Raw genomic sequence first — 57,132 nt, forward strand, 5'->3', positions numbered from 1 at the left:
TGCGCGCCCTGTGGCGCTGGAGCTGGCCGCGCGCGGCGCTCTTCCTGGTCTTCTTCGTCGTCGTCGACTTCGCCTTCTTCTCCGCCAACGTCATCAAAATCCTCGACGGCGGGTGGTTTCCGCTGGCACTCGGCTTCACGGTGTTTGCCTTGCTATCGACCTGGAAACTGGGCCGTCGATTGCTTTACGAAAAGCTGCAGCAGGATTCGATCCCGCTCGACGCCTTCATCGCCAGCCTGGCCAGCGGCGGGCCGCAGCGCGTTGCGGGGACTGGCGTTTTCCTGACCGCCAGCCCCGAAGGCGTGCCGCGCGCACTTCTGCACAACCTTTACCATAACAAGGTGTTGCACGAGAGGGTGGTGTTGCTGCATGTGGCCTCGGAAGACGTGCCGCACGTTCCGGAAGACGCACGTGTGCGCGTCGAGGGGCTGGAGGCGGGTTTTTATCGTGTATTCGTCCGCTACGGCTTCAAAGACGATCCCAACGTGCCGCAAGTCATGGACGAGTGCGCCGATCTGGGGCTGCGTTTCGAGATGATGGAGACGTCGTTCTTTCTCGGTCGCGAGACGGTCGTCACGATGCCGATTTCGAGGCGCGCGCGCATGGCTTACTGGCGGCAGATCCTGTTTACCTGGATGTTCCGCAATGCCGATCCGGCTACCGCCTTCTTCAAGATTCCTCCCAACCGTGTCGTCGAACTCGGGGCCCAGGTCGAGCTGGCCTAGCGATGAGTCGGTCGACCGGTCTGGAAGCGTGCGCTCTCCGTCGCCGGGCAGCGGTGGCGGGGAGGCCGGCTGTCGGCCGGATAGCGTGAGGTGCCGTTTCCCGACTGCTGACCAGGTGAGGCCTATCCATCGACTCGCGATGCGAGTGTTCATTGCCGACCTGGCGCTGGGTGTGGTGATCAATACCCCGTGCGCGGAAGCGTTGCCGCCGGCGCCGGTCGAACTGGGCAGCGTTCGTCGCAATGAACAGGGGCAGCTCGAGGTCGTCAAACCTCCTCCGGACCGCCCTTCCGCCGTCACCCGGGATTCGGGGGCTACGCCTTCGGGCATCGACGGTCCGAACGCGGGACCAGACAAGACGCCGACCGCTCAAGCCGCGAGCGGAAGGACGATCGTCGTCGGACCAAACGAGCCGATCGGCAGCCTCAAGGAAGCGGCGCGGATGGCGCGTGATGGCGATACCATCGAGATTCTGCCCGGCGAGTATCGACGGCAGGCGGTCGTCTGGGGAGCAGGCCGGGTGACGATCAGGGGCCGTGGCAAGCGGCCGGTTTTCCTCGCTGACGGTGACAGTGCGGAAGACAAGGCGTTGTGGGTGGTCCGCAACGCGGACATGCTGATAGAAAACATCGAAATCCGGGGCGTGCGCGTGCGGCATGGTAACGGCGCGGGAATTCGCCTGGAAAATGGCCAGCTGCGAATCGTTCGCTGTGCCTTCTTGGACAACGAGATGGGCATCCTGACGGGAAACGATCCGACGACGGTGCTCGACATCGAGGACAGCGAGTTCGGCCAAGCACCGAAACACAGCGGGGCGCTGCACCACCTGCTCTACGCGGGAACGATCGCTCGCCTCAGTGTCAGGGGCAGCCGCTTCGAGCAGGGCTTCCGTGGCCACCTGATCAAGTCCCGGGCCAGGGAGAGTTTTCTGTTTTACAACATGATCGTCGATGGCGAGGGCGGGCGAGCGTCGTACGAGGTCGAGTTTCCGAATGGCGGGCTGGCCTGGATGATCGGCAACATTGTCGGCCAGAGCGCCAGCACCGAGAATCCCGACCTGATCTCCTACGGTGCGGAGGGTCGGCGCTGGCCCGAGAACGGTCTGTATCTGGCGCACAACACCTTGCTCGACGAGCATCACGGCGGACGCTTCCTGCGCCTCTGGAGCGACCGTCTGCCGCCCGAAACCGAAGTCTGGGCGATCAATAATCTGGTCGTCGGACCGAGCACTTTTTCTCCGCTGGGCCCCGGCCGCTACGATGGCAACCAGACCGCCGAACGGTCGCTTCTGAGCAACCCCGACGGCCAGGACTTCTCCTTGCCCAGTAACTCGCGACTGAGGGGAACGGCACGGCCGCCGGGATCGGTGCGTGAGCGCAGCCTGCTACCGGTAGCGGAATTCCGGCTGCCAGCCGGTACCCGGGCACTTGCCAGCGGCAAGCCCTTGTCGCCGGGTGCCCTACAGTGATGTCGTTGGGCGGGTGAAGCGCGGCGGTGGCCGCGACAGCAGCGTCGGCGATGCGTGTCGTCGCCTAGCGCGGCGACCTGGGAAGGGAATCTAGCTCAGCTTGGCCAGCAGGCTCAGGAACTCCTCGGCATTCTGGAAACCGACGACACGTACGCCGTCGATTTCCTTTCCGCTGGCGTCGAAGAAAATGATTCCCGGCGGACCGAAAAGTTGAAAACGCTGCAACAGCGCCCTGTCCTCATCCGAATTCGCCGTCACGTCGGCCTGCAGCAAAGTCCAGCCGGCCAGTCTGGCCTGAACGCGCGGGTCGGCGAAGGTAAATCTTTCCATTTCCTTGCACGACACGCACCAGTCGGCATAGAAGTCCAGCAGTACGGGCTTGCCGGCCGTCCGGATTCGGGTTTCGAGATCGGCCAGCGAACGGACGCGCGTGAATGGCAGTGGCCTGAGTTCGCCACTTGCCGATGCGCTGCGCAGTACCGACAGCGGCTGCAAGGGGTCGCGCGAGCCGGCCAGCGTGCCGATCAGCATCGCCGCACCGAGCAGCAGCATGACGATGCCGATTCCTTTCCAGAACCGTTGCCAGTTCTTGGCGTGCGGCGGCAGAGGGTCGAGGGCGTGCAGATAGATCGCCGGAACGATCAGCAACAAGGCCCAGGCGACCATCTGCGCGACTATCGGAATGACCGGCGAGGCCAGCCAGACGGCAGTGGCGAGCAGGAGTACGCCGAGTGCCTTCTTGACGGCGTCCATCCACGGACCTGAGCGGGGCAGCAAACTACCGGCAGAGACGCCAACGGCGAGCAAAGGCGTGCCCATGCCGAGCGCCATCGAGAAAAGCGCGGCGCCGCCGAGTCTGGCGTCACCGGTCTGGCCGATGTAGAGCAGGGCGCCGGCCAGCGGTGCCGCGACGCAGGGGCCAACGATGATTGCCGAAACGGCGCCCATCACGGCGACTCCGGGCAGCGACCCGCCCTTGAAGTGGTTTGCTTCCTCCGTGACCTTGCTTTGCAGGAAGGTCGGCATTTGCAGTTCGTAGAAGCCGAACATCGACAGCGACAAGGCCACGAAAAGTGCGGCAAAGCCTCCGAGCACCCAGGGATTCTGCAGTGCCGTGGCGAGCAAGGTACCGGTCAGGCCGGCAGCGATTCCCGCCGCGGCGTAGGTGAGGGCCATTCCCAGAACGTAGGTCAGCGACAGTACGAAGCCGTGCCAATGCGAGACGGGACGACCGTTGCGACCGGCGCCGACGATGATGCTCGAAACGATCGGGATCATCGGAAAGACGCATGGCGTCAGCGACAACAGCAGTCCAAAGCCGAAGAAACTGCCGACGAGCAGCCAGAAACCGCTGTGGCGGAACAATTGCGCGATGCGTCCCGACTCGTCGGTCACCGGGCCGGGCTCCGAAGGTGCGGCAACGGCCGTCGGGTCCGGGAGTTGCAGGTTGAGTTTCTGCTGCTGCGGCGGATAGCAGACGCCGGCGTCGGCGCAGCCTTGCGAAGTGACTTTCAAAATCAGCGCCAGCGGACCCGAGCTGTTGCGCTCGACCGGCAGGCGGATAACGACCGTCTCGTAGTAGACCTCGACCTTGCCGAAAGTCTCGTCGTCCTTCGCTTTGCCGGGCGGCAGCGCGGCCGCGCCGAGTGGCACGGTCGCCGGTTCCGCGGCGAAGCGGAACTTGTCGCGATAGAGGTAGTAGCCCTTGGCGATCGCGAAGCGCACCTCGATGTTTTGTCCGTCGATGGCGCGCGCCGTCGGCCGGAAAGCGACGGCCGGGTCGAGAAAATCGTCGGCGTAGCTCAGAGTGGCGGACAGAAAAAAGAAGAGTAAGAACAGGCAGCGACGGGTCATGAGCAGGTGGGGCAGAAATCAATCGACAGGATGCGTTTCGTCCGCCACCCAAGCCAGGTATTCCGGCAGTCCTTCCCGGATGGGGAGAGCGATCACTTCCGGCAGCTCGTAGGGGTGGCGGCGGCGGATTGCCGCTTCGAGCGCCAGATAACGCTCACTGGACGTCTTGATCAGCATGGGAACCTCGTCGGCGGTTTCGATAGATCCCTGCCAACGGTACACCGAGTGACACGGCGCCAGAATATTGACACACGCCGCGAGACGCGCCTCGACGAGCTCCCTGGCCAGAGCTTCGGCAGTCGGTCGGTCGGGTAGATTGGTCAGTACGAGCAGCGTGGTCACCGGACGAATTCTACTCCGCTGCGCGTTCAATCGGCCAGTCGAGGCTCGCCCAGGCGACGAGGACTGGATGACCGGCAACATCTATCTCAACTTGAGGGGCGGAACTCTACGTCCCAATGGAATCGCCTGCGAGCTCTTGCGTAATAAGGTTGCACACCCCGAGGTTCAGAAATTTTGCCGCGGGCAGAAAATTGACAGGATCGTTGACGCAGATCATGCGCAGGTATTGAAGTATGTACTGATTTTCTAATGTACAACAGTAATATTCCTTCCCACGCAAAGGCCCCTGACAACGGGCAAGCGCGGTCAGGAAAGATCAATTTTCACCGGAGTTCGCCATGATCAAGTGTTCGCCGATTGCCGCCGCAATCACTGTTGGACTGCTAAGTGTCTCATCGCTCGCCTTGGCTTACGAAGCTGACTGGAAACGCGGTCGCGTTTATTACCGTAGTGTGTGCACTGCCTGTCATGCCGCCCAGGCAGGCGGCTCGATCGCTCCGAGCACGATGACCAAGAGCCAGTGGGCCAACTACCTGGAGGCCGACAAGCATGCCAATGGCAAAGATTCGATGAGGCAGTACGTCAGCAAGGCCTACCGCGCCAGCATCCGCAGCCAGAACAAGGCAGCCGAAAAGTTTGCCGACGTGCCCGATGACGAACTTTTCCAAGACATCAAAGCGTTCGTCATCAAGGGCGCCAAAGATGGCGATGCGCCAGCCACGTGCAGTTGAGATGCGCTGAGTGCATCCCTCGTCGATACCGAATCCGCCGGAGATCATGTTGAAACCGATTCGTTCCCTTGCGGTTGCCGCCGTGCTGACCGCTCTTTTCTCCGTTACCGTCGTTTTCCCGACTACCACCTTGTCAGCCGAGGAGGCGGTCGTCCAAAAGGCCGGCTGGTACCACAAGCTGGTCAACGCCGAATTCGTTGCCGAATACGCCGTTCTACCCAAGCCGGACGACGTACAGATCGTCGACTCACGGCCGACGGTGCGCAAGTACGATCCGGGTCACATCCCAACCGCGCTCAACATTCCAGACAGCCAGTTTGACAAGCTGGTCGACCGGTTACCCAAAGACAAGAGCAGTCTGCTTATTTTCTATTGCGACGGTCCGGACTGCATGCTCAGCCACAATTCGGCGTTCCGGGCCGAAAAGCTTGGGTATGGCAACATTCGAGTCTACGCCGACGGTTACCCCGACTGGCTGAAAAGCGGCCATGTCGGGGCAGTGAGCGTTCCCTACATCAAGAAGCTGATCGACGAAAAGGCAGCGATGACGCTGATCGACTCGCGGCCGAAAGAGCGCAAGTTTGACAAAGGTCATATCCCCGGCGCGATCAGTATTCCCGATCTGCAGTTCGACAAGCTGGTCGACCGTCTGCCGGCCGACAAGGCCGCTCCGCTTTACTTCTACTGTGAAGGTCTGAGCTGCAAACTGAGCTCGGATTCAGCCGCCAAGGCGGTCAAGCTGGGCTATAGCGCCGTCAAGGTGGTGCCTGAGGGGTATCCCGCCTGGGAAAGGCTGTACGGCCCCGGACCCACCGCCGAAACCTCCGCCACGCCGGCCGCTCCGGCGATCCAGGCGGGCAAGGAAAGCGGCACGATCAGCGTCGCTTCGTTCGAGAGAATCTACACGGAAGCGCCGGCGACAATTCACTTGATCGACGTGCGCGAACCCGCTGAATTTGCCACCGGAACCTTCAAGGGCGCCGTCAATTTCCCGATCAATGCACTGGAAAAGCGTATTGACGAACTACCGACCGACAAACCGATCGTCTTCTTCTGCGGCACCAGCGCCCGTAGCGGCGAGGCGCATGACATGGCGAAGCTTTACAAACCTTCCCTGAAGACCTACTTTCTTGATGCCGACATCAAGTGGAGCAAGGATGGAAGCTACCTCATTGCCGAGAAGAAATAGGCCCTCTCACCGATTCGCACGGGGACGACATGATATTTAGTATTTTTGACCGGTTGACCACGACGTGTTCGATCGGCAGTCTGCTGGCCGCGCTGCTTTTTGCCGGCACGGCCTGCGCCAGCGAGCCGCCACCGGTACGGCTGGATTCGACGGCAGACCACGCCAAGTACAAGGAATTGCAGCAGAACTTCGCGTCCGGCCCGGAGCTGACCCAGGTCTGCCTGAGCTGCCATACCGAAGCCGCCAAACAGGTGCACCGCACCAAGCACTGGACCTGGGATTTCCTGAACCCGGAAAATCGGCAGCGCCTGGGCAAAAAGAACGTCATCAACAATTTCTGTATCTCGGTTCCGTCAAATTACGCCTTCTGCACCAGTTGCCACGTCGGCTACGGCTGGAAGGATGCGAGCTTCGACTTTTCAGCGGAGGAAAATGTCGATTGCCTGGTCTGCCACGACACTACCGGCACCTATCGCAAACTGCCCGGCATGGCCGGTCACCCGCCGTACAAAGATGTCGAGATTCCGCCCGGCTCAGGCAAGATCGCCAAAGCGGTTGACCTGAGCCGGGTTGCGCAGAAGGTCGGCAAGACCAGCCGTGACACCTGTGGCGCCTGCCACTTCTTCGGCGGTGGTGGCGATGGTGTCAAGCACGGCGACATGGATTCGTCGCTTGCTTCCCCGGACAAGGATGTAGACGTTCACATGGACGCCACCGGCCTCGACTTCACCTGCGGCACTTGCCACAAGACCGCAAGCCACGACGTCCCGGGCAGTCGTTACACTCCGGTCGGCAAAGACAAGGACGGTGCTCACATGCGCGGCAAGGAGGACAAGAGCAATCCGGCCACCTGCCAGTCCTGCCATGGGCTCAACCCGCACAAGGAAGGCGGCATGGCGACCAAGCTCAATCACCATACCGACAAGATTGCCTGTCAGACCTGTCACATTCCCGCTATCGCCCGCGGCGGCGTCGCCACCAAGATGAGTTGGGACTGGTCGACCGCCGGCCGGTTGACTCCCGATGGCAAACCGATGATCAAGAAGGATGACAAGGGGCGCGTCATTTACGATTCGAAGAAAGGGGATTTCGCGCTCGGCGAAAACGTCATCCCCGAGTACGCCTGGTTCAATGGCAAGGTCAGCTATACACTGCTCAGCGATAAGATCGAGAACACGGACGGCGTGACGCACATCAACAAACTGGGCGGCAGCGCCACCGATGGGGAATCATTGATCTGGCCGATGAAAGTGTTCCGCGGCGCGCAACCCTTCGACGCAGTCAACAAGACGCTGGTGACACCCCATACCGCCGGCAACGACGATACCGCGTACTGGAAGAACTTCGGTTGGGAAAAAGCCATCGAGACCGGCATGAAGGTCGCCGGCGCCGATTTCTCAGGCAAGGTGGGCTTTATCAAGACCGACATGTCCTGGCCAATCACCCACATGGTGGCGCCCAAAGAAAAGGCTCTGGGTTGCAACGAATGCCACACCAAAGGCGGTCGCCTGGACAAGATCGAAGGCATTCACATTCCGGGGCGTGATGCCAACAGCCTGGTCAACCTGATCGGTTGGCTGATCGCCGGGGCTACGCTGGCGGCCGTATCGCTGCACGGCTTGATCCGCATACTGCGCCGCCCACGCTGATTTCGAGGAAACCATCATGGAACGTATCTACATCTTTACCCGCTTCGAGCGGTTCTGGCACTGGGCCCAGGTGTTGCTGGTGATCGGCATGATGATCACCGGCTTCGAGATTCACGGTACCTACCATCTGCTTGGCTTCGCCAAGGCGCATCAGATTCATGGCGTCGCCGCCTGGGCACTGATCGTTCTCTGGATATTCGCCATCTTCTGGCACTTCGTCACCGGTGAATGGCGCCAGTACATTCCGACCATGAAAAACGTGGACGTGATGTTGAAATACTATGTCCTGGGGATTTTCCGCGGCGAGCGTCACCCCTTCAAGGTGACGCGCCGGCAGAAGCACAATCCGCTGCAGGCGCAGGCCTATCTCATGGTCAAGGTGCTGATCAACCCGTTGCTCTGGATTTCCGGGCTGATCTATCTTTACTACAACGAACTGGCGGCCTTGGGACACCATTTTGATCTGGCCACCATCGCTCTCGCCCATACCATCGGCGCCTTCATGATGCTGGCCTTCTTCATTGCCCACGTCTATTTGATCACCACCGGTGACACTGTGGGCGCCCAACTCAAAGCGATGATTACCGGCTGGGAGCAAAGCGAAGAGAAAAACGCCGGATAGCGATCCACCTTGCGGCGAGAGTACGTCCCGGACGGAAACTCCCGGCCTTTGCGGCATGGCCCAGTTGTTGGACGAAGCGATTCAAACGCGGTCGGTGCACTCACCGGCCCCGAGGGCGCAACGGGCGCGATTGCCGTGGGTACGAGAGTCACCCGTGCGGCGGCAGCGACCGCTCCGCTCTCCTTCACCAAACGCCGGTGCCAGTAACTCAGCGATCCAGCCTTCAGCGCGTTCTGCGCACATAGGCCTTCCGGCTGCCGCCACTCGCCCGCCCACCTGCTACATGCCCTCGCCATAGTACGCTGCCACTTCTCCCCCCTTGCCCATCGCACTGTCCTGTGAATACCTCGAGAGGGTGCAACTGGGCTGCATGGTAGGTGGATGCGCTGGACGCTTACAAACAAACGAGCCTCCAGGGCGACCGCGGCGAACGGAAAAGCCAAACTACTCGCGAGGGCGTCCTGGCTTTCGTCGGGCTGGCGTCAGGGTGGTTGGCGAAGAGGTCAGCCGGCCGCGGCGCTTCGCCGCCCGGCTATACACCCACCAGTTCGTTCCGGTAGCGCTGCCAGTTGGCGACGTAGTGGTCGGCGCTGTGCCTGAGCTTGGCGACCTGTTCTTCGCTGAGCTGGCGAACCACCTGGCCGGGCGAGCCGATGATCAGCGAGTGGTCGGGGAAGACCTTGCCTTCGGGGATCAGCGTGTTGGCGCCGACGACGCAGCCTTTGCCGATCACGCAGTGGTTGAGCAGCACCGAACCGATGCCGATCAGCGAGCCGTCGCCGATGGTGCAGCCGTGCAGCATCACCAGATGCCCGACGGTGACGTCGCGACCGATGGTCAGCGGTACGCCTTCGTCGGTGTGGAGAACGCTGTTGTCCTGGATGTTGCTGTTCTCGCCGATGCTGATCGGGTCGTTGTCGCCACGTGCCGTGGCGTTCCACCAGATCGAGGCGTTTCTGGCCAGACGGACGTCACCGATGACGACGGCGGTAGGGGCGACCCAGCTCTCGGGGTGGAGTTGCGGGCGACGGGTACCGATGGCGAAAATGGGCATGCGGAGGGACCTCACGATAGGGTGGCAGATGGGCGAGATTGTAGCCCGTTGCGCGCTACTGATGACGCAGCGCTTCGATGGGGTCGAGGGCCGCCGCCCGGCGCGCCGGGTAAAATCCGAAGAAAACGCCGATGCTGGCGGCGACGGCAAAGGCGACCAGCACCGCGGCGCCGGAGATGACGATCACCATGTCGGTCATGGCGTTGGTCAGCAGAGCAGCGGCCGCTCCAAGGATCAGTCCGATCAGACAGCCGGCCAGGGAAATCATCAGGGCCTCAAGCAGGAACTGGGCCAGGATATCCTTCTGACGGGCGCCGATGGCCATCCGGATGCCGATTTCGCGGGTTCTTTCGGTCACCGAGACGAGCATGATGTTCATGATGCCGATACCGCCGACGAGCAGCGAGACCGAGGCGATGGCGCCGAGCAGGACCGACATGACGCGCGTCGTTTCGGCCGCCGAATCGGCGGCGGCGGCGAGATTGCGCAGAAAGAAATCGTTGTCCTGCCCTTCGCGCAGCCGATGTCGCTGGCGCAGCAGCGCGGTCATGTCTTTCTCGACGGCGGGCATGGCTTGCGCCGAGGTGGCCTGCACCATGATCATCCGCACCGAGCCCGGAAACGGGTTGCCGAAGACCTTGCGTTGCGCGGTGGTCAGCGGAATGATCACGGTGTCGTCCTGGTCGCGTCCGTCGAGGCTCTGTCCTTTCTTGCCGAGCAGGCCGATGATGACGAAAGGGCTCTGGCGGATGCGGATCGTCTTGCCGACCGGATCGTCGGCTCCGAACAGATTGCTCGCCGCGGTCTGCCCGATCAGCGCGACGCGAGTCGCCGCACGCACGTCGGAGTCGCCGAAGGGGTAGCCGCTGAGCACCGTCCAGGCTCGCGCGTCGAGGTAGGGCGGCGTCGTTCCGACCACCGTGGCGCTCCAGTTGTTGGGCCCGTAAACCAGTTGCTGGGTGCCCTGCTGAACCGGCGCGACGTTGCTGACGCCGTCCAGTTCGGCGATCGCTTCGGCGTCGGCAACGGTCAGCGTCGGGCCGCCGCCGCTGCCGCTGCGCAGGCCGCCGGTGCTCGTCGAGCCGGAGATCAGAATGTACAGATTGCTGCCCATGGTGCTGATCGTCTGCGCCACGGCGTATTGGGCGCCCTGGCCGATGGCCATCATGAGAACCACCGAGCCGACGCCGATGACCATCCCGAGCATGGTCAGCACAGTCCGCATGCGGTTGGCGCCCATCGCATGCCAGGCTTCTTCGAGCATCGCCTTCAGCATGCCGCGGCTGCTCCGGGAGGCGTCGGCGTGTCGCTGACGATCCGTCCGTCGCGGAAGCGTACTTGGCGCCGGGCGTACGCCGCGATGTCCGGCTCGTGCGTCACCAGGACGACGGTGATACCTTCGCCGTTCAGTTCCGAGAACAGCGCCATGATCTCCTCGCTCGTCTGGCTGTCGAGGTTGCCGGTCGGTTCGTCGGCCAGGATCAGTTGCGGCGAATTGACCAGCGCGCGGGCAATCGCGACGCGCTGCTGCTGGCCGCCCGAAATTCGACTGGGCAGGGATTGCGCGTAACTGCCCAGGCCGACGCGGTCGAGTTCCTGGCGCGCCTTTTGCCGGCGAGGCTCGCGGTCTACGCCGGAATAGACCAGCGGCAGGGCGACGTTGTCTTCGAGAGTCATGCGCGGCAGCAGGTTGAAACCCTGGAAAACGAAACCGATGGTCCGGTTGCGCAGCTTCGCGAGATCGTCCCTGCCGAGCTGGGCGACGTTGCGGGCGACGAGGAAGTAGTCTCCGCTGCTTGGTGTGTCGAGGCAGCCCAGCAGGTTCATGAAGGTGGACTTGCCGGACCCGGACGGCCCCATGATGGCGACGAACTCGCCCCGGTCGATGGCCAGATCGACGCCTCTGAGGGCAGGAAAGGCGCCGGCGGCGGTGGCATAGGACTTGCCCAGCGCAACGACGCGGATGACCGGTTCCGCCATCAGAACAGTCGCATGCCCACGCTGCTCGGCTTGCCGCTGGTCGCCGCGACGTTCTCGCCGACGACGACCTTGTCGCCCGCCTTGAGGTCGCCGCCCAGTACTTCACTGTTGCGATTGTCGGTAATTCCGATCTGCACGTTGACCGGCTTCAACTCGCCCTTGTCCACCACGTAGACGGTGCCGCTTGCCGAGTCGCGTTTTTTGCCCTTGCCTTTGGCTTCGCCGGCGCCGTCGGCGGCCGGTTTCTGGCCGCCGGACGGGGAGGGCGTTGCCGCCCGTTCGCCGTTGCCGATGGCGGCGTCTGCCGGCTTGAAGCGCAGCGCCGCGTTCGGTACCAGCAGAACGCCCTGCCGGCTGGCGACGCCGATGCTGACATAGGCCGTCATTCCGGGAAGCAGGATGTGTTCGGGGTTGGAGAGCGAGACGCGCACGTTGTAGGTCACGACGTTCTGCTGGGTCGTGGGGTTGAGGCGAATCTGCTGTACCTCGCCCTGGAAGCTGCGGTTGGGAAAAGCGTCGACCGTGAAGCGGACTTTCTGGCCCTCGCGGATCTTGCCGATGTCGGCCTCGGCGAAGCTCGAGTCGATCCGCATTTCCGAGAGATCCTGGGCAATCTTGATCAGCGTCGGTGTTTGCAGGCTGGCGGCGACCGTCTGACCGAGGTCGACGACACGATCGACGACGACGCCGGAAACCGGCGAGCGGATCGTCGTGTACCGGAGGTTGACCTGATCTTTTTCCGCTGCCGCCTTGGCCTGCGCCAACTGGGCCTCGGTGGACCGGCGTGTCTGGATCGCCTGCTCGAGTTCCTGGCGCGAGACGTACTCCTGCTCGAACAGAGCCTTCATGCGCGACTCGCTGGCGCGCGCCAGATCGAGTGCGGCGGCGACATTGACGACATTGGCCGCCGTTTGCCTGGCTTGCGCGGCGAGCAAGGAATCGTCGAGTTCGAGCAGTGGCTGCCCCTTTTCGACCTTGTCGTTGAAGTCGACATAGAGTTTGGTCACGGTGCCGGAGACCTGCGTTCCTACGCTGACCAGCACCACCGGGTTGAGCGTTCCGTTCGCCGACACCGTTTGCGTGATGTCGCCCGTTTCGGTCGCCTGCAGCTTGTAGCGCTGTTCCGGAGACTGCGCCGCGTTCTCGCGGTAGCCGTAGTAGACGCCGGCGGCCAGGAGCACGACGAGTGCGGCGATGGCCGAGTTGCGGAGTGAAATTGTCATGGCGTCTGCGCTTTCCTGCCGTCGCCGAGCGAAAACAACGATTTCCCATCGAGCGCGCCGATTGCCCTGGCCAGCGCCGCACGCGACACGTACCAGTCGAGCATCGCCTGGATGCGCTGCAAACGAGCGCCGGCGAGCGCGCTCTGGGCATTGAGGACATCGAGGATGTTGCCGACGCCGGCCTTGTATCGGCCGAGCGCGACGCGTTCCGAATGCTCGGCGCTGGCCAGCAGATCGGCGCTCGTCCGTATCGTCTGGCCGGCGGTGCTCAGGCTCTGATACGCCTCCCAGACGTCGAGCGCGACCTGCAGACGGACGTTGTCGACGCGGGCGGCCTGCACATCGCTTCTGGCCTCGGCGGCGCGAACATTGTAGGTGGTGCTGAAGCCGGAAAAAATCGGCAGATTGAGCGTCAGCCCGATCGAGCTGGCGTTTGCCGAAACCCCGCCGAGATCCTCCCATTTCGGTCCAGCGGCGAGAGAGAGCGTCGGCAGACCGGCGGCGCGCGCGTAGTCGATGCCCGATCGGGCAGCCTTCAGTTCGGCCTCGGCGGCTTTCAGGTCGGGCCGCCGTGCGCGCGCTTCATCGATCAGCGCCGCGACGTCGCGTTCAAATCCGGCGTCGGGGGTCGCCGCCGGGATATCGTCGAGTGGCAGTGGCCGATCGGCGTCGAGTCCCATGACGTTAGCCAGTCTGCCGAGCGTGTTGCGCAGCACGCCCTCGGCCCGGAGGCGCGTCAGCGTCGCCTGCGACCAGGCGGTCTGCGCCTGCAGGCGGTCGGCCGGCGTGCCGCTGCCGACGCGGTAACGGACTTCGGCCGCCGACAGGCTTTCGCGGCTGGCTTTCTCGGATTCGCGCGCCGCGTCGACCGCGGCGCGTGCCGCCTGGGCGTTGTAGTAGGCCTGAACGGCACTCAGAAAGACGTTCTGGACCGTCGAGTCGAGCGTTGCCGAGGCGGCACTGAGCAATTGCCGGGCGATTTCGAGGTTGGCCGATCTGGCGCCGAAATCGAACAACAGCCACGACAGCGTCAGCGATCCACTCTTCTGGGTGTTGCTCTGTCCACTGGCGCGGACGCGGTTGGCGGCCAGTCGGCCGTCCAGTGCGGGCAGGAAGTCCGACTGCGCGATGCCGACGCCGGCGGCCTGCAGGCGAGCGAAAGACCACACTTCGCGAGTCGCCGGGTTCTGGCACAAGGCCAGGTCGACCACGTCGATCAGGCCATAGACGGCGTCGGCGGAAGGCGGTCGGCAGGGACGACGCGCCGGCTCCGGCGCGTCGAGCGACAGGGCCGGGCGTGGCGGCACAAGTGCGCCGGTGGCAAACGGGTCGGCAGTTTCAAAGGCCTGCAGGTCGCCCACCGGCGCGGCGGACAGCGTGGCGAGGAGGAACAGGAAAGGGGCCGTGCGAAGTTTCGGCGAACCCGGCCGGGATGTGGTGTTTGCCATTGTTCGCTAGTATAGCCAAGCTCGTGCCCATCCCGTGTCGGTCGGTGGCATGCCCTGGCGTTCCGTGCCAGCTGGCGGGCGGAACTGGCGCAGCCCGTTGCAGCACCCTCCCTTCAGCTGCGCCGTACAAGACAGCGTTGCCGCCACACGGTCCATTCCTCCCCTTTCCAAGCACGCATGGGGAAGCGCGACAGGCCTACGTCACAAGCCGGATCGGGATCAGCCGGTGCCGCAGCATTTCTTGTACTTCCTCCCGCTGCCGCAAGGGCAGGGGTCGTTGCGGCCGACCCTGGCGGCGGCGTGGCGTACGGTCTGGATACTGCGCTTCGCGACCCAGAAGCGGTAAATCGCCGCGATCGCCTGCGCGAGCTTTTCTTCGCATTCCTGCCGCATCTGATCGAGTTCTCGGCCCGACAGCCATTCCTCGCCGGCCGCGGCGGCGGCCGCTTCAGCCTCGCCGGTCAGCATGAAGAGCGGAAACAACTGGTCGTCGAGGTAGCAGATCTCTTCGCTGTCTTCCTTGTCTTCAGCGGCGCCGAGAGCGTCGAACCAGTCGAGGGGGGAATGGTCGACGCCCATCAGATAAGCCTGACACCAGGGGAGGTAGTCGCTGCCGCCAGTGTCGTCGTTTTCCTTCGCGTAGAGCAGCAACTCAGGTGGCTCGCCACGTGCCATTCCACTCTCCAGGTCGACCGCCAGACGGCGCAGCAGGTCGGCCGCCTGGCGCCCCGCGTCGCTGACGCTGGCCTCGGCACCGCCAAGCACGGTCGCCAGCCACTCGGTTTCGGCTAGCGGCTGCGGGCCGGAAAGCACCGCGCACAAATAGGCTTGTGCTTCGTCGAGGCGCATCGCGGCGGGTAGCGTGTGCTCAGCGAGTAGTTCCTCGAGCCGCAGGAGGTCGGCGTCGGCCAGCGCGCTCACGATGCTCATCGCGTCAGCCCCGGACGCTGGACTGACCGGCGAAGGTGGCGAGTTCTATCGCCGCCTCCGGGATCCAGCCCGCCTTGCGATGTTCGGCGACGACGGTGGTGAAGATGCCGCCGCGCACGTAGAACCTGGCCGTCAGCTTCATGTAGCGGGGCCGCGTGGCGCCGACCAGGTCGTCGAGAATGCGGTTCGTCACCGCTTCGTGGAAACAGCCGATGTTGCGGAAGGACCAGATGTAGAGCTTCAGGCTTTTCAGTTCGACGCAGCTCTGATCGGGAACGTAGTCGAGCAGCAGCGTCGCGAAGTCCGGTTGGCCCGTTTTCGGGCACAGGCAGGTGAACTCGGGGATTTCCATGTGGATGTGGAAATCCCTCTCGGGAGCGGGGTTTGGAAAGGTATCGAGGGTTTTGGCCGGCTCTGTGCTCATGGTCGTCCCGCGTGCTGTTTCTGAGGAAGTCGAATCAGGCAGGCAGAATGCTATCATAGCTGCCGATATCCACGCTTCGACCCTTTGTCGGCGTGTCTCCGGCGGCCGGCGGTGTTTTCCGGTAGCGCTTCGAGGCTTTTTCCAGCTTCGGCGCGGCCGCGCGGACCGCCCTTCATTTCTCGTTCATGCGCCTGACCCGACTGAAACTCGCCGGCTTCAAGTCCTTCGTCGATCCGACGACCATCGTCCTGCCGGGGCAGCTCGTGGGTGTCGTCGGTCCGAACGGTTGCGGCAAGTCGAACGTGATGGATGCCGTGCGTTGGGTGCTCGGCGAATCGAAAGCCTCGGAGTTGCGCGGCGAGTCGATGCAGGATGTGATTTTCAACGGCTCGGGCAGCCGCAAACCGGTGTCGCGGGCGGCCGTCGAGCTGGTTTTCGACAATTCGCTCGGTCGCCTCGGCGGCCAGTGGTCGCAGTATGGCGAATTGTCGGTCAAGCGCCTGCTGACGCGTACGGGCCAGTCCGAGTACTACATCAACAATCTGCACGTGCGGCGTAAGGACGTGACCGACCTGTTTCTCGGCACGGGCCTCGGTCCGCGCGCTTACGCGATCATCGGCCAGGGAACCATCTCCCGCATCATCGAAGCCAAGCCTGACGAGTTGCGCGTCTTTCTCGAAGAGGCGGCCGGCGTGACGCGCTACAAGGAAAGGCGCAAGGAAACCGAAAACCGTCTCGCCGATACCCGCGAAAACCTGACTCGGGTCGAAGACATCCGCCTCGAGCTGGCTTCTCGGATGGAACGTCTCGAGGACCAGGCGAGCGTCGCGCGCCAGTATCGCGAGTTCAGCGACGAACTGACGCGTCGGCAGCAACTGCTCTGGCTGTTGCGGCGCAACGAGGCACAGGCCGAGAGCGAACGGCTGGCGCGTGAGATCGAGCAGGCGAGCACCGATCTGGAAGCTCGTCATGCTGCCCTGCGCGATCTCGAAGCCCGCCTGGAGGAAGCTCGTGAGACGCATTTCGCTGCCAGCGACGGCATGCATGCGGCGCAAAGCGAGCTGTTCCGGGCGAACGCGGAAGTCGCTGGGCTGGAGGCCGAGATCCGGCATCGGCGCGAGGCGCAGCGCGAATACGAGGCGAGGCTGGCGCAATTGACCGCGGACCGCGAGCATTGGCAGAAGCAGGCGGAGAAGCTGGTGAACGACGAAGAGCGCTGGCAGGATCTGTTGTTGATGGCCGACGCACGTGCCGAGCAGGGGCGGGCGCGCCTCGAGGAATGCCAGCAACGCTTGCCTCTGGCCGAGGCCGAGCACGCGGCGGCGCTGGCGGCGGTGAACCAGCAGCGCGCCGAGATTGCCCAGGCCGACCAGCGCTTGCATGTCGAGCAAGCGAACCGCGGGCACGCGCAACGATCGCTGCAGAACATCGGCAGCCGGCGGGAACGCCTGTTACGCGAGCGCGACACGGTGGTGCTGCCCGACGAGACCGAGTGGTCAGACAAAAACCAGGATCTGGCCGAACTGCGCGAGCAGATCGGCGAGATGCAGGAAAGTCAGCGGCTGCGGCAGCAGGATTTGCCACGTCTGGAACAGCAACGGCGGGAATTGCTGGCGGCTCTGCAGCAGGCGCAAAAAGAACGTGCCGAGACCCATGCCCGGCGTACGGCGCTGCAGCAGCTTCAGCAGCGCTTGCAGAGCAACGGCAAGCTCGACGAATGGCTGCGCCGGCACGGCCTGCGGCATGGTGAGCCGCTGTGGAAGTCGCTACACGTCGAAGCCGGTTGGGAAGAGGCGGTCGAAGCCCTGCTGCGCGAAAAACTCGCTGCCCTGTCGGCGCCTGCTGCCGATCCGAAATGGAGTAGAGACCGGCCGGGCAGCAAGCTGACCTTGCTGTTGCCCGTCGCCCAGTGCGCTGGCGACTCGCCGGCGCAGCCCGGCGACGACCGCTTGCTGGCCCGTGTGCGCAGTGACGATCCGGCCTTGTCCATGGTTCTCGCCGATTGGTTGGGCGATGTGTCCACGGCGCCGGATCTGGCCGCCGCACTCGAGCGCGCGGCGAACCTGCCGGCCGGCGCCTGCTGCGTGACACCGGGTGGTGATGTCGTCGGCCGGCACAGCGTGACCCTTTTTGCTGCCGATAGCGGGGAGCACGGTCTGCTCGAACGGCAACGCGAGATCGATGGTCTGGCCGGGCTCATCGAGCGGCACGAAGGGCAGGTTGAGCATGAACAGGCGCGGCTGGCCGAGTGCGAACAGCGTCTCGCCGACGCCCAGCAGCAGCAGCAGGACGCACGCCAGCAACTGGGTGTCGTGCAGGACCGGGCGCACGCCATCCAGGTCGAGACCTTGAAGCTCGCGCAAGCACGCGAGCGCTTTCGTGAACGTCAGGCGCAGATCGAAGACAGCCTGGCCGAAATGCGCGAGGAAGAGGAAAGCGAGAGCGAACGGCTCTTGCTTGCCGAGCAGGCGAGCGATCGGCTGCGCCGGCAGGTCGGCGAACTGCAGGTCGTGCTGGATGGTGCGCGGACGCTTCTCGAGCGGGCCGAAAGCACCTTGCGTGACGAGCGTGAGCAGCGCAACGCGGCCGAACGAGAGTGGCGGGAGGCCGAGTTTTCGCAGCGCGAGTGCCGCGGTAAGCTGCAGGAACTGGCGGCCAGCCGCACTCTGGCCGGCCAGCAACTGGAGCGTCTCGGCGAAGAGTTGGCGCGCTGCGAGGAGACCGCCGGCGCCAGGCAGCCGGATGATCTCGCGCCGCAGCTGCAAGAGGCGCTCGACCACCGCGTCGCCCGCGAGCACGCGCTGGCCGCCGCGCGCGACGCGCTGGAAGCGGCGGCCAACGCGCTGCGTGGGCTGGACGAGGAGCGTCTGAAGGTCGAACAGAGCCTCGACCCGCTGCGCGACCGGATCGGCGACTTGAAACTGAAGGAACAGGCGGCTCGCCTCAGCTTCGCGCAGTTCGCGGCGCAGCTCGCCGAGGCCAATGCCGACGAGCCGTCGCTGGCGGCCGATGTCGCCGGCGCGCGCGCCGGGCCCTTGCAGGCGGCGATCGTTTCGCTGCAACGTTCGATCGACGGTCTCGGCGCGGTCAATCTGGCGGCACTCGACGAGCTCGAAGCGGCGCGCGAACGCAAGGGCTATCTCGACGCTCAGTCGGCAGACCTCAGCCAGGCGATGGCGACGCTGGAGAGCGCCATTCGGCGCATCGACCGCGAGACGCGCGACTTGCTGCAGACCACCTACGATTCGGTCAACCGCAGTTTCGGCGAGCTGTTTCCGACGCTCTTCGGGGGTGGCGAGGCGAGATTGATCATGACGGGCGACGAAATCCTCGACGCCGGCCTGCAGGTCATGGCGCAGCCGCCGGGCAAGAAAAACTCGACGATTCACCTGCTGTCCGGCGGCGAAAAAGCGCTGACGGCGATTGCGCTGGTATTCTCGATGTTTCAGCTCAATCCGGCGCCTTTCTGCCTGCTTGACGAAGTCGATGCACCGCTTGACGATACGAATACCGAACGCTTCTGCGCGATGGTGCGAAGGATGTCCACCCAGACGCAGTTCCTGTTCATCAGTCACAACAAGATATCGATGGAAATGGCGCAACAGCTCGTCGGGGTGACCATGCAGGAATCCGGCGTCTCGCGCATCGTCGAAGTCGATATGGAAGAAGCGCTGCGCATGCGCGAGCAACTCGTTTAGGAATAGACATGACTGACTTGCAGATGGGTCTGATCGGACTGGGTGGCGCCGCCGTGGTCGGCGTGCTGGCCTATAACAAATGGCAGGAGCACAAGCATCGCAAGCTGGCCGAGCACTTGTTGAATGCACGTCAAGCGGATGTCTTGCTCGACGAGTCGCCGCCCGACGAAAGCCGTGACGACGACGGCGCCGGTTCCGGCCCCGAGATCGTCACGCGCTCGCCGTCGGCCGGCGGCGGGATGGGGGCCGGCGACGAGCGCGTCGAGCCCTTGCTGCGCCCGGCGGCCGCCCCCGACGAGGCGCAGGCGCTTCATGCGTCGGCTGAGGCAAGTTCCGCGGCGGCAAACCGGCGGCCGTCAGGCGATGCGTTGCCGGCGGCGCGTTCCGTACCGTCGGCCCAATCGCCGGTGGCGTTACCGGAACCGGCGAGCGTCGCCGTGCCACCTTGTCTTTTGTCGCCGACGATCGACTATATCGCGGCCATCGAGACTTCCGAACCAGCCGCCGCCTACCGCATTCGCGAAATGCAGCGGGCCGCTCTGGCGCGGATCGGCAAACCGGTCAACTGGATCGCTTACAACGAGGAGACAGGCGAGTGGGAACCGATTCTCGAGGACAGCGACAGCCTGTACCGGCACATTCGGGTCGGGCTGCAACTCGTCGATCGCAAGGGACCGGTGCGCGACGGTGATCTGTCGGTCTTCCATGTCGCCATGCTCGAGCTGGCGACCGAACTGCTCGGCGTTGCCGAATTGCCGCTGCGCGATCCGGCCTTGCAGATGGCGGCGCAACTGGACGAGTTCTGTGCCGGCGTGGACATCCAGATTGGCGTCAACGTCATCAGTCAGGGACAGGTGTTTCCCGGCACGAAACTGCGCGGGCTCGCCGAATCGGCCGGTATGCTCATCGATCCGGATGGCCGATTCGCCCGTTGCGACGACGACGGTAACGTGCTTTATGTACTGCTCAATCAGGAGGCGAAGGGGTTTACCAGCGACTCGATGCGGACCATGACAACGCACGGCGTCACTTTCCTGCTCGACGTGCCGCGCGTTGCCAATGGCGATCGCGTGTTGACGCAAATGGTCGAGCTGGCACGTCGCTTTGCCGACGCGCTGCACGGCGCCTTGGTCGACGACAATCGGCGTCCGCTGTCGGAAAACGCCATCGAGCCTATCCGCCGGCAGGTGCTGCAGTACCAGACAGCCATGGCGAATCGCCAACTGCCGGCGGGCGGGCCCTTGGCGCGTCGCCTGTTCTCCTGAACGGGGCGGCGCAAGGATGAGTGTCGGCCAGCGCGTCGACCGCTTGCGGGCCGAGATCAGGCGGCACGATTACCAGTATTACGTGCTCGATGCGCCGCAGATCAGCGACTCCGAGTATGACCGCCTGTTTCGCGAGCTGCAGGCCCTTGAGGCCGAGCACCCCGAACTGCTGCGCAGCGATTCACCGACGCAGCGCGTCGGCGCAGCTCCTCTGGCGGTGTTCGCCGCCGTCGCCCATGCGACGCCCATGCTGTCGCTAAACAATGCTTTCAGCGACGACGAGGTGGCGGCCTTCGATCGCCGTGTGCGCGAGGGTCTGGCGATCGAAGGCGAGGTGGATTACTCGGCTGAACCGAAGTTCGACGGGCTGGCTGTTGGCTTGTCCTATGAGAACGGGATTCTGGTGCGCGGAGCGACACGTGGCGATGGGGTCACGGGTGAAGACGTCACGGCAAATCTGCGTACGCTGCACAGCATTCCACTATGTTTGCAGGGTAACGACTGGCCGACCCAACTCGAGGTACGCGGCGAGGTGCTGATGTGGCGTCGCGACTTCGAGCGGTTGAATGCGCGCCAGCGCGAACGGGCCGAAAAAGAGTTCGTCAACCCGCGCAACGCGGCAGCGGGCGGCTTGCGCCAGCTCGACCCGCGGGTCACGGCGACGCGTCCCTTGCGCTTTTTCGCCTACGGCATCGGCGGTGGCGGCGCTGGCGGTTTGCCGCCGACGCACTCCGCCTTGCTCGACCGGCTCGCCGCGTGGGGTTTTCCGGTTTCTCCGGAACGCCGTCGCGTCTGCGGTCTGGCCGGTTTGCTGACCTACTTCGGGGAGATCGGGCGGCGTCGTGACGGCTTGCCGTACGACATCGACGGCGTGGTTTACAAGGTGGACGATCTGGCCGCTCAGAACCGGCTCGGCTTCGCCTCGCGGGCACCACGTTTCGCCATCGCGCACAAGTTCGCGGCCGAAGAGGCGGTGACGGAGTTGCTGGACATCTCGATTCAGGTCGGCCGTACCGGCGCGCTGACGCCGGTGGCGAGACTGGCGCCGGTTTTCGTCGGCGGTGTCACGGTGACCAGCGCCACCTTGCACAATGAGGACGAAATTCGGCGCAAGGACCTGCGCATCGGCGACACGGTGGTGGTGCGCCGGGCCGGCGACGTCATCCCCGAGGTCGTCCGGGTTCTGGGAGAAAAACCACGGGGCGCTGGGAAAGAATTCGTCATGCCGGCGCGCTGCCCGGTGTGTGACTCGAGCGTGGCGCGTGACGCCGACGAGGCGGTGGCGCGTTGCACCGGCGGCCTCTACTGTCCGGCACAACGCAAGCAGGCGCTGCGCCACTTCGCGTCGCGGCGGGCGCTCGATATCGAAGGACTCGGCGACAAGCTTGTCGAGCAGCTCGTCGACCAAGGGATCGTGCATACGCCCGATGAACTGTACGGGCTCGACTTGTCGGCCATCGCCAGGCTCGAACGGATGGCCGACAAGTCGGCGAAAAACTTGCTGAGCGCGATCGAGAAGAGCAAGCGGACGACCCTGGCGCGCTTCATCTACGCCCTCGGAATACGCAATGTCGGTGAGGCGACGGCGAAGGATCTGGCACGCCATTTCGGCAGCCTGGACCGCTTGCTGGCGGCCGACGAAGCACTCTTGATGCAGGTGCCCGATGTCGGCCCGACGGTCGCGAAAAGTATTCACCTGTTTTGCCGCGAACCGCACAATCGGCAAGTCATCGAGCGCTTGCGGCACCCCGGCGGCCTGGTCTGGAGCGAGGGAGACGCTTACGTTTCCGCCCCCGGCGCGGCGTCCGGCAAGGTCTTCGTGTTGACCGGGAGCTTGCCCTCGCTCACCCGCGAGGCGGCTCAGGCGCTGATCGAGACGGCGGGCGGCAAGGTCAGCGGTTCGGTGTCCAGGAAAACAGATTATGTCGTCGCCGGCGCCGAAGCCGGCAGCAAGCTCGACAAGGCGCGGCAACTGGGTGTGCGGGTGATCGACGAAGACGAATTGCTCGCCTTGTTGAACGAGATTTCGGGCCAGCCGTCACCATGAACGCGCAGAGCGCCTCGGCGCCCGCTCGCCAACGCCACGCTGGCCGCGAATTGGACAACCTTTTCGTAGCCGTGGAGCGACGATGATCGACGCACCGCAAGCGATGGCGATTCTTGCCGCCGCCGACCTCATCCATTCGGCCGATACGGTGGCTGCCGCAGTCAACCGCGTGGCGCGCGAAATCAGCGAAAAGCTGCGCGACAGCCACCCGGTGCTGTTGTGTGCCATGCGGGGCGGGGTGCCTTTTGCCGGCCAACTGATGACGCAATTGACTTTTCCGCTCGACTTCGACTACGTGCATGTCGGCCGCTACGGAGACGCGACCCGCGGCGGCTCGCTGACCTGGCGTGCCGAACCGTCGATCGCGGTCGGTGGGCGAACGATCCTGGTGGTCGACGACATCCTCGACGAGGGATTGACCCTGGCGGCGATTCGTGAGCGCATGTGGCAACTGGGCGCCGACGCCTGCTATACGGCCGTGGTGGCCGACAAGATGAATGGTAAGCACAAACCGATTCAGGCCGATTTCGTCGCCTTGACCGTTCCCGACCGCTTTCTTTTCGGTTTTGGAATGGACGTGCGTGGCGCCTGGCGCAACCTGCCGGCGATCTATGCGATGCGGGAAGAGTGAAATGATCGCCGTTATCGGTGGCAGCGGTTTGACTCAGTTCGCCGGGCTAGAGCTTGACGATCGTCGACGCGTGCGCACGCCCTATGGCGAGCCTTCGGCGGCGCTCAGTTTTGGCCGCGTGAGCGGCCGCCCGGTCGTCTTTCTGGCCCGCCACGGCGACGAGCACGACATTCCACCGCACCAGGTCAACTATCGCGCCAACCTCTGGGCCTTGTCTGAATGTGCTCCCAGCGGAGTCGTGGCGGTGGCCGCCGTGGGCGGCATTCGCCGGGATCTGCGGCCTGGTGACTTGCTGATTCCCCACCAGATCATCGACTACACCTGGGGTCGCGAGTCCTCCTACCACGTGTGGCCGGAACGGGCGGTGGCGCACGTCGATTTTACCGAGCCCTACGATGCCGCGTTGCGCCGCCGGCTGTGCCAGGCCGCGGCAGCGATCGGCGTTCCGGTTGGCGACAGCGCGGTCTATGCGGCGACACAGGGGCCGCGGCTGGAAACCGCCGCCGAGATCGACCGGCTGGAGCGCGACGGCGCCGACGTGGTCGGCATGACAGGCATGCCCGAGGCCGTTCTGGCCCGTGAACTGGCCCTTCCCTATGCGGCAGTCAACGTCGTCGCTAACTATGCGGCTGGGCGTGGCGAAGCAGTCGGGGAGGCACTCGACATGGAAGCGATTCAGGCGGTGCTGCGGGAATCGATGCCGTCGGTGCGAGCGATTCTTTTGGAACTGCTGGCAAACGATGATTAGAGATGTCCTCAAGATGGGCGACCCGCGCCTGTGGCGATCGGCCAAACCTGTGGAGCAGTTTGCGACACCGGCACTGCATGCGCTGATCGCCGATCTGGAAGACACCATGCGCCACCTCGACGGAGCCGGATTGGCGGCACCGCAGATCGGTGTCGATCTGCGGCTGGTGATTTTCGGCGTGGATCGGAACGTGCGCTATCCGGAGGCCGAACAGGTGCCGTGGACGGTCCTCATCAACCCGGTGCTGACGCCGCTGTCGTCGGAGGTCGAAGAAGCTTGGGAAGGCTGTCTGTCGGTGCCCGGCCTGCGCGGCTGGGTGCCACGCTGGCGACATTTGCGTTACACCGGCTTCGACGCTTCCGGTCGGCCGATCGATCGTCGCGTCGCGGGTTTTCATGCTCGCGTCGTGCAGCACGAATGCGATCATCTCGACGGTATTCTTTACCCGATGCGAATCAAGGATTTCACCCGCTTCGGTTTCGTCGACCAGTTGTTTCCGGACGGCGGCGCCGGAGCGGCCGAGTAGCGGATCATTGATGAGGAAGGCAGCCGTGGCACGACAGCGAATCCGGATACTCTTCGTCTGCATGGGCAACATCTGCCGCTCGCCGCTGGCCGAAGCCGTGACCCGCGGCATGGCTCAGCGGCAAGGCTTGGCGGCGATGCTCGAAGTGGACTCGGCCGGCACGCACGGGCACTATCATGCCGGCGAGACGCCGGATCCGCGCGCGCAGCGTGTCGCCGCCAAGCGCGGCTACGACTTGTCCGGAATTCGCGCGCGCCCGGTCATCGAGGCGGACTTCGAACGCTTCGACCGCCTCTTGGCGATGGACGAAGCCAATCTGTCCGCTTTGCGGCGCCAGTGCCCCGACGCCAGCCGGACGAAGCTCGGTCTTTTCCTCGACTACGCCGAGGGTCTTGGCGTGGCCGAGATTCCTGACCCGTATTACGGCGCCGAATCGGGCTTCGAACGGGTTATCGACCTTTGCGAACTGGCGGGAAGAGGCTTGCTGGCGGCTTGCGCGCGCGGCGATCTGGCGCGCTAGCGGCTGGACGGACGATCATCGGCCGCAGGAGACCTGTCAAGGGGTCGTCCCGGTCGGCGCGCTACGCCAGCGTATCCATCGTGTTTAGCGTGCGCCGTGCAAAGGCGCTGTCTTCCAGCGGGTGCGAATCCCACCCGGCAACTTTCGCTGCGGCCGGCAGCAACTGGAGCAGTCGTGGAGATAACGAAGCGGCTGAAGCCTCTGATGTAGAGGGTTCTGTAAGGAACTTGGCGAACATGCAGGCCGTAATGTGAATGAATATCGAGCAGGCCTCGAAAATGATAATGCGGAAGCCGACTCGCCGGGAAGCGGGGAAGGCCGTTGTTACAGGCGAATGCGAGCGAAATGCCGTCTGTGGTTCCGCCGGGGTAATGGTGACGGCATGTGTGCGTTGGGGTAGGCCCGTCGCTGGTCGGCGCAAATCGTCAATTACGCGGACGACTTCGTCATCTGCTGCAAAGTCCGGGCCGAGGATGCCATGGACGCGATGCGAGGAATGATGGCAAACCTGAAGCTGACGGTGAACGACGACAAGACACACCTGTGTCAGATTCTGCGAGAGCGGTTCGACTTCCTGGGTTACACCTTCGGGCGGTGTTACAACCGCGAGACCGGGCGCGCCTACCTGGGTACTCGGCCGTCGCAGACGAGCATCCAACGGATGGTGGCAAGCATCACTCAGGAAACCGACCGCCGCCGAACCGTACTGGAGGCCGAGTTTGTCGTGGGGCGGCTGAACCGGAAACTGATCGGCTGGGCGAATTACTTTTGCCTGGGTCCAGTCAGTCCGGCCTATCGGGCGATCAATACCCACGTTACGCGACGGCTCCGCCGGTGGTTATGCAAGAAACACAAGGTCTCCGGAACCGGGTGGGCGCGCTACCCGAATCAGTACCTTTACGAGAAGTTGGGGCTGATCAATTTGCCGGCGAGGACCCATGACCTTCCGTGGGCGAAAGCATGATGTCTTGTCCGAGAGCCGGATGCGCGAAATGCGCCTGTCCGGTTCGATGAGCGGGATGTGGAAACGGGGCTAGGGCCAGGCTACTTGGGCACCGTCAGACGAAAGGGGCGGAAACAGACAAGCTGAACCTACCGCTACCGCGCCACATCTCGACTCTACATAAGCTATTTTTTCTAAATTGCCGGCTCCTGGCACTGGCTCATCCCGCGCTTGCCCGAGTGCATCGCCCCACGGCGTTGCTACCCCTGGTCGGTGCAACGGGAATTCCTGTCGCCTCGAATTTGGGGCGCTGTGAGAGGCCTTGATCCCACCACCTGGACTCAGACGTTGAACAGAAAGTTCAGCACATCGCCGTCCTTGACGATGTAGTCCTTGCCCTCGGCGCGCATCTTGCCGGCTTCCTTGGCGCCTTGCTCGCCCTTGCAGGCGAGGAAATCGGCGAGCGCGATCGTCTGCGCGCGGATGAAACCGCGTTCGAAGTCGCTGTGGATGACGCCGGCGGCCTGCGGCGCCGTGTCGCCGACGTGAATGGTCCACGCCCGCACTTCCTTGACGCCGGCCGTGAAGTAGGTCTGCAGGCCAAGCAACTGGTAGGCGGCACGCACCAGACGGTTGAGCCCGGGCTCCGCGAAGCCGAGATCGGCGAGGAAGGCCTGTTTGTCATCGTCGTCGAGATCGGCCAGTTCGGCCTCGATCTTGGCGCACAGGGCGACGACCGGCGCGCCCTCGGCCGCCGCGTGCTCGCGCAGGCGGTCGAGATGCGAGTTGTTCTCGAAGCCGTCCTCGAGCACGTTGCCGACGTACATCGTCGGCTTGATCGTCAGCAGGCATAGCGGTTTGAGCCGCGTTTTCTCGTCGCTGGACAGCGCCAGCGTGCGCGCCGGCCGGCCGTCGTTGAGATGTGGCAGCAAACGTTCCAGAATGCCGACCAGCTTTTGCGCCTCCTTGTCGCCGGCCCTGGATTTCTTGCTCTCGCGGTTGAGCGTGCGATCGACGGCGGCGAGGTCGGCGAGGGCCAGTTCAGTCATGATCGTTTCGATGTCCGAAAGCGGATCGACACGGCCTGCGACATGGACGACATTGTCGTCGTCGAAACAACGGACGACGTTGACGATGGCGTCGGTTTCGCGGATGTTGGCCAGGAACTTGTTGCCCAGACCTTCACCCTTCGAGGCGCCGGCGACCAGTCCGGCGATGTCGACGAACTCGACGATCGCCGGCTGCACGCGTTGCGGCTTGACGATCGCGGCGAGCTGCGCGAGTCGGGGATCGGGCACTTCGACGATCCCGACGTTCGGCTCGATCGTGCAGAACGGGTAGTTTTCGGCGGCGATTCCCGCCTTGGTCAGGGCATTGAAGAGAGTGGACTTGCCGACGTTCGGCAGGCCGACGATACCGCACTGGAGACTCATGCTCGAATTCCTATGGTGAGACGCTCTTGGCGTGCAGCAGTCGCTGCGCCGCGGCATAGTCGCCGGCGGCGAGGTCCGGCCAGGCCAGCAGACAGCGATCGATGGCGCGCTCTATCAGTTCGCGCTCTTCCCGCCGCGGCGCGGCGAGGACGTAGTCGACGACCGCGTTGCGCTCGCCGGGATGGCCGATTCCGAGGCGCAGGCGCCAGAAGTCGGGAGTTGCCAGGCGTGCCTGGATGTCCTTCAGGCCGTTGTGTCCGCCGTTGCCGCCACCCTTCTTGAGCCGGGTCGTTCCCGGCGGCAGATCGAGGTCGTCGTGCACGACCAGCGTTTCGTCGGCCTCGATCTTGTAGAAACGGGCCAGTGCGCCGACGGACTGGCCGGAGAGATTCATGTAGGTCATCGGTTGCAGCAGCCACAGGTCGCCGACGCGCGCCAGACGGCCGAAGAACTTTCCCTGAGGCGCGAGCGGCGCGCGCAAGCGCTGCGCCAGTTGGTCGATGAACCAGAAACCGACATTGTGCCGGTTGTCTTCATATTCGCCGCCCGGATTGCCGAGGCCGACGATCAGGCGGGGTGGGGGCATGAAATCCATTGCGTCGGAGCAAAAACAGGCCGCCGTGGGCACCGGGTGCCGGACGGCGGCCTGGCATCGAAGCGTGAAGCTTGTTAGGTCGCCGCCGCGGCGTCGGTACCTTCGTCGGACTCGGCGCCGCCCTTTCTGGCCGGGATCGACGCCACCACCGGATCTTCGTCGCCGTGCCTGATCGGCTTGACGCCGGCCGGGAAGACGAGATCCGAGACGTGCATGGCGTGACCGGAGTCGAGGTTCTTCAGGTCGACCTCGATGTAGGCCGGAAGATCCTGCGGCAGGCAGCTCACTTCGATATCGTTGAGGATGTGCGCGACGTTGCCGCCGCCGATCTTGACGCCCGGAGCGATGTCGGCATTGATGAAGTGCAGCGGCACGCGCTGGTGAATGACGTGCGTCGTATCGACGCGCTGGAAGTCGCAGTGCAGGACCAGCGGTTTCCACGGGTGCATCTGTGAGTCGCGCAGGACGACGCTTTGTCGGTTGCCCTCGATGTTCAGCGTGAGCACGGAGGCGTGGAAAGCTTCCTTGCGCAGGTTGAGCAGAATGTCGTTGTGATCGAGGTCGATCATCAGCGGTGCCGCCGAGCCTCCGTAGACGATGGCCGGAACCCTTTTTTCACGACGCAGGCGGCGGCTCGCTCCGGACCCCTGCAAACTGCGCTGGCGCGCTTCAAGTTCGAATGTCATAGACAACTCCTGGTTTGACGCAAACCCCGCCCGCGACCAGGCGGGGGGTTGGGAAATCCATCGTGCAGGGTGCGCCCTACTCGATGAACAATGAAGAAACCGAATCTTCGTTGCTGATCCGGCGAATCGTCTCGGCCATCACCTCGGCGACCGAAAGCTGCCGTATGCGCGGCGAGGTCAGTGCGTCCTCGCGCAACGGAATGGTATCGGTGACCACCAGTTCGTCGAGGTCGGAAACGTTGATCCGTTCGACGGCTTTTCCCGAAAGGACCGGGTGTACACAGTAGGCGAGAACCTGCCGGGCACCGTGCTGCTTGAGCGCCGTTGCGGCCTTGCAGAGTGTTCCGGCGGTGTCGACCAGGTCGTCCATGATGACGCAGGTGCGCCCGTCGACCTCGCCGATGATGTTCATCACCTCGGAAACATTGGCTTTCGGGCGACGCTTGTCGATGATCGCCAGATCGCACTCGAGACGCTTGGCCAGCGCGCGTGCGCGGACGACGCCGCCGACGTCGGGTGAAACGACCATCAGGTGCTCGAAATCCTTTTTCCAGACGTCGCCCAGCATGATCGGCAGCGAATAGATGTTGTCCACCGGGATGTTGAAGAAGCCCTGAATCTGCTCGGTGTGCAGATCCATCGTCAAGACGCGATGCACGCCGGCCGCGGTCAGCAGGTCGGCGACCAGCTTGGCGGCGATCGGCACGCGCGCCGAACGAACGCGGCGGTCCTGGCGGGCGTAGCCGAAATAGGGAATGGCGGCAGTGATGCGGGCGGCCGAGGCGCGCTTCAGCGCGTCGGTCATGACCAGCAACTCCATCAGATTCTCGTTGGTCGGCGCGCAGGTCGATTGCAGGATGAAGACGTCCATGCCGCGCACGTGTTCCTGGATCTCGACGCTGATCTCGCCGTCGGAAAAGCGCCCGACGTGGGCGCGGCCGAGCGAGATGTTGAGACGCTTGACGACATCGGCGGCCAGCGTGGGATTGGCATTGCCGGTGAATACCATCAGGCTGTCGTAGGCCATGGTGTGCTTCCTCTGGCGCCCGAAGAGCGGGGCCTATAAAGCAAGACGGGCAGGTCAGGCTACCTGCCCGCTTTGACGGAAATGGGATGGCTGGGGAAGAAGGATTCGAACCTTCGAATGCCGGAATCAAAATCCGGTGCCTTAACCAACTTGGCGACTCCCCAGCGGTCGCTCGCCAGCCTCGGTGGCGGGCGAGGCGCGCATTATAGCGAGGATTCGCCGGGAAAAAAAGCGCGCCGAGAAGAAATCCGCTGGTCGTCCAGCGTCGGCCGGCGGCGCTCAGTCGGCCAGCAGGCGTAGCGGATGCTCGGTGAGACCCGCGGCGAGCCAGCCGCGCAACCCCTCGGGTAGCTGTCGAAGAACCGCCGTGGCCTGCTCGCGCGTCGCAAACTCGGCGAAGACACAGGCTCCCGAACCAGTCATGCGGGCGGGGGCAAGGGCCGACAAACAGGCCAGATGCTCGGCGATGGCCGGATAACGAGCACAGGCGATCGCTTCGAGGTCATTGACGCCGAAGTCCGGGCGCCAATCGGAAGCGCTGATCGGTAACGAATCGCGCTTCAGCTCGGCGGCGCCGAAAATCGCCGCCGTGGCCACCTGCACCGGCGGTTCGAGGACCACATACCAAGCCGGTGGCAGATCCAGTGCTTGCAGGGTCTCGCCGATTCCTTCGGCGAACGCGTTGCGCCCGAAGACGAAGACCGGCACGTCGGCGCCGAGCCGCAGGCCGATCTCCTGCAGTCGTCGTCGCGACAGGCCAAGCCGCCATAGGTGATTGAGCGCCAGCAGGACTGTCGCTGCGTCCGAACTGCCGCCGCCGAGACCACCGCCGAGCGGCAGGCGCTTCTCGATACGGATGTCAACTCCCACCCGGCAGCCGGTTTCGGCTTGCAGCAAGCGCGCCGCACGCACGGTCAGATCGCTCGCCGGCGCTACGCCCGGCAAGGGTGTTGCTAATTGCACGCGGTCGTCGCGGCGCGGCGTGAAGCGCAGCCGGTCGCCATGTCCGAGAAAGCGAAAAGCCGTCTGCAGCAGATGGTAGCCGTCCGTTCGCCGGCCGGTCACGTGTAGAAAGAGGTTGATCTTGGCTGGTGCCGGATAGACGCTGTGCCAGGTCCAGCCTTCGTCGGCCGCCGACATGCGCTTCATTCTTCGCTCGCCGGTGTCTGCCATTCGTCGATCCGCAGCCGCAGTTCGAAATAGCCTAGCCGTTCGACGAACAGGCGGCTAGGCAGAGCTTGCGACGCGTCGCTGTCGTAGGCGTAGTCGATGCGCCATTCTTCGTGCCGCCAGCTCAGCGGACGTTGCCGATCATCCAGGGTCAGCGTGGCGCCGTCCGGGTGACGGCCGCGCAGCCAGTCGACCAGCCGGTCGAGGGGCAGCGGATAGCCGATCAGCGATTGCAGCAGAAGATCCACCTTCTCGGCGTCTTGTGAGCTGCCGTCACTGCGCGTCAGACGTGCTCCGCCGGCGTCGCTGACGATTTCCGCCACGGCCTGGCCGAGCGGCGATGAGACGACCAACTCGTTGCGTTCGCCAGCATGTCTCCAGCGCATGCTGCCGACGTAGCCCTTGCCCTCCTGGCGCACCGAAAAGCGGCCGTTGAGTGAGAAGGACTGCAGGCTGTCCCGCGCTACGTTCGCCGTGCCGGCAGGCGCTCGCGGCAGGGTGCAGCCGCTTGCGGCGAGCAGTCCGGCAAGCAGCAGGGCGCTGCCAACCCGATTCCAGACGATGGACGCGCCCTTCGTCGCACCGCGCTCCAAGGTCAAGGCGCGAATTTTTTCACCGCTTCGGCCAGGACCTCGTGCGTCGGATCCTTCTTCTGCGCGTCGCGCAGAAGATTGCGTGCTTCGTCCTTGCGGCCTAGCATCCACAGCACTTCGCCGAGGTGGGCGGCGATTTCGGGGTCGAGGCGCAGCGCGAAAGCGCGCTGGAGGTAGCCCAGCGCGCCTTCGAGGTCGCCCTGCCGATAAAGTACCCAGCCCATGCTGTCGAGAATGAAGGGATCGTTGGGTGCCAGTTGAAGCGCCTTTTCGACCAACTGGCGGGCTTCCGGCAGCCGCATATTGCGATCGGCGTACGAATAGCCCAGCGCGTTGTAGGCCTGCGCACCTTCCGGTTGGAGGGCGATCAGTTTGCGCAGTCGGCTTTCCATCAGTTCCAGGCGGCCCAGCTTCTCGGCCAGCAGCGCCGATTCGTAAAGCAGGTCGGGCTGTTCCGGCTGCTGCTCGAGCGCTCGTTCCAGCACCCCGAGGGCGGCTTCGGTTTGCTTTGCGTCACGCAGCAGGGCCGCTTCGCCGATCGCCATCTGGGCGCGCTGCGCTGGATTCCGCTCGGCCGCGGCGCGCAACTCGGCGCGCGCTTCGTCGAGCTTGCCCTGTTTGGCGAGGAGGCCGGCGGCGCGTAGCTGCGCCGGCAGATAGTGCTCGCCGGGGCCGACCTGGCGATAGTAGCCGAGCGCTTCGTCCGCGCGCTTGTCTTCGTCGGCAAGCTGTCCGAGGTAAAAATAGGCCGGACTCTTGTCGGGCACGTCGAGCGTCGTCAGGTGTTTGAGCTGCGCCTCGGCGAGCAGCCGGTCGTTCTCCTGGAGCGCCAGGAGGGCTACCGGGTAAACGACGTCGGGGTTGTTCGGGTAGGTTTGCAGCAATAGTTCGAACTGCCGCTTGGCGTCGCCGTAACGCTTTTCGCCGACCAGTGCGCGCGCCAGATGAAGGCGGACCTCGCGCGCCTGCGGGTAGCGATCGACAAACGCCTGCAGCGAGGCGACCGCGGCGGCGTTCGATTTGCCGGCCAGGATCTGGGCCTCGAGCAAGGCCGCCATTTCCCAATCCGCGCGAAGTTCGAGCGCCTTGCGGACTTCGCGCAGCGCCGTTTCGGTTTCGCCGGCCGAACTCGCGGCGACGGCGACCGCGTAATGCGCTTCGGCGAGACCGAAGTAGGGCGCGCAGACCGTGCTGATCAACTGCAGCACGGCCTGACGATCCTGGCTGCGCGCAAACATGCGGTTCAGTCCGAGCAGGTTGGCCCGCAGCGACGCCTTGTCGCTGTCGAGCATGCGGATCAGTTCCGGCGCCAGACCGTCTAACTGGTTGGTCATGATCATCACCCCGGCCAGGACCTGCTGCGCCCGCTTCGAATCGGGTTCGACCTGCAGCCACAGGCGGGCCAGTTCCAGCACCTGGTCGAAACGGCGCGCATAGCTCGCCACTTCGACGGCGCGCGACAAGACGGCGGGGTCGCGCGTGCGCACCGCCAGGTCGGCGTAGGCCTGGCTGGCAAAGTCGTTCCTGCCGCGCTGCAAGGCCACTTCGGCCAGCAGGACCTGGTAGACGACCTGTCCGGTCAGTTCGCCGGCCGCCTTGTCGGTGGCGCGCGGCGCGGCCGTCTCGGGCACGTTGCGCTTCACCTCGCGCGCCGCCGGTCGGTTCCGCTGGCCGCTTCCGGTGTCCCCGGCGGCCAGCGCCGGGATGCCGAAGGCGAGCGCCAGCGTTGCGCAGAGGAGGGTGTGTTTGATCGGTTTCATGGCTTCCTTGCCTGCGGCAGACAGTTGCAGGAATCGACGGGATGGATTGCGTCATAATCCTCGTTGCGCATGTTATGGACTTTTTGCGGTAGCAGCAATGCCAGAACTCCCGGAAGTTGAAGTCAGCCGTCAGGGTTTGATTCCCCATCTTTGCGGACAACGCCTGCTCGGCGCGGTCGTTCGTACCCCACGCCTGCGGCACGAGATTCCCGTCGTGCTCACGTCGCGGCTCGCCGGGCTGCGGCTCGACGCCATCGGGCGGCGAGGCAAGTACCTGCTTCTCGACTGCGAGAGCCGTGCCGGTGGCGGCTGGCTCGTTCTCCACCTCGGCATGTCGGGCAGCCTGCGCCTGGTGCCGCCGGATACCCCGGCGCAGCGGCACGACCACGTCGACCTGATCTTCGCGCAGACCGTCTTGCGCCTGCGTGATCCACGCCGTTTCGGGGCCTTGCTCTGGCACGAGGGTAGCCCCGTGGAAAGCCATCCGATGCTTGCCGGGCTCGGCATCGAACCGCTGGCTGCTGCTTTCGACGGCGACTGGCTTTACGCCGCCACCCGTCGGCGGCACGGACCGATCAAACCCCTGCTGATGGACAGTCGCCTGGTGGTCGGGATCGGCAACATCTATGCCGCCGAAAGCCTCTTTCGGGCCGGTATTTCGCCCTTGCGTCGGGCCGATCGAATCAGTCGCGTGCGCTACCGGGTATTGGCGCAGGCGATTCGCGCCACGCTCGAAGCGGCGATCGCCGCCGGCGGCAGCAGCGTACGTGACTACGTGCATAGCGACGGCGGCACCGGCTGCTTTCAGCTTTCGTGTGCGGTCTACGACCGCGGCGGCGAGCCCTGCCCGAGCTGCGGCAAGCCGGTGCGCGTGACGCGGCAGGCCGGTCGTTCGACCTATTACTGCCCGCGCTGCCAGCGCTGATGGCACGCTCCCCGGACGGCCGGCGCATGTTGCTGATTGATCTGGACTATCTGGACTTTGTGGTAGAGTAAGGGCTGTCTCTTGCGCTGGAAACTGCGATGACGCTTGCTCAACATTTTGCCGCCTACAGCGAATGGCGGGCCGAGCTTTCCGGGATTCTGCAAAAGTTCGGCGGCTGGCTCGCCGAGAACGATCTGGCCGACGCCCAGATCGACCGCCGGATCGCCGAGCTGCTCGACAAGCTGCGCGAGGATCGCCTGCACGTGGCCTTCGTCGCCGAGTTCTCGCGCGGCAAGTCGGAGTTGATCAACGCGCTCTTCTTTGCCAACTACGGCAATCGCGTTCTGCCCTCGACGGCGGGCCGCACGACCATGTGTCCGACCGAACTGATGTTCGACCGTAGCCGCCCGCCAGCCATCGAACTGTTGCCCATCGAGAGCCGCGAATCCAGCGCCAGCCTGAGCGAGTACAAGCGCTTTCGCGACGAGTGGACCAACATTGCGCTCGATACCGCCTCCGCCGAGGCGATGCAGGACGCACTACGCCACGTCAGTGACGTTCGCCGCGTCGACCCGGAAACCGCGAAGAAACTTGGCTTCGCGGTGGCCGACGGCGACAGCGTGGCGTTTCGCGTCGATGAAGACGGGACGCTCGAGATTCCGCGCTGGCGCCACGCGATCATCAACTTTCCGCATCCGCTGCTCGAGCAGGGACTGGTCATCCTCGACACGCCGGGTCTGAACGCGATCGGTACCGAGCCGGAACTGACCCTCTCGCTGTTGCCCAACGCGCACGCCGTGCTGTTCATCCTCGCTGCCGATACCGGTGTCACGCAGTCCGACCTGACGGTCTGGCGCGAGCACATTCGTGCGCCCGGCGGCCGCAAGAAAGGCCGCATCGTCGTCCTGAACAAGATCGACAGCCTGTGGGACGAACTCAAGTCTTCGGCCGAAGTGGAAGCCGAGATCGCGCGCCAGGTCGACGGTTGCGCGTGGACGCTCGATCTGCCGGCGAGTCAGATTTTTCCCGTTTCGGCGCAGAAAGCACTGGTCGCCAAAATCAACGACGACGCCGACCTGCTCGAACGGAGCTGCCTGGGCGATCTCGAACATGCCTTGTCCGAGGAACTGATCCCGGCCAAGCAGGAGATCGTGCGCGACAATACCGACAGCGAGTTTGCCGACTGCTATCTGCGGACGCGCAGCCTGCTCGAATCGCGCCTCGCCAGCCTGCGCGAACAGGTCACCGAACTGACCGAACTGCGCGGCAAGAACAAGGGTGTGGTCGAGTACATGATGGGCAAGGTACGCGTCGAGAAGGAAGAGTTCGAATCCGGTTTGCAGCGCTACTACGCCGTGCGCAGCGTTTTTTCGCAGTTGACCAACAACCTTTTCTCGCACCTCGGGCTCGATTCGCTACGCCTGCTCACCACCGAGACGCGGGAAGCGATGCTGCACGCCACCTTCTCGAAGACCCTGTCGGCGGCGATGGCGAACTTCTTTGCCGCCGCGCGTGGCAACCTCAGCCGCTCGGAGAGCGAGGTGAACGAAATCCTGGCGATGATGGAGGCCATCTACAAGAAGTTTGCCGTCGAGCACGGCCTCAAGCTCGGGTCGCCGATCGGCTTCTCCCTGCTGCGCTACGCCAAGGAGATAGACCGCATCGACCAGTGGTGCGACACGCACATCAACACCATGTTCCAGTTGCTGACGCACGAGAAGACCCAGCTCACGCAGCGCTTCTTCGAGGAGGTTGCGGTGCAGGTGCGGAAGAACTTCGAGCACGCCAACCGTGACGCGGAATCCTGGCTGAAGGCCATCATGGCACCGATGGAGATCCAGATTCGCGAACATCAGATTCAGCTCAAGCGCCGGCTCGAGAGCATCAAGCGGATTCACCAGGCGACCGACACGCTCGAAGAGCGAATCGACGAACTGACCAACGTCGAGGACAAGCTGGTATCGCAAATGCAGGCGCTCAACCGGATCGGCGAACGGGTGCGCGACATCCTGCAGCAGACCGTGCGCCTCGAAGATCAGCGCAGCGCCGCCTGACCCGCCGGCGCCGCACGTAGACGCGTCGGCCGCTCGCCGCCGGCCGGGTCAGCCGCTCAATCCGGCGGCAGATCGCGATAGAAAACGGCTTTCAGGTATCTCGCCACCTCGTCCACCTCTTCGTCGCTCCAGCGCAGCGCCATGATCTCCTGCCAGCGCCGGATTTCCGAGCGCAGACTGCGCCCGTCGGCCACCACCTTCCTGTCCCGCCAATGCACCTGTTCGTTGTGGCAGGCGATGCAGTGCGTCGAATACAGCAATTCGCCGCGACTGGCGGCCGGCAAGGGCGGCGTCTCGGCGTTCGCCAGAGCCGCACCCAAAGCCAGCAGGGCGGTGCATAGGGATCTGCGCAGCATGTCGTTTCCTCCAGACGTTGCCCTCCGATCGCCGTCGGCCCGGCGGCCGCGGCGCCCAGGTGCACAGTATGCGGCCGCCGTCGGCGCAAGCAAAGCCGAAGCCTTGTCGAACGTGGTAGGGGCCTGAACGAGGGTCGTGTTTCCATCCCGGAGTAAGCCAGCCGGCGGGGGGCGATTACTTCAACTGGACGCCGGCCGGGAGCTTGTTCCAGGCGGCTTTCCGTCAGGGTCAAGCACTTGCGTCATCGCGGGTACTACTCCCGGAAACCCGAGCGGCGCGCGCAGCGGCCCCTGCTCAACCCGGTGCCGATCTTCCGTTACCGCTGCGCCGGTTGCCGGCGCACTCGTTCGCGCTTGCCCGAGTGCATCGCTCATGGCGTTGGTACCCCTGGTCGGTGCAACAGCACTTTTTGTCGCCTCGAGTCGGCGCCGCTCCAGCCGGTTGCGGTGACGACGGACAGCCGGCAGCGCGGGGTATCGGCCGCCCGTGGCAGTGACCGCGACGCTCAATCCGCCCGATCTATCACGCGAAGACGGACTTCGGGTGCATCGATCTGTATCGCTGCCTGGCGCAGTCGCTCGTCTTGGTGCCAACTTAAAGTTATCGCCGGGCGCTGTTGTGGCGGGAGATCGAGGTGTATATCCACCATCTGGCGGATGGCAAGCAACTCCTGCCGGTGTGGATCCTCGATGAGGCACAGAATCTGCCCCCCGACTTCTGCCGCGACTTCCCGGCCTTTCTCAACGTCGCTTTCGACTCGCGCGATCTGATGGCGGTCTGGCTGGTCGGCCATCGGGTGCTGGCGCAGACTCTGGAACGAGCCCCATATGCGGCGCTCGCCGGACGCATCCAGGTGCATGCGCACCTGACGCCGGTGTTCGAGCGCGAACGCTTCGCGCGGCTGATCGAGCATGGATTCGAGCGTGCCGGCCGCACGCAGACGCTGCTCACCGATTCCGGTCTGGAGATCCTGCGTCAGGCAAGCAAGGGGCAGCATGCGTTCTGCGTACCAGTATGCGTCTGGCGGTACCGCATGGGTGCAGTCATCTGGCCGACGACCTGTTGCCATCGGCCATCGAGCAGCCCCGATAGGCCGCCGCCGTAACAGCCTGTTCCCCGACGGTCTCTCCGACGAAGCCGCCGTCGGGCTCTGCGACTATCTCTTCCAGCTCGCCACCGCCTGCGAGAGTCACTAGTTCCTCCAGCTGCGCCGTCATCACGATCGCCAACGGAACTCCTACGATCCCGAGGAACCCTGGCGCTTCCCGTCCCGCGATCCCCGATCCCGATAGACGCCTTGTCCCATGCTGCTGCCGGGGAAAATCCGCCCGACTATAGCGTGGGATACTCCTCTCGTCTCACCCCGGGATAGCTCGCGACGAAGGGTCTCAAATAGGGCGGGACGTAACCATGGTGTTGCTCATTCTTTCACGCAGCGTGCTCATGACGATCTCCTCGGTTGCTGCCGGGACGTCCCCGCAGCGAGGAGGATCGAGGATTTGCGAGTGAGTTGGGCAACGAAGCGTCGAGGCCTCGACTGCGAGAACGAAGGCTCGAAGCGAAAGAAGGGGAAGGCCTAGGCGCCGGGATCCCTACTCCAGCGCGTAGTGCTTTAGCTCAACGTCAAGCTTCAGGTGCCGGCGATCAGCAAGCGAAGCGTCGCTGCTTGACGGTCCCCTGGAAGCGCTCGTTGGATTTCCATCTGCCGCTCATTCCCTGGTGAGCTCTTTGACTGTCTCTTCGGCGAACTTCTCATATAGCCACCCCATCCGAGCGCTGTCTTGGCCACCGGCTAAACCACCCAACGCGTAGGAGACGGAAACTCCATAGCGATCAAGTTCCCTACCTTCCGAGTTTTTGAGCACAATATCTGCTGTGATGGAATCCGCTCCAGCCATGAAGCCCCACATGACCGCAGAGAAATTAGAGCGAACGCGCATGTCTTTGACGTTAATCTCAAGATTCGGGCGTGACCTATCAGCCGAGCTATTCACTAACGAGTTGGCCTCCAGCGCCCGCCTAACATGACTAAGCAGTTCTTCTGGATTGAATTTCAAATTCTCGGTCGCCTTCTTCTTGGCTTCATCCGTTAGCGACAGGGACACAGAGGCGATTTGGTTATTGGCCGAAAGGGCTACATGGGTAGCGGTCATGGTTGGTGCTCTTGTGACGCCAGACAGACACCCAGCAAGGAAAAACGCGGTCACTATTGTGGATACAAGTTTCTTGCTCATCACTGTCCCCCCTGAAGAATCTGAAACATAGCGTTTATCTGCCGCGCAGAAAGCGTCCTGCCTTGCCGCTGACGTATCCGCGGCAGATAAACCTCGTTGGACTGAAGCGCCTCGATAGCGGTACCTATCTTATGGGAATTGTAAGCGTCCCGCACCCTGGGTCAAGCCACGGCTGATCGGCGAGTCAGCGCGGCTCGCCGTCGCTGCCCGTCAGCATCGCTGCCGGTCTGAGCCAACGGTCGAAGTCCTCCGCCGTCACGTGGCCGAGCGCCAGCGCCGCTTCGCGCAGCGTGCTGCCCTGCTGATGCGCGCGGCGCGCGATTTCCGCCGCGCGGTCGTAGCCGATATGCGGTACGAGCTCCGTGACCAGCATCAGCGAGCGCTCCAGAAGTTCGGCGATACGCTCGCGACGCGCTTCGATACCGCGCACGCAATGCGCCTCGAAGCTCGTCATGCCGTCCGCCAGCAACCGGATGCTCTGCAGGAAGTTGTGGGCAATCAGCGGCTGGCAGACGTTGAGCTCGAAGTTGCCGGCGGCACCGCCCAGGCCGATGGCGACATCGTTGGCCATCACCTGGTAGCACAGCATCGTCAGCGCCTCGCATTGCGTCGGGTTGACCTTGCCGGGCATGATCGAGCTGCCGGGTTCGTTTTCCGGCAGGCTGATCTCGCCGACTCCCGCGCGCGGCCCCGACGCCAGCCAGCGCAGGTCGTTGGCGATTTTCACCAGCGCGACGGCGAGCGTCTTCAGCGTGCCGTGCGCGGCGACCAGGCCGTCGCGTGCCGCCAGCGCGGCGAACTTGTTGGCTGCACTGAAAAACGGCAGCCCGCTGCGGCGAGCGAGTTCGGCCGCCACGCGGGCGCCGAACTCCGGGTGCGTGTTGAGCCCGGTGCCGACCGCCGTGCCGCCGATGGCGAGCGGATAGAGCGACGACAGCGCGCCGTCGAGCAGCGACTCGGCGTGCTCGAGCTGCGCGACGTAGCCCGAGAACTCCTGGCCGAGCGACAAGGGCGTCGCGTCCTGCAGGTGCGTGCGGCCGATCTTGACGATCTCGGCGAAGGCCGCCGACTTCGCCACCAGCGTCGCCTTGAGCCGCGCCAGTGCCGGCCGCAGCGCGTGGGCGATGCCGGTCGCGGCGGCCAGATGCATGGCGCTGGGAAAGACGTCGTTCGAAGACTGTCCGAGATTCACCTCGTCGTTGGCATGAACGCGGCGCGTCTCGCCGCGTTCGCCGCCGAGCAGCTCAGAGGCCCGGTTGGCCAGCACTTCGTTCACATTCATGTTGCTTTGCGTCCCCGATCCGGTCTGCCAGACCGAAAGCGGAAACTCCTGCGCGTGGCGCCCGGCGAGCACTTCCTCGGCTGCCACGGCGATGGCGCCCGCCTTGTCGGCCGGGAGCCGCCCGAGCTCGCCGTTGACCCGTGCGGCGGCCGCCTTGACCGCGACGAGCGCCAGAACCAAATCCTCGGGCAGGCGTTCCCTGGAGATCGAAAAAATTCGAGCGAGCGTTGCGTCTGCGCCCCCCAGAGCCGGTCGGTCGGCACCTCGATGCCACCGAAGGAATCCCGTTCGCGGCGCGTGGCGCTCATCGTCCGCCGCCGGCCGGGAAAGCCCGCGTTTCGTCAGTGCTCATGCCTGTTCTCCTGTTCATGATGCGCTACAACTGTTGACGCCTTCCCGGCCGAGCAGCGGTCAGTCTTCGACAAAGCGCTCGATGAAAGCGGCGACCGCCGCTCGTCCGACGAAGACGCCGAAGTGCCCCTCGCAGAGGATGTCGGCCTGCAGCGCCAGGAGCTTGCGCAGCGACGCCTGATAGTCGCTTCGTTTGGACAACAGGTCCGGGTGCAGGGGTCCATGCACGTCCTGGGCGAAAACGACTCGCCGACCGTCCGATTCGACCACGTAGGCCACCGAGCCGGGCGAGTGCCCTGGCAGGTGGAGCGCCTGAAGCGATCGCTGGCCGAGAAAAAAGCGCTCGCCGTCGGCGAGCCGGACATCGACCGGGCAGGGTGCGAGATGTTCCCCGTACCACGCGGCGGCGCTCACCCTATCGTCGCCGCTTTCCAGATACCGCGCCTCGAGTGCGTGCAGCGCCACCGGCCAGCCGAAGCGACGCCGCAGGCCGGCGGCGCCACCGCTGTGGTCGTAGTGGCAATGCGTGAGCAGCAGGTGGCTGATCTGCTCCGGCACGACCCCGGCTGCTTCGACGTTCTGCAGCAGGCGATCGGTCGCCCGGCCGCAACCGGCGTCGATCAGCGCCGCAAGCTCGCCGAAGTGGACGAGGTAGACCGCCGCATCGTTACCGTGCGTCAGGCCCGGCCCGCCGACCTGGCTGATTTCCGGGGTGATCGCCAAAACCCGAGGTCCCATTCCTCACTCCTCCTGTTGCCGATGCGTTGCCCTTGCCGGCCGAGCGGGGCGGCGGCGCTCGCGTCTGAGCGCCTGCCGTCGGCGCAGGCGAATGACGGCCGGCGGGGCCGATGCGCTGCAAGCGCCTGGCGTCGTTCCGCTGGCCCGCCACGAGCGAGCCATCGTGCCGCATTATTGCGCGCTGGTCCATCCTGCGCGGGCGCCAGGCGAGGCATCATCGGGGGCACCACCAACCACACCACCGGGTGACACGGATGACGCCGCCACGCCGCCCGCCCGCAATCCGGTACTCTAGCGCCTCATGGCCGTCGAGGCGCCTTGGGAAGCAGAAGCCCCACCCAGGCATGAACCTCCAACTCGGCGCGCCGCAACCACTGACGGCGGCGCACCGCACGGATGAATTCGAGTGCGGCGAAGGCGTGCTCGATGAGTGGCTCAAATGACGCGCCATGGCCTACCAGTTGACCGGCGCCAGCCACACGTTCGTGGTGCCCGATCAAGGCCTTCGCATCCGCGGCTATTACGCGATGGCCGCCGGCGCTGTGTCACACCAGACGGCCACAAGTTCAGTGCGGCGCAACAGGCCCGACCCAGTGCCGGTGATGGTGCTGGCCCGGCTCGCCGTCGATCGTCGCGCCCAAAGCATCAAACTTGGCGCCGCGCTGCTGCAGGATGCCGTGAATCGGGCGGTGGTCGTGTCGCAAAACGCGGGAGTCAAAGCCTTGCTGGTGCGCGCCATTCACGACCAAGCCAGACAGTTCTACGAGCATTACGGATTTCGGGCTTCGCCGGCACACCCCATGACGCTGATGCTGCGCTTGAGCAGCGGGAAGCTCTGAGAGCCTGTGAAAGTATTCCGCCAAGTCCGCTCGCCAGCCAGGCGCCTCCTGTAGCAAGCCGGGTGCGGGTACGGGTCGGCGCCGGGGGCCGCCACGTTCCGCGCGCTCGATCAAGCCAAGGGAAATCAGCACGCTTGCATCGTCGGGCAGGCGTTTGACGTCCCGGCCGCCAGCGGCGGGGAACTGGCGAACGACTACCCGTGGGGCGGCCGGGTCGGTGGTGCTTCTCCCCGTCGCCGCCAGCCTCAGGAGGTCCTGCCGGATTGGCCGCCGTGCACGAAGGGCGCCCAGCGCTGGCTCGGGTAGGCCAGCGAGTAAGGCCGATCAGGGTCGGGCGTGCCGGCGACGATGTAGCCGCGAACGGCCATGGCGCCGTCGACCACGGGGCCGCCGCAGGATCCCGGGGCGACGTAGCAGGCGAGCGCCAGCAGACCGGCGACGTCGCCGACCGCTTCGATGGTGATCGGTCGCTTTTCGCTACGCAAGACGGCGCCGGCGCTGATTCCCGTCTTCTCGCCAGCGGCGACGGCCACCTGAACCGCTTCGCCGGCCGCCGGTGGGCGGCTGTCGACCCGCAGCCCGATGGCGTACACGTCGGCCGGCACGTCGAGCAGGGCCGGACCGAAGGGGTGGCCGGTGTCACTTCGCCTCACGCGCGCCCGGAAGCGGCGCTGGTCGCGACCGACCAGGACGAGATGATCGGCTTCGAGCAGGGCCGCGACGTCGAAGCGGTTGCAGACGATGAGGCGCGGCTCGGCGAGCAGGAAAGCGGTGGCCACCGGCATGCCGTCCGGTCCGACGATGCCGAAAACGGCGGACATCAGGTCGTCCAGGGTTTGCGCACCGGCCGCCGCCAGCGCCGGGCCAGCGGCCGGCGCCGCGCTGTGCCGCGTGCGGCGGGTGCTGTCGCGCAGCGGGGTGGCGAGTTCGACCTGCAGCGCCTGCGCCAGCGCGGGGAAGAAATCCTCGAAGGCGCATTCCGGCGCCACGACGGCACGCAGAGACGCGTTCCCGGTCAGGTGGTCGGGTACAGCCTTGGGATGGGTAAACCAGACGTCGCCGCCGGCTGTGTCGACCAGCTCGCGGACGCGCGCGTCGCGCAGGCTGTAGCCGACGACCAGGAAGTCGCGGCCGTCCACCGCCGGCTTCAGGTAGGGCGAGACTTCGGCCAGGAAGTCGTCCATTTCCTCGACCGTCCACGCCATGAAGCGCTGGAAAAGATCGCCATGCAGCTTGACCACCTTGACGCGCGGGCTCTGGCCGCGCAGCAGGAGTGGCAGGCGGTCGGGGCGGATCACGCCGTTGACGATGAGCAGGTAGTCGCGCCGCCAGAGGCGCGCCGCGGCCAGCGCGTCGTCGAGCAGGGGGTCCATGTTGGTGGTCAGGACGAGGTCGAAATAATTCTCGGCGCAGAGTGCGGCGAGCGCCCGGTAGCCGGCGCTGACTGCGGACGGTTGGCGGGTCTGCAGGAAGTCGGCCAGGTAGCGGTAGCGTTCGCTGGCCGTCGTCGGCCCGATCTTGCGGCAGAAGGCGTCGAAGTCGGCGCAGGCGAAAAAGCGGAACAGTTCGTCCATGGCGCCGATCCCGGCGTCGACCGAGGCGCCCGCGCCGAGCAGCAGGACGGGCGGCCGGTCGCCGACCGTGCGGCGCATGCGAAGGTCTTTGACCAGGTCGGGAAACGAGCGTGGCACCATAGGATCTTCCCCTGGGAGGTCGCCGCCGGTCCAGCGGCCGGCCGTTCAGCCGGCGGAATCGACGGCTTGCGGTTTTCGCGGCTGGCAGATTTCGGGCCGCCCGCCGCAGCAACTGTCCGTCAGGAAACCGACCAGCGCGTCTATCGTCTGGATCGCCGCATGGCAGCGCACGAAGCGCCCTTCCTGGACGGTGGTCACCAGGCCGGCGTGAGTCAAGGTCTTGAGGTGGAAAGACAGCGTCGGAGCGGGAAGTTCCAGTTGCTCGGCGATCAGGCCGACGGTCATCCCGGTCGGCGCGTTCTGTACCAGCAGTCGGAAAATGGCGAGGCGGCTGTCCTGAGCCAGCGCGGCGAGCGCGGCAACGGCATCGGCGTTTGTCATGCTTCCAACAATACCGAAATAAGGCCCATCATGCAAAGAGTTTGCCGCTCGCCGCCCGGCTTGCCGCATCCGCCGCCACCGTGCGGGCTTTACTTGTTTTCAAGATTCTAGCAATATGGAAGCGTATTCGCAGACCGGGCCCTCGGCGGCGGCTTTTCCGGTTGGCCGGCGCCGAGCCGCCCATCGTGCGTCACGACTTACCACTCACCACTCGGAGGATCAGGAAATGGCTGTCAAGGTCGGTATCAACGGTTTCGGTCGTATCGGCAGGCTGGCGCTGCGCGCGGCGTGGGGCTGTCCGGAACTGGAGTTCGTGCATATCAACGAGGCGAACGGGCCGGTGGCGTCGGCCGCCCATCTGCTCGAATTCGATTCGGTGCATCGCCGCTGGCCGCACGAAGTAAGCGTCGGCGACGGACAGATGCTGATCGACGGCAAGGCGATCGGTTACAGCAGCGCGCGCGACGTTGCCGGCGGGCCGTGGCGCGAGGCCGGAGTCGATATCGTTCTCGAGGCCAGCGGCAAGTGGCGCACGGTCGATGAACTGTCGCCCTACCTGGCGGCCGGCGTTAGGAAGGTGATTGTCGCCGCGCCGGTCAAGGGTGGCGACGCCTTGAACATCGTCATGGGGGTCAACGACCAGCTTTACGATCCGGCGCGCCACGACATCGTCACCGCCGCGTCCTGTACCACCAACTGCCTGGCGCCGGTGGTCAAGGTGGTGCATGAAGCGATCGGCATCGCGCACGGCATGATCACGACGATCCACAGCTCGACCAACACGCAGAGCGTGCACGACCAGATGCACAAGGACTTGCGCCGGGCGCGCGCTTCCAGCCTGTCGCTGGTGCCGACGACGACCGGCTCGGCGACGGCGATCGCGCTGATCTTCCCCGAATTGAAAGGCAAGCTCGATGGCCACGCGGTGCGCGTTCCGCTGCTCAACGCCTCGCTTACCGACTGTGTTTTCGAAATGCGGCGCTCGACCAGCGTCGACGAGGTCAACGGCCTGCTCAAGGCCGCCGCCGCGGGCCCGCTCAAGGGAATCCTGGGTTACGAGGAGCGGCCTCTGGTGTCGATGGACTACTCTGGCGATCCGCGCTCGTCGATCGTCGACGCGGCGCACACGCTGGTCATCAACGGTACTTTGGTCAAGATTTATGCCTGGTACGACAACGAGTGGGGGTATGCCAACCGTTACGTCGAACTGGCACGCAAGCTGGCGGCCTCCTTATAGGCGGATCGCCCGACAGCGCCGCGGCGGTCGTCATCGCGCGCCCTGGCGCGGCTGACGGCAGGCCGGGGCGGGCCCCCAATTCCAACGGAGCAAGAACGATGAGCGATTTCTCCTCGGCGAGAAGCGACGCGGCGCGCGCCGGCCTGCGCAACTACGCGCTGGTCACCGGCGCTTACTGGGCCGACACGGTGACCGATGGCGCGACCCGCATGCTGGTGCTGTTCTACTTCTATACGCTGGGCTATACGCCGCTGGCCGTGGCTTCGCTGTTCGTTTTCTACGAAGTCTTCGGCATCCTGACCAATCTCTTCGGTGGCTACCTCGGCGCCCGCTTCGGGCTCAAGACGACGCTTTTCATCGGCCTCGGCACGCAAGTCGTCGCGCTGTCGATGCTCGCCTTCGCCCCTCAGGGCTGGCTGGTCGTCGCGTGGGTGATGGTCTCGCAGGCGCTGAGCGGGATCGCCAAGGACATGACGAAGATGAGTTCCAAGAGCGCGGTCAAGCTGATCGTGCCCGAGGACTCGTCGGCCACGCTATACCGCTGGGTGTCCATTCTCACCGGTTCGAAGAACGCGCTGAAGGGAGTGGGCTTCTTCCTCGGTGGCCTGTTGCTGACGCTGTTCGACTTCCAGACGGCGCTCAGGATGCTCGTCGCGCTGGTGGCGATCACTCTGCTGCTCGCCGCCTGGCTGATGCGTGGCGGCCTTGGGCAGGCGAACAAGAAAGCCAAGTTCGGCCAGATGTTCTCGCGCAACGCGGCGGTCAACAAGCTGGCGGCGGCGCGCATCTTTCTTTTCGGCGCGCGCGACGTGTGGTTCGTCGTCGGCCTGCCGGTCTTCCTGTCGAGCGTCCTCGGCTGGACTTTCTGGCAGTCGGGCGGGTTTCTCGCCGTGTGGGTGATCGGCTACGGCATCGTCCAGGCGGCGACGCCCGGTCTGTTGCGCAGTCGGGTCGAAGGGCAGCACGAACCGGACGGGCGGACGGCGACCATCCTGGCTTTCGTTCTCGCCGCCTTGCCGGCCGGGATAGCCCTGGCGCTCGGCGCGGGGTTCGCGCCGGCGGCCGTCGTGGTCGGTGGATTGATCGTTTTCGGCGCGGTTTTTGCGCTCAACTCGGCGGTGCATTCCTACCTGATCCTGGCCTACACCGACAGCGACAAAGTGGCGATGAACGTCGGTTTCTACTACATGGCCAACGCCGCCGGCCGCCTGGCCGGCACGGTACTGTCGGGGGCGCTCTATCAGTGGGGGCTGCAGAGCGGGCCAGACAAGGGTCTGATTGCCTGTCTGTGGGCTTCGTCGGCTTTCGTCGTCGTCGCGGGCCTGCTTTCGCTGCTCTTGCCGCGCCACCCCGGTCCGCGCTCGAAGCCGATCCAGCTCGGCGACCTGGGGGACTGACGCGAGGCTGGCGGAAAAAAAAAAGCATCGCCGCGGCGATGCTTTTTTTGTATATGGTGCGTCGGACTAGAAGCCGGCGCCCTTGATCGACTTGAGTCCCTTGTACACCGCCTTGCGGCCGAGTTGTTCCTCGATGCGCAGCAACTGGTTGTACTTGCAGATGCGGTCGGTGCGCGACAGCGAACCGGTCTTGATCTGGCCGGCGCCGGTGCCGACGGCGAGGTCGGCAATGAACGAGTCTTCGGTCTCGCCGGAGCGGTGCGACGAGATTACGCCGTAGCCGGCTTTCTGCGCCATCTTGATGGCGTCCAGCGTTTCGGTCACGGTGCCGATCTGGTTGACCTTGATCAGGATCGCGTTGGCCGCCTTCATGTCGATGCCCTGCTGGAGGCGGGCTGGATTGGTGACGAAGAAGTCGTCGCCGACGATCTGCACCTTGTCGCCCAGTGCCTTGGTGAGCTTGACGTAGCCTTCCCAGTCGCTCTGGTCCAAGCCATCCTCGATCGAGACGATGGGGTACTTCTTGCACCACTCGGTGTACACGGCGATCATTTCGTCGTCGCTGAACAGCTTTTCCGGATTCGACTTCCAGAACTTGTAGCCCTGGCGGCCGCCTTCGTCGAAGAGTTCGGACGACGCGCAGTCGAGCGCGATGGCGATCTGCTTGCCCGGCTTGTAGCCGGCGGCGACGATCGCCTGCATGACGACCTCGAGCGATTCGTCGTTCGTCAGGTTGGGCGCGAAACCGCCTTCGTCGCCGACCGCCGTGACGTGCCCGCCTTTCTTGAGGATGGACTTCAGCGCGTGGAAGATTTCGGTGATCCAGCGCAGTCCCTCCGAGAAGGACGAGGCGCCGACCGGCATGATCATGAACTCCTGGAAGTCGATCAGGTTGTCGGCGTGCTTGCCGCCGTTGATGATGTTGGCCATCGGTGTCGGCAGGCTGAATTCACGGTTCTTGTGCAGTTTTCCGATGTACTTCCAGAGCGGCATGTTGCTCACGTTGGCGCCGGCCAGGGTGATCGCCATCGACGCGCCGAGGATCGCGTTGGCGCCCAGGTTCGACTTGTTGGGCGTGCCGTCGAGGGCGATCATCGCTTCGTCGAGTGCCCGCTGGTCGAGCGGGTTCTTGCCCTTGAGAAGCTTGGCGATCTTGGTATTGACGGCGTCCACGGCCTTCAGCACGCCCTTGCCGAGATAAGCTTTCTTGTCGCCGTCGCGCAGTTCGCAGGCCTCGAATTCTCCGGTCGAGGCGCCCGACGGGACGGCGGCGCGCGCCAGGAAACCGTTGTCGAGGGTGATGTCGACCTCAACCGTCGGGTTGCCGCGCGAGTCCAGGATTTGTCGGCCGACGACCTTGGTGATCTTGACGAATTCGGGGGTGGCTTCGGGAGTGACTTCGGGAGTGGCTTCGGGGCTGGCTTCTTCGGTTTGTTTTGCTTTCGGGGTTTTCTTGACTTTGTCGGCTTTGGCCATGATCGAGCTCCGTGGGAGTGGTTTGCGGAAAACTGCGCGGGAAAGGTCTGCGGACGATCATACCGAATACAGATGACACGGTGCAATGCCTGCAGGCGGGAAAAGAGCCCGCTGCCGACAATTACCCGAGCCGCCTGCTTCGTAGCTCAGCGCCGTGCGCCGGGCAGGAGTTTCCGGACGCCCTGGACGGCGTCGTCGACGTAGCTGAAAACGACGGGAACGACGAGCAGGCTGAGGAAAGTCGAGGTGATCAGCCCGCCGATGACGACGATCGCCATCGGCGCGCGGAAGCTCGGATCGGTGCCCAGGCCGATGGCGATCGGCAGCATGCCGGCGCCCATGGCGACGGTGGTCATGACGATCGGCCGGGCGCGCTTGCGGCAGGCGTCGAGCAGGGCGTCCCAGCGGTCGAGTCCGTGATCGCGGCGGGCGAGAACGACGTAATCGATGAGCAGGATCGAGTTCTTGGTGGCGATTCCCATCAGCATGATCAGGCCGATCATCGACGGCATCGAGAGCGCGGTCTGCGTCACGAAAAGGGCCAGGAAGGCACCCGGAACCGAAAGCACGAGAGCGGCCAGAATGGTCACCGGCTGCACGAAATCGCGCAACAGCAAGACCAGGACGACGTAGATGCAGAGGACGCCGGTCAACATCGCCAGCCCGAAGCTCTGGAACAGTTCACCCATCGCTTCGGCGTCGCCGATCGTCGTCTGGATGATGCCGGCCGGCAGTTTCCTGAGGCTGGGCAGGGCGAGCGCCATTTTCTCGACTTCGCCCAGCGGCTGCTGGTTGAGTTCGATTTCGAAGTTGATGTTGCGCAGACGGTCGTAGCGGTCGATCTCGGCCGGACCGCCCGCCAGGCTCAGGTGAGCGACGCTGCCGATCATCACCGGGCCGTTCTTGCCCGTCACAGTCAGGCGGGCAAGCAGGTCCGGATCGCCACGCGCCGCTGGCGGCAGCTTGACGACGATGGGGATCTGCCGCTGCGCCAGATTGAGCTTGGCCAGGCTCTGGTCGTAGTCGCCGGCCGTAGCGATGCGCAAGACCTCGGCGATGGCCGCCGAGGTGACGCCGAGGTCGGCGGCCGCGGCGAAATCCGGCCGCACGATGAGCTCCGGCCGGACCAGGCTGGCGCTGCTCGTGATGGCCCCGACGCCGGGCAGGGTGCGCAGTTCGCGCTCGACGCTTCGTGCGTGTTCGGTGAGCAGGGGGCCGTTTTCGCTGGCCAGCACGAGGACGTATTTTTCGCTCGAACCGCCGAGGCCGACTCTGACCTGGACCCCCGGCAGGAGAGCCAAGGCCTCGCGCAGTTGCCCTTCGACCTCCTGTTTCGTGACGCCGCCGCGTGCGCTGCGCGGTGTCATGTTGATGGTCAGCGTCGCTTTGCGCACTTCGGCCGCGCCGCGTGGCGCAAACGGATCGCTGCCGGTGGCGCCACCGCCGACCGCCGTGTACACCATTTTCACGTGCCGGTTTCGCTCGACGATTCGCCGGGCTTCTTCGGCCATCGCCAGGCTGTCGCGGAAGGTGCTGCCGGGCGGCAGCGAAAGATAGACCTGGGTTTGCGAGAGGTCGTCGGGCGGGATGAAGCCGGTCGCCAGCATCGGCAGCAAGGCGAAGGAACCGAAGAAGAAGAGGGTGGTCGCCAGCACGGTGCGCCCCCGGTGCCGCAGGCACCCGATCGCCCAGTCGGTGTAGATGGCCAGCCAGCGCGCTTCGCCAGGTTTTTTTCTGGGTGGCCGCAGGAGGTAGGCGGCCATCATCGGTGTCAGCAGCCGGGCGACGACGAGCGAGAAGAAGACGGCGATCGCCGCGGTCCACCCGAAATGGACGAAAAACTTGCCGGCGACGCCGCTCATGAAGGCGGTCGGCAGAAAGACGGCGATCAGCGCGAAAGTGGTCGCGATGACCGCCAAGCCGATTTCGTCGGCGGCTTCCATGGCCGCTTGATAGGGCGTCTTGCCGAGGCGCAGGTGGCGCATGATGTTTTCGATTTCGACGATCGCGTCGTCGACCAGAATGCCGACCACCAATGACAGCGAGAGCAGGGTGACGACATTGAGCGTGAAGCCCATCAGATACATTGCGGCGAAAGTCGGGATCATCGACAGCGGCAGCGCGGTGGCGGAAACGAAGGTGGCCCGCCAGTCGCGCAGAAAGAGCCAGACGACGATGACGGCGAGGACGGCTCCTTCGATCAGCAGCCACATCGACCCCTCGAAATTTTCGATCACCGGGTCGACGAAGTTGAAGGCTTCGGTAATCTCGATGTCGGCGTTCGCCGCCTGCAATGTTGCCAGGGCGGCACGCACGCCGTCTGCCAGTTCGACTTCGCCGGCACCGCGCGCGCGAACGATTTCGAAGCCGACGACCGGCCGGCCATTGAGCAGCGCGGCGGATCGTTGTTCGGCGACGCTGTCGCGCACCACGGCCAGTTCTTCGAGCCGCACCCGGCGGCCGTCGCCGAGGGCGATTTCCATGGCGCTCAGTTCTTGCGCCGAGCGCACCGTGGCGATGGTGCGCACCGACTGCTCCGCACCGCCGACGTCGGACCGACCTCCGGAAGCTTCCTGCTGAATCTGTCGCAACTGGCGGGAAATGTCGGCCGCCGTGGCGCGCAGCGCGAGCAGGCGTGCGGGGTCCAGTTCGACGCTGATTTCGCGGCTGACGCCGCCGACGCGAGTCACTGCGCCGACGCCGCGAACGTTGAGCAGCGTCTTGGCGACGAGGTTGTCCACGAACCACGACAGCGCTTCGTCGTCCATCCGGGTCGAGGCCACGGTGTAGGTGAGAATGGGTGCTCCGGCCAGACTGACGCGCGCAATCACCGGGTCCTTGAGATCGCCGGGAAGGTCGGAGCGAATGCGTGAAACGGCGTCGCGCACATCGTCCACCGCTTCCTGCGTCGCTTTCTCGAGCCGGAACTCGACGGTGACCGTCGCCGTTCCGTCTTGCACCTTGGTGTAGATGTGCTTGACGCCCTGCAAGGTGGCGACCGAATTCTCGATCTTGCGGGCGACTTCGGTTTCCATCTGCGCCGGCGCGGCGCCGGCCAGGGTGGCGGTGACCGTCACCGTAGGCAGGTCGACGTCGGGAAACTGCTGGATCTTCATGCCTCTGAAGGACATCGTGCCGAACAGGGTAAGCATGACGAACAGCAGCACGGCCGGAATCGGATTGCGAATCGACCACGACGAAACGTTCATTGCGCTTGACCGGCGGCCGCCAGACGCACGCTGTCGCCGTCGGCGAGGAAGGCGCCGCCGCTGGCGACGACTCTGGCGTCCGGGTCGAGTCCGCCGGTGATTTCTATCCGTTCGCCCTGGCGCCGCCCGGTATCGACCTTGGCTTGCCGCACCTTGGCGAGCGACTCGTTTGCCGGGTCGTCGGCCGCTTCGAGGCGGAAGACGTAGGCAAAACCTTCACGCAGCTGGACGGCGCTCTGCGGCAGCGTCCAGGCGGACCGCCGGCCGATCTCGAACTGGCCGCTGGCGAACATTCCGGCGCTCAGTACCGGCGCCGCGTCGCCAGGGAGATCGACATACACCAGCCCCTGGCGGGTCTGCGGATCGACCGTCGGGGCGACTCCGCGCACCCGTCCGGCGAGCACGGCGCCACTCGGGCTCACAACTTGAGCGGGCAGGCCAGGTTTGAAGTGAACCAGGTCGGCGGCCGTCACTTCGGCCCGCCATTCCAGGCGTCCGCCGCGAATCAGACGAAACAGTTCCTGTCCTGGCTGGGTCAGCGAACCGACCGTCGCGGTGCGGGCGGAGATAAGCCCATCGTCGGGTGCGACGACCTCGACCTTCGAGCGCCGCAGTTCGGCGGAGCGCAGGCGGGCCTGTGCGGCGTTCAGCCTAGCGAGCGCCGTTTCGGCAACGGTCTGGCTCTGGATCGCCTGCTGCGGACTGTAGAAACCCTGCGCACGCAGTTGCCTGGCGCGTTCCTGATTGGCGCGCGCTTCGCGCAGTGTCGCGGCCGCTTCGGCCACGCTGGCGCGGGTCTCGGCCAGTTCGCTATCGACCGCGTCGCTGGCGATGCGCGCCAGAACATCGCCTTTGCGGACCCGATCGCCGACGTTGACCCGCACTTCGGTGAGACGGTAGTTGCCGAGTTCGGGCCCGATGATTGCTTCCTGCCAGGCGGCGACATTGCCGCCGGCAGCGAGCGTCAGCGGCCAGTCGATGCGCTGCGGGGCGACTGCAGTGACGGTGAGCGCTGGTTTGGCGGCGGGCGCGAGCGGCGGCGCCGCCGCTTCATCCCGACAACCGGCCAACACCAGCGCCATGGCGGGTACGAGGAGTGCGAGCTTGAGCTTGATCATGCTTGTTGGTGGGCCGCGGTAGACGGCGAATCGGGAACCGGTAGGTGGCCGGCTATTGTCGCAGAAGCTGGCGAGTTTTCCGTTGCCGGCGGCTTGCCGACCGCTGCCGGATGGAGATTCCGCGTCGTGCCGCGACGACCATGAGTGCGCACCGGGACGCAATGCTATAGACTCGGCTTCAGCGTGGGTCGTCGGCACGGGATTCACGATCAATCACTCACCAGGGAACAGGAAACGGAGGAGGTAGTGAAATGAACGATGTAACGACTGAGGTCAATGATCCGTCACCCTCGGCTTCGGCGCCGCTCGTCGGACGCGAGGATCGACGCACCGGGCTCGGGGTGGACGCTCTGAAACGTGCGCTGTTCGACAAGCTGGTCTATGTGCAGGCCCGCTTCCCGGCGGTGGCGACGCGGCGCGACTGCTTTCACGCCCTGGCGCAAGCCGTTCGCGACCGCCTGCTGCAACGCTGGGTGCAAACCGCACGCACGTATCGCGAACAGGGCAGCCGTACGGTCTGCTATTTGTCGGCCGAGTTCCTGATCGGTCCGCAACTCGGCAACAATCTGATCAACCTCGGAATTTTCGAGAACGCGCGGCAAGCGCTGAGCGAACTTGGACTCGACCTGGAGATCCTGCTCGATCAGGAGGAGGAGCCGGGGCTGGGCAATGGCGGTCTGGGGCGGCTGGCAGCCTGCTACCTCGATTCGCTGGCGACGCTCGAAATTCCCGCCATCGGCTACGGTATTCGCTACGAGTTCGGAATTTTCACGCAGACGATCCGTGACGGCTGGCAGGTCGAGCTGACCGACAAGTGGCTGCGTGCTGGAAGCCCCTGGCTGATCCACCGTCCGAACATCGCTTTCGACATCAAACTCGGCGGTCACACCGAACATCAATACGAAGCGACCGGCAGCCGACGCCTGCGCGTGCAGTGGGTGCCTGGCAAGCTGGTACGCGGGACGGCCTGGGACATGCCGGTCCTCGGCTACGGCGTGAACACGCCCAACCGGCTCAGGCTGTGGAGCGCCGAAGCGCCCGAGTCCTACGACTTCGCGGCGTTCAAAGACGGCAACTACTTCCAAGCGGTCGACGCGCAGATTTCGTCGGAAACGATCACCAAGGTGCTGTACCCCAACGACGAGACCGAAGCCGGTCAGATCCTGCGTCTCGAGCAACAGTACTTCTTCGTTTCCTGCTCGTTGCAGGACATGATCCGCCTGCAACTGCAGCGCGAGCAGACCCTCGATCGTTTCCACGAGAAGTTCGTCGTCCAGCTCAACGATACGCACCCGTCGATTGCCATTGCCGAGCTGATGCGCCTCCTGGTTGACGACTACGGCATGGAGTGGGACCAGGCTTGGTCGATCACGCGCCGAACCTTTGCCTATACCAATCACACGCTGTTGCCGGAGGCGCTGGAAAAATGGCGGCTGCCGCTGTTCAAGCGTGTTCTGCCGCGCCACTTCGAAATCATCTGCGAGATCAACGAGCGTTTCCTCGACGACGTGCGGATCTGTTTTCCGGGTGATGACGCCAGGCTCAGGAGGATGTCGATGATCGACGAAGACGGGCCGCGTTACGTGCGCATGGCGCATCTGGCGGTGGCCGGCAGTTTCGCCGTCAACGGCGTGGCGGCATTGCACACCGAGCTGCTCAAATCGGACGTCCTCAAGGATTTCCACGAAATGTGGCCGGAGAAGTTCACCAACAAGACGAACGGCGTAACGCCTCGCCGTTTCGTACTGCTGGCGAATCCGACGATGTCGTCGCTGATCGACGAAACGATAGGTCGCGGTTGGGTCACCGACATGGAGCGGCTGCGCGAACTGGAGTCGTGGGCCGAAGATCCGACTTTCCGCGATGCCTGGCGCCGGGTCAAGGCGGGCAACAAGGTCCGGCTCGTGCGCGAGATCAAGCGACTGACCGGTAGCGACGTCGATCCGGCGTCGATGTTCGACGTCCAGGTCAAGCGCATCCACGAATACAAGCGCCAGCATCTCAACTTGCTGCACGTCGTGTCCCTGTACAAGCGCTTGAAGGACAATCCCCAGCTCGAGGTGGCGCCGCGCACGGTGATTTTCGGTGGCAAGGCGGCGCCGGGCTACTTCATGGCCAAGCTGATGATCCGGCTGATCACCGCCGTGGCCGATGTCGTCGGCCGCGACCCGGCGATGCGTGGCAAGCTTCAGGTAGTCTTCTTCCCGAATTACAATGTCAAGAACGCGCACCTGATCTTTCCGGGCGCCGACCTGTCGGAACAGATCTCGCTGGCAGGCAAGGAGGCTTCGGGGACCGGCAACATGAAGTTTCAGATGAACGGCGCCCTGACCATAGGGACGCTCGATGGTGCCAACGTCGAGATCCGCGAACAGGTGGGCGACGAGAACTTCTTCCTGTTCGGCATGAAGGTGCCCGAAGTCAAGGAGCTTCGCCGTCTGGGCTATCGGCCGCGCGACTATTACGAGACCAACCCGCAGTTGCGCGAAGTGATCGACCTGATCGACTCAGGCTTCTTTACCAAGGGTGACCGAGAGGTTTTTCGGCCGCTGGTCGACCATCTGCTCAGTCACGACGAGTACATGTTGCTGGCCGACTTCCAGGCCTACGTCGACTGCCAGGCGAGGGTTTCCCGGGCCTATCTGGACCCCGAGCACTGGTCGCGAATGTCAATCCTCAACGTTGCGCGGTCGGGCTTTTTCTCATCCGACCGGGCGATCCGCGAGTACTGCGATGAGATCTGGAAGGTGAAACCGGTACGCATCGAACTCACCGAGCTCTCGGCCGAGGACATGCGCTTCGCGCGTGCCACCGGCGGCTCGGCGGTCTGAGCGTCGCCGGGTGGGGCGGGCGATGAGGCCCGCCCGTTCCGCTGCGCTTCCAGGTGGTCGCCCGGCCGGCGTCGACTCGCCCGGCGACATGTGTCGCCGGGCGGGCTTCGGCTACCAGCGGCGGATCTTGATGATGTGCGCCATCTTGGTACTCGGGCTGAGTTCGATGTAGGCCGTCGGACCGCGCCAGCGGTAACGCTCGTCGGACAGCAGATCGTGCGCCTGGTATTGCTCGTCGTCGTCGATGCCGAAAGTGGCCAGCGGGATCTCGAGGTTGGTGTACTGCTTGTGGAAGGGGTCCAGGTTTACCACGCAGACGATGATGTCGGACCGGTCCTCGGTCATCTTGGCGTAGGCGATGATCTTGGGGTTGTCGGTGGTCAGGAACAACACGTTGTTGTAGGTCTGCAGGGCCGGCGAGTCGTGGCGAATGTTGTTGATCAGCGTGATGACCTGGACGATGTGGCCAGGCGCCTTCCAGTCGCGCACTCGGATCTCGTACTTTTCGGAGTCTAGGTATTCCTCCTTGCCCGGAAGGGCCTGGTTCTCGCATAACTCGTAGCCGCTGTAGATCCCGTACACACTGGACAGCGTCGCCGCCAGCACGGCACGCATGATGAATGCCGGCCGGCCGCCGTACTGGAGGATGGGCGGCAGGATGTCCGGCGTGTTGGCGAAGAAGTTGCCGGTGAAGTACTCCTTCATTTCGCCGCTGGTCAGCTCGTTGACGTAGTCGGTGAGTTCCTGCTTCTCGTTGCGCCACGTGAAGTAGGTGTAGGACTGGGCGAAGCCGACTTTCGCCAGCAGCCGCATCATCTTCGGCTTGGTAAACGCCTCGGCCAGAAAGATGACCTCCGGGTGCCGTCGATGCACTTCGCCGATCACCCATTCCCAGAACGGCACCGGCTTGGTGTGCGGGTTGTCCACGCGGAAAGTGGTGACTCCCTTGTCGATCCAGAACAGGAATATTTTGAGCATTTCCTGCCACAGCCCGGTGCGATCGCTGGTGCCGAAGTTCAGCGGGTAGACGTCCTGATACTTCTTGGGTGGGTTCTCGGCGTACTTGATCGAGCCGTCCGGACGGTGGAAAAACCACTCCGGGTGCTGGCTGACGTAGGGATGATCCGGCGAGCAGTTCATGACGTAATCGAGGGCGATCTCGATTTCCAGCTCGCGGCAGGTGGCGACGAACTGATCCCAGTCGTCCCAGGTTCCGAGCTGGGGTTCGAGAGCCATATGACCGCCATGCTCGTTGCCGATCGCCCATGGGCTGCCGACGTCGCCCGGTTCGGCCACCAGACTGTTGTTCTTTCCTTTGCGGAAGCTGTGACCGATCGGGTGAATCGGCGGCAGATAGACGACGTCGAAACCCATCGCGTGGATCGCGCGCAGGCGACGAATGCAGTCCTGCAGCGTGCCGTGCCGGTAGGGTACGCTGCCCTGCGAGCGCGGAAAGAACTCGTACCACGCGGCAAAGCGGGTGATCGGCCGATTGACCATGACTTTCAGCGTTGGCGCCAGTTCGTAGCCTTCGCTGCGATCGGGATATTTGGCCATCATGCTGCGCATGACGACGCCGATGCCCATGTCGATGGCGCCTTGCTGCTCGCCTGCCGCCAGTGCGCTCTCCATGGCGGCGATGATACTGTTCATCCGGTTGCGGTCGCTGCTGGCCGCCATCGCCGCTGATTTCTTCAGAATCAACAGCCCCTCGAGCAGTTCGCTGCT

45 protein-coding genes, 1 tRNA gene and 3 pseudogenes (1 of these 49 only partly in view) are annotated in these 57,132 nt (G+C 64.5%); 22 read left to right on the plus strand and 27 right to left on the minus strand.

The window, feature by feature from the left end:
* The coding region (locus tag Q1M07_RS12390) for a KUP/HAK/KT family potassium transporter (RefSeq protein WP_300454202.1) at window positions 1–725 on the plus strand (725 nt) is incomplete at its 5' end.
* A 139-nt stretch (window positions 726–864) separates the two neighbouring features.
* Window positions 865–2,193: a hypothetical protein gene (locus Q1M07_RS12395; protein WP_300454203.1), complete on the plus strand. Its 1,329-nt coding sequence runs from the start codon at window positions 865–867 to the stop codon at window positions 2,191–2,193.
* Window positions 2,194–2,283: 90 nt separating this feature from the next.
* Here the strand turns inward: Q1M07_RS12395 and dsbD are convergent, their stop codons facing one another.
* A complete protein-coding gene (gene dsbD, locus Q1M07_RS12400; protein WP_300454204.1) occupies window positions 2,284–4,047 on the minus strand; it encodes a protein-disulfide reductase DsbD in 1,764 nt (587 codons plus the stop codon).
* An 18-nt stretch (window positions 4,048–4,065) separates the two neighbouring features.
* Window positions 4,066–4,398: a divalent-cation tolerance protein CutA gene (cutA, locus tag Q1M07_RS12405; protein ID WP_300454346.1), complete on the minus strand. Its 333-nt coding sequence runs from the start codon at window positions 4,396–4,398 to the stop codon at window positions 4,066–4,068.
* Window positions 4,399–4,727: 329 nt separating this feature from the next.
* Between cutA and Q1M07_RS12410 the strand changes: the two genes are divergently transcribed.
* The 4 genes from Q1M07_RS12410 to Q1M07_RS12425 are packed head-to-tail and all read left to right on the plus strand — an operon-like array spanning window position 4,728 to window position 8,580.
* Window positions 4,728–5,120, plus strand: coding sequence for a cytochrome c (locus Q1M07_RS12410; protein WP_300454205.1), 393 nt, complete (start codon window positions 4,728–4,730; stop codon window positions 5,118–5,120).
* A gap of 46 nt (window positions 5,121–5,166) precedes the next feature.
* Window positions 5,167–6,309: a rhodanese-like domain-containing protein gene (locus Q1M07_RS12415; RefSeq protein ID WP_300454206.1), complete on the plus strand. Its 1,143-nt coding sequence runs from the start codon at window positions 5,167–5,169 to the stop codon at window positions 6,307–6,309.
* 29 nt (window positions 6,310–6,338) lie between these two features.
* Window positions 6,339–7,958, plus strand: a complete 1,620-nt coding sequence (locus tag Q1M07_RS12420) for a tetrathionate reductase family octaheme c-type cytochrome (RefSeq protein WP_300454207.1) — start codon at window positions 6,339–6,341, stop codon at window positions 7,956–7,958.
* A gap of 16 nt (window positions 7,959–7,974) precedes the next feature.
* Window positions 7,975–8,580: a cytochrome b/b6 domain-containing protein gene (locus Q1M07_RS12425; RefSeq protein WP_300454208.1), complete on the plus strand. Its 606-nt coding sequence runs from the start codon at window positions 7,975–7,977 to the stop codon at window positions 8,578–8,580.
* A gap of 532 nt (window positions 8,581–9,112) precedes the next feature.
* Here the strand turns inward: Q1M07_RS12425 and Q1M07_RS12430 are convergent.
* The 7 genes from Q1M07_RS12430 to queF all read right to left on the minus strand — a co-directional run bounded on the left by Q1M07_RS12430 (window position 9,113) and on the right by queF (window position 15,639).
* Window positions 9,113–9,634: a gamma carbonic anhydrase family protein gene (locus Q1M07_RS12430; RefSeq protein WP_300454209.1), complete on the minus strand. Its 522-nt coding sequence runs from the start codon at window positions 9,632–9,634 to the stop codon at window positions 9,113–9,115.
* Between the two features lie 55 nt (window positions 9,635–9,689).
* On the minus strand, window positions 9,690–10,910 hold the full coding sequence (locus Q1M07_RS12435; RefSeq protein WP_300454210.1) for an ABC transporter permease: 1,221 nt from the start codon (window positions 10,908–10,910) through the stop codon (window positions 9,690–9,692).
* A complete protein-coding gene (locus tag Q1M07_RS12440) occupies window positions 10,904–11,614 on the minus strand; it encodes an ABC transporter ATP-binding protein (protein WP_300454211.1) in 711 nt (236 codons plus the stop codon). The genes Q1M07_RS12435 and Q1M07_RS12440 overlap by 7 nt, the downstream gene beginning before the upstream one ends.
* Entirely contained in the window at window positions 11,614–12,837 is a 1,224-nt protein-coding gene (locus Q1M07_RS12445; RefSeq protein ID WP_300454212.1) for an efflux RND transporter periplasmic adaptor subunit, read from the minus strand. The genes Q1M07_RS12440 and Q1M07_RS12445 overlap by 1 nt, the downstream gene beginning before the upstream one ends.
* Complete coding sequence (locus tag Q1M07_RS12450) at window positions 12,834–14,285, minus strand: TolC family protein (RefSeq protein WP_300454213.1); 1,452 nt, start codon at window positions 14,283–14,285, stop codon at window positions 12,834–12,836. Before Q1M07_RS12450 ends, Q1M07_RS12445 begins: the two co-directional genes overlap by 4 nt.
* Window positions 14,286–14,504: 219 nt before the next feature.
* The gene (locus Q1M07_RS12455) at window positions 14,505–15,215 is read right to left on the minus strand and encodes a UPF0149 family protein (protein WP_300454214.1); all 711 of its coding nucleotides are present in this window, start codon (window positions 15,213–15,215) and stop codon (window positions 14,505–14,507) included.
* Between the two features lie 4 nt (window positions 15,216–15,219).
* Complete coding sequence (gene queF, locus Q1M07_RS12460) at window positions 15,220–15,639, minus strand: preQ(1) synthase (protein ID WP_300454215.1); 420 nt, start codon at window positions 15,637–15,639, stop codon at window positions 15,220–15,222.
* 185 nt (window positions 15,640–15,824) lie between these two features.
* Between queF and smc the strand changes: the two genes are divergently transcribed.
* The 8 genes from smc to Q1M07_RS12500 all read left to right on the plus strand — a co-directional run bounded on the left by smc (window position 15,825) and on the right by Q1M07_RS12500 (window position 26,038).
* Entirely contained in the window at window positions 15,825–19,337 is a 3,513-nt protein-coding gene (smc, locus tag Q1M07_RS12465; protein WP_300454216.1) for a chromosome segregation protein SMC, read from the plus strand.
* An 8-nt stretch (window positions 19,338–19,345) separates the two neighbouring features.
* A complete protein-coding gene (locus tag Q1M07_RS12470; RefSeq protein ID WP_300454217.1) occupies window positions 19,346–20,602 on the plus strand; it encodes a cell division protein ZipA C-terminal FtsZ-binding domain-containing protein in 1,257 nt (418 codons plus the stop codon).
* 16 nt (window positions 20,603–20,618) lie between these two features.
* Window positions 20,619–22,649 carry an NAD-dependent DNA ligase LigA gene (ligA, locus tag Q1M07_RS12475; RefSeq protein WP_300454218.1) on the plus strand — a complete coding sequence of 677 codons (2,031 nt, stop codon included), beginning with the start codon at window positions 20,619–20,621 and terminating at the stop codon, window positions 22,647–22,649.
* Window positions 22,650–22,731: 82 nt separating this feature from the next.
* On the plus strand, window positions 22,732–23,280 hold the full coding sequence (locus tag Q1M07_RS12480) for a hypoxanthine-guanine phosphoribosyltransferase (RefSeq protein ID WP_300454220.1): 549 nt from the start codon (window positions 22,732–22,734) through the stop codon (window positions 23,278–23,280).
* Window position 23,281: 1 nt separating this feature from the next.
* Window positions 23,282–24,028: an S-methyl-5'-thioinosine phosphorylase gene (locus tag Q1M07_RS12485; RefSeq protein ID WP_300454221.1), complete on the plus strand. Its 747-nt coding sequence runs from the start codon at window positions 23,282–23,284 to the stop codon at window positions 24,026–24,028.
* Window positions 24,021–24,554: a peptide deformylase gene (gene def, locus Q1M07_RS12490; protein WP_300454222.1), complete on the plus strand. Its 534-nt coding sequence runs from the start codon at window positions 24,021–24,023 to the stop codon at window positions 24,552–24,554. The genes Q1M07_RS12485 and def overlap by 8 nt, the downstream gene beginning before the upstream one ends.
* 10 nt (window positions 24,555–24,564) lie before the next feature.
* Window positions 24,565–25,074, plus strand: coding sequence for a low molecular weight protein-tyrosine-phosphatase (locus tag Q1M07_RS12495; protein ID WP_300454223.1), 510 nt, complete (start codon window positions 24,565–24,567; stop codon window positions 25,072–25,074).
* A 496-nt stretch (window positions 25,075–25,570) separates the two neighbouring features.
* Entirely contained in the window at window positions 25,571–26,038 is a 468-nt protein-coding gene (locus tag Q1M07_RS12500) for a group II intron maturase-specific domain-containing protein (protein ID WP_300454224.1), read from the plus strand.
* Between the two features lie 320 nt (window positions 26,039–26,358).
* Here Q1M07_RS12500 and ychF read toward each other — a convergent pair whose 3' ends face one another.
* The 8 genes from ychF to Q1M07_RS12540 form a co-directional block, all read right to left on the minus strand.
* A complete protein-coding gene (gene ychF, locus Q1M07_RS12505) occupies window positions 26,359–27,450 on the minus strand; it encodes a redox-regulated ATPase YchF (protein WP_300454225.1) in 1,092 nt (363 codons plus the stop codon).
* A 10-nt stretch (window positions 27,451–27,460) separates the two neighbouring features.
* Entirely contained in the window at window positions 27,461–28,036 is a 576-nt protein-coding gene (gene pth / locus Q1M07_RS12510) for an aminoacyl-tRNA hydrolase (RefSeq protein ID WP_300454226.1), read from the minus strand.
* An 83-nt stretch (window positions 28,037–28,119) separates the two neighbouring features.
* Window positions 28,120–28,731: a 50S ribosomal protein L25/general stress protein Ctc gene (locus tag Q1M07_RS12515; protein WP_300454227.1), complete on the minus strand. Its 612-nt coding sequence runs from the start codon at window positions 28,729–28,731 to the stop codon at window positions 28,120–28,122.
* Between the two features lie 76 nt (window positions 28,732–28,807).
* Window positions 28,808–29,758, minus strand: coding sequence for a ribose-phosphate pyrophosphokinase (locus Q1M07_RS12520; protein ID WP_300454228.1), 951 nt, complete (start codon window positions 29,756–29,758; stop codon window positions 28,808–28,810).
* A gap of 87 nt (window positions 29,759–29,845) precedes the next feature.
* Window positions 29,846–29,922 (minus strand) — tRNA-Gln (locus Q1M07_RS12525).
* A 115-nt stretch (window positions 29,923–30,037) separates the two neighbouring features.
* The gene (gene ispE / locus Q1M07_RS12530; RefSeq protein WP_300454347.1) at window positions 30,038–30,898 is read right to left on the minus strand and encodes a 4-(cytidine 5'-diphospho)-2-C-methyl-D-erythritol kinase; all 861 of its coding nucleotides are present in this window, start codon (window positions 30,896–30,898) and stop codon (window positions 30,038–30,040) included.
* A gap of 5 nt (window positions 30,899–30,903) precedes the next feature.
* On the minus strand, window positions 30,904–31,527 hold the full coding sequence (gene lolB, locus Q1M07_RS12535; RefSeq protein ID WP_300454229.1) for a lipoprotein insertase outer membrane protein LolB: 624 nt from the start codon (window positions 31,525–31,527) through the stop codon (window positions 30,904–30,906).
* On the minus strand, window positions 31,524–33,281 hold the full coding sequence (locus tag Q1M07_RS12540) for a tetratricopeptide repeat protein (protein WP_300454230.1): 1,758 nt from the start codon (window positions 33,279–33,281) through the stop codon (window positions 31,524–31,526). Before Q1M07_RS12540 ends, lolB begins: the two co-directional genes overlap by 4 nt.
* A 97-nt stretch (window positions 33,282–33,378) precedes the next feature.
* Here Q1M07_RS12540 and mutM point away from each other — a divergent pair, with 97 nt between their 5' ends.
* Window positions 33,379–34,206 (plus strand): bifunctional DNA-formamidopyrimidine glycosylase/DNA-(apurinic or apyrimidinic site) lyase, encoded by an 828-nt coding sequence (mutM, locus tag Q1M07_RS12545; protein ID WP_300454231.1) that lies wholly within the window; start codon window positions 33,379–33,381, stop codon window positions 34,204–34,206.
* Window positions 34,207–34,304: 98 nt separating this feature from the next.
* Window positions 34,305–36,260, plus strand: a complete 1,956-nt coding sequence (locus Q1M07_RS12550) for a dynamin family protein (RefSeq protein ID WP_300454232.1) — start codon at window positions 34,305–34,307, stop codon at window positions 36,258–36,260.
* Between the two features lie 56 nt (window positions 36,261–36,316).
* Here Q1M07_RS12550 and Q1M07_RS12555 read toward each other — a convergent pair whose 3' ends face one another.
* On the minus strand, window positions 36,317–36,616 hold the full coding sequence (locus Q1M07_RS12555; RefSeq protein ID WP_300454233.1) for a cytochrome c: 300 nt from the start codon (window positions 36,614–36,616) through the stop codon (window positions 36,317–36,319).
* 512 nt (window positions 36,617–37,128) lie between these two features.
* On the opposite strand from Q1M07_RS12555, the pseudogene Q1M07_RS12560 reads away from it, so the two are divergent.
* A pseudogene (locus Q1M07_RS12560) lies at window positions 37,129–37,709 on the plus strand (ATP-binding protein); the annotation flags it as partial.
* Between the two features lie 617 nt (window positions 37,710–38,326).
* Here the strand turns inward: Q1M07_RS12560 and Q1M07_RS12565 are convergent.
* The 3 genes and pseudogenes from Q1M07_RS12565 to Q1M07_RS12575 form a co-directional block, all read right to left on the minus strand.
* A complete protein-coding gene (locus Q1M07_RS12565; RefSeq protein WP_300454234.1) occupies window positions 38,327–38,851 on the minus strand; it encodes a DUF4410 domain-containing protein in 525 nt (174 codons plus the stop codon).
* A 184-nt stretch (window positions 38,852–39,035) separates the two neighbouring features.
* Window positions 39,036–40,441, minus strand: a pseudogene (gene fumC / locus Q1M07_RS12570) (class II fumarate hydratase).
* Window positions 40,442–40,544: 103 nt separating this feature from the next.
* Entirely contained in the window at window positions 40,545–41,222 is a 678-nt protein-coding gene (locus tag Q1M07_RS12575) for an MBL fold metallo-hydrolase (RefSeq protein WP_300454235.1), read from the minus strand.
* A 91-nt stretch (window positions 41,223–41,313) separates the two neighbouring features.
* Here Q1M07_RS12575 and Q1M07_RS12580 point away from each other — a divergent pair, with 91 nt between their 5' ends.
* The gene (locus Q1M07_RS12580; protein WP_300454236.1) at window positions 41,314–41,517 is read left to right on the plus strand and encodes a hypothetical protein; all 204 of its coding nucleotides are present in this window, start codon (window positions 41,314–41,316) and stop codon (window positions 41,515–41,517) included.
* A gap of 49 nt (window positions 41,518–41,566) precedes the next feature.
* Window positions 41,567–42,061 (plus strand): annotated as a pseudogene (locus Q1M07_RS12585) (GNAT family N-acetyltransferase).
* 245 nt (window positions 42,062–42,306) lie between these two features.
* On the opposite strand, the gene Q1M07_RS12590 reads toward Q1M07_RS12585, so the two are convergent.
* Window positions 42,307–43,755, minus strand: a complete 1,449-nt coding sequence (locus Q1M07_RS12590; protein WP_300454238.1) for an SIR2 family protein — start codon at window positions 43,753–43,755, stop codon at window positions 42,307–42,309.
* Window positions 43,756–43,800: 45 nt separating this feature from the next.
* On the minus strand, window positions 43,801–44,136 hold the full coding sequence (locus Q1M07_RS12595; RefSeq protein WP_300454240.1) for a metalloregulator ArsR/SmtB family transcription factor: 336 nt from the start codon (window positions 44,134–44,136) through the stop codon (window positions 43,801–43,803).
* A 226-nt stretch (window positions 44,137–44,362) separates the two neighbouring features.
* Between Q1M07_RS12595 and Q1M07_RS12600 the strand changes: the two genes are divergently transcribed.
* Window positions 44,363–45,373, plus strand: a complete 1,011-nt coding sequence (locus tag Q1M07_RS12600) for an ArsJ-associated glyceraldehyde-3-phosphate dehydrogenase (protein ID WP_300454241.1) — start codon at window positions 44,363–44,365, stop codon at window positions 45,371–45,373.
* A gap of 98 nt (window positions 45,374–45,471) precedes the next feature.
* The gene (gene arsJ, locus Q1M07_RS12605) at window positions 45,472–46,770 is read left to right on the plus strand and encodes an organoarsenical effux MFS transporter ArsJ (RefSeq protein ID WP_300454243.1); all 1,299 of its coding nucleotides are present in this window, start codon (window positions 45,472–45,474) and stop codon (window positions 46,768–46,770) included.
* A 66-nt stretch (window positions 46,771–46,836) separates the two neighbouring features.
* Here arsJ and eno read toward each other — a convergent pair whose 3' ends face one another.
* The 3 genes from eno to Q1M07_RS12620 form a co-directional block, all read right to left on the minus strand.
* Window positions 46,837–48,246 (minus strand): phosphopyruvate hydratase, encoded by a 1,410-nt coding sequence (gene eno / locus Q1M07_RS12610; RefSeq protein WP_300454244.1) that lies wholly within the window; start codon window positions 48,244–48,246, stop codon window positions 46,837–46,839.
* A gap of 146 nt (window positions 48,247–48,392) precedes the next feature.
* Window positions 48,393–51,455, minus strand: a complete 3,063-nt coding sequence (locus tag Q1M07_RS12615; RefSeq protein WP_300454245.1) for an efflux RND transporter permease subunit — start codon at window positions 51,453–51,455, stop codon at window positions 48,393–48,395.
* A complete protein-coding gene (locus Q1M07_RS12620; protein ID WP_300454246.1) occupies window positions 51,452–52,573 on the minus strand; it encodes an efflux RND transporter periplasmic adaptor subunit in 1,122 nt (373 codons plus the stop codon). Before Q1M07_RS12620 ends, Q1M07_RS12615 begins: the two co-directional genes overlap by 4 nt.
* A gap of 251 nt (window positions 52,574–52,824) precedes the next feature.
* Here Q1M07_RS12620 and Q1M07_RS12625 point away from each other — a divergent pair, with 251 nt between their 5' ends.
* The gene (locus Q1M07_RS12625; protein ID WP_300454247.1) at window positions 52,825–55,404 is read left to right on the plus strand and encodes a glycogen/starch/alpha-glucan phosphorylase; all 2,580 of its coding nucleotides are present in this window, start codon (window positions 52,825–52,827) and stop codon (window positions 55,402–55,404) included.
* Between the two features lie 111 nt (window positions 55,405–55,515).
* Here Q1M07_RS12625 and Q1M07_RS12630 read toward each other — a convergent pair whose 3' ends face one another.
* A protein-coding gene (locus Q1M07_RS12630) for an alpha-1,4-glucan--maltose-1-phosphate maltosyltransferase (RefSeq protein ID WP_300454248.1) crosses the window boundary here: on the minus strand, window positions 55,516–57,132 show its 3' portion. 342 nt of this gene lie beyond the right edge of the window; only the last 1,617 of its 1,959 coding nucleotides appear in the window; its start codon lies off the right edge, out of view; the stop codon is at window positions 55,516–55,518.

It is taken from the genome of Accumulibacter sp. (assembly GCF_029255285.1).
Classification (GTDB): Bacteria; Pseudomonadota; Gammaproteobacteria; order Burkholderiales; family Rhodocyclaceae; genus Accumulibacter.

Bases quoted from the DNA above. Each gene is read 5' to 3' on its own strand.
- Q1M07_RS12420 (WP_300454207.1), top strand. From the start codon at position 6,339: ATGATATTTAGTATTTTTGACCGGTTGACCACGACGTGTTCGATCGGC.
- Q1M07_RS12415 (WP_300454206.1), top strand. From the start codon at position 5,167: ATGTTGAAACCGATTCGTTCCCTTGCGGTTGCCGCCGTGCTGACCGCT.
- Q1M07_RS12540 (WP_300454230.1), bottom strand. From the start codon at position 33,281: ATGAAACCGATCAAACACACCCTCCTCTGCGCAACGCTGGCGCTCGCC.
- Q1M07_RS12455 (WP_300454214.1), bottom strand. From the start codon at position 15,215: ATGAGCATCGTGAGCGCGCTGGCCGACGCCGACCTCCTGCGGCTCGAG.
- Q1M07_RS12425 (WP_300454208.1), top strand. From the start codon at position 7,975: ATGGAACGTATCTACATCTTTACCCGCTTCGAGCGGTTCTGGCACTGG.
- Q1M07_RS12580 (WP_300454236.1), top strand. From the start codon at position 41,314: ATGACGGCCGGCGGGGCCGATGCGCTGCAAGCGCCTGGCGTCGTTCCG.
- pth (WP_300454226.1), bottom strand. From the start codon at position 28,036: ATGCCCCCACCCCGCCTGATCGTCGGCCTCGGCAATCCGGGCGGCGAA.
- dsbD (WP_300454204.1), bottom strand. From the start codon at position 4,047: ATGACCCGTCGCTGCCTGTTCTTACTCTTCTTTTTTCTGTCCGCCACT.
- queF (WP_300454215.1), bottom strand. From the start codon at position 15,639: ATGAGCACAGAGCCGGCCAAAACCCTCGATACCTTTCCAAACCCCGCT.
- def (WP_300454222.1), top strand. From the start codon at position 24,021: ATGATTAGAGATGTCCTCAAGATGGGCGACCCGCGCCTGTGGCGATCG.
- Q1M07_RS12620 (WP_300454246.1), bottom strand. From the start codon at position 52,573: ATGATCAAGCTCAAGCTCGCACTCCTCGTACCCGCCATGGCGCTGGTG.
- ispE (WP_300454347.1), bottom strand. From the start codon at position 30,898: ATGTCGGCGGCCGACGAAGGCTGGACCTGGCACAGCGTCTATCCGGCA.
- Q1M07_RS12395 (WP_300454203.1), top strand. From the start codon at position 865: ATGCGAGTGTTCATTGCCGACCTGGCGCTGGGTGTGGTGATCAATACC.
- Q1M07_RS12435 (WP_300454210.1), bottom strand. From the start codon at position 10,910: ATGCTGAAGGCGATGCTCGAAGAAGCCTGGCATGCGATGGGCGCCAAC.
- Q1M07_RS12595 (WP_300454240.1), bottom strand. From the start codon at position 44,136: ATGACAAACGCCGATGCCGTTGCCGCGCTCGCCGCGCTGGCTCAGGAC.
- Q1M07_RS12410 (WP_300454205.1), top strand. From the start codon at position 4,728: ATGATCAAGTGTTCGCCGATTGCCGCCGCAATCACTGTTGGACTGCTA.
- Q1M07_RS12495 (WP_300454223.1), top strand. From the start codon at position 24,565: ATGAGGAAGGCAGCCGTGGCACGACAGCGAATCCGGATACTCTTCGTC.
- Q1M07_RS12520 (WP_300454228.1), bottom strand. From the start codon at position 29,758: ATGGCCTACGACAGCCTGATGGTATTCACCGGCAATGCCAATCCCACG.
- Q1M07_RS12480 (WP_300454220.1), top strand. From the start codon at position 22,732: ATGATCGACGCACCGCAAGCGATGGCGATTCTTGCCGCCGCCGACCTC.
- Q1M07_RS12515 (WP_300454227.1), bottom strand. From the start codon at position 28,731: ATGACATTCGAACTTGAAGCGCGCCAGCGCAGTTTGCAGGGGTCCGGA.
- Q1M07_RS12625 (WP_300454247.1), top strand. From the start codon at position 52,825: ATGAACGATGTAACGACTGAGGTCAATGATCCGTCACCCTCGGCTTCG.
- Q1M07_RS12440 (WP_300454211.1), bottom strand. From the start codon at position 11,614: ATGGCGGAACCGGTCATCCGCGTCGTTGCGCTGGGCAAGTCCTATGCC.
- Q1M07_RS12485 (WP_300454221.1), top strand. From the start codon at position 23,282: ATGATCGCCGTTATCGGTGGCAGCGGTTTGACTCAGTTCGCCGGGCTA.
- ligA (WP_300454218.1), top strand. From the start codon at position 20,619: ATGAGTGTCGGCCAGCGCGTCGACCGCTTGCGGGCCGAGATCAGGCGG.
- Q1M07_RS12575 (WP_300454235.1), bottom strand. From the start codon at position 41,222: ATGGGACCTCGGGTTTTGGCGATCACCCCGGAAATCAGCCAGGTCGGC.
- Q1M07_RS12445 (WP_300454212.1), bottom strand. From the start codon at position 12,837: ATGACAATTTCACTCCGCAACTCGGCCATCGCCGCACTCGTCGTGCTC.
- ychF (WP_300454225.1), bottom strand. From the start codon at position 27,450: ATGAGTCTCCAGTGCGGTATCGTCGGCCTGCCGAACGTCGGCAAGTCC.
- Q1M07_RS12500 (WP_300454224.1), top strand. From the start codon at position 25,571: ATGATGGCAAACCTGAAGCTGACGGTGAACGACGACAAGACACACCTG.
- Q1M07_RS12450 (WP_300454213.1), bottom strand. From the start codon at position 14,285: ATGGCAAACACCACATCCCGGCCGGGTTCGCCGAAACTTCGCACGGCC.
- mutM (WP_300454231.1), top strand. From the start codon at position 33,379: ATGCCAGAACTCCCGGAAGTTGAAGTCAGCCGTCAGGGTTTGATTCCC.
- Q1M07_RS12600 (WP_300454241.1), top strand. From the start codon at position 44,363: ATGGCTGTCAAGGTCGGTATCAACGGTTTCGGTCGTATCGGCAGGCTG.
- Q1M07_RS12555 (WP_300454233.1), bottom strand. From the start codon at position 36,616: ATGCTGCGCAGATCCCTATGCACCGCCCTGCTGGCTTTGGGTGCGGCT.
- Q1M07_RS12565 (WP_300454234.1), bottom strand. From the start codon at position 38,851: ATGAGCAAGAAACTTGTATCCACAATAGTGACCGCGTTTTTCCTTGCT.
- arsJ (WP_300454243.1), top strand. From the start codon at position 45,472: ATGAGCGATTTCTCCTCGGCGAGAAGCGACGCGGCGCGCGCCGGCCTG.
- Q1M07_RS12550 (WP_300454232.1), top strand. From the start codon at position 34,305: ATGACGCTTGCTCAACATTTTGCCGCCTACAGCGAATGGCGGGCCGAG.
- Q1M07_RS12430 (WP_300454209.1), bottom strand. From the start codon at position 9,634: ATGCCCATTTTCGCCATCGGTACCCGTCGCCCGCAACTCCACCCCGAG.
- eno (WP_300454244.1), bottom strand. From the start codon at position 48,246: ATGGCCAAAGCCGACAAAGTCAAGAAAACCCCGAAAGCAAAACAAACC.
- Q1M07_RS12590 (WP_300454238.1), bottom strand. From the start codon at position 43,755: ATGGTGCCACGCTCGTTTCCCGACCTGGTCAAAGACCTTCGCATGCGC.
- smc (WP_300454216.1), top strand. From the start codon at position 15,825: ATGCGCCTGACCCGACTGAAACTCGCCGGCTTCAAGTCCTTCGTCGAT.
- Q1M07_RS12615 (WP_300454245.1), bottom strand. From the start codon at position 51,455: ATGAACGTTTCGTCGTGGTCGATTCGCAATCCGATTCCGGCCGTGCTG.
- Q1M07_RS12470 (WP_300454217.1), top strand. From the start codon at position 19,346: ATGACTGACTTGCAGATGGGTCTGATCGGACTGGGTGGCGCCGCCGTG.